The following is a 57,671-nucleotide window of genomic DNA, read 5'->3' as shown; positions in this document are numbered from 1 at the left end:
TGTGCAGGTGAGGTGCAGTGCGAGGCCGAGCTGCCGGATTTCTGCTCAGGTGATCAACGCGTTCGGCGCAACCCGAGGACACGGCCTACAGGCATCACCGATCGGCGGATCGACGCGCGTTTTGATGCCAGCAATGAAACCCATGGCCTGCAAAGCCTTCGCCCTGCAGGCCTGAGCTCAGAAAATCTCGAACAGCCCCGCGGCACCTTGGCCGCCACCGATGCACATCGATACCACGCCGTAGCGCGCGCCGCGCCGCTTGCCCTCGATCAGGACATGCCCCGCCATGCGCGCGCCCGACATGCCATAGGGGTGCCCGATCGAGATCGCGCCGCCATCGACGTTGAGTTTTTCATCCGGGATGCCGAGCTTGTCGCGGCAATAGAGAAGTTGCGCGGCAAAGGCCTCGTTGATTTCCCACAGGTCGATGTCGTCGATGCTCAGCCCGGCACGCTCCAGCAGGCGCGGGATTGCGAAGACCGGGCCGATGCCCATCTCGTCGGGCGCACAGCCCGCCACCGCGAAGCCCCGGAACGCGCCCAGCGGCGAGAGCCCGCGGCGCGCCGCTTCCTCTCCCGACATGATCACGCAGGCCGAGGCGCCATCGGAGAGCTGCGAGGCATTCCCGGCGGTGACGCATTTCCCGGGGCCGAGAATCGGCTTCAGGCTCTCCAACCCGTCCAGCGTCGTGCCGGGGCGATTGCACTCGTCTTGCTCCAGCCGCACCGTTTCCTCGCGCGTCTCACCCGTGGCCTTGTCCTTCACGAGCTTCACCGCCTCGACCGGCACGATCTCCTCCGCGTAGCGCCCCGCCTCTTGCGCCGCCGCCGTGCGGTTCTGGCTTTGCAGCGCATAGGCGTCCTGCATCGCACGCGTCACGCCGTAGCGCTCGGCCACGACCTCGGCCGTCTCGATCATCGACATGTAATAGGCCTCCGGCACGACGGGGCTGCGGTAGCGGTAGCCGTTCCAATGCTCGTTCTGCACCAGCGAAATCGAGTCGAGCCCCCCCGCAAGCGCCACCTCCACGCCCTCGGCCATCACCATATGCGCCGCCGAGGCGATCGCATTGAGCCCCGAGGCGCATTGCCGATCGACCGTAACCCCCGCCACCGTGTCGGGAAGCCCGGCGGCCAGCGCGATATGGCGCGCGGCATTGATCCCGGTGGAACCCTGGGTGAGCGCCGAGCCGAAGATCACTTCCTCGATCTCACCACCTTCGAGCCCGGCCCGCGCCACGGCGGCGCGCACCGCATGCGCCGCCAGCGCGGGGCCTTCGAGATTGTTGAAGGCTCCGCGATAGGCCTTGCCGATCGGTGTGCGGGCGGTGGAGACGATGACGGCGTCGCGCATGTGAGACCTCAGATGGTTTCGAGACCGCACCAGTCCGCGATGAACAGGGCGGTGGATTGGGTGATGCGCCGGATGCTTTCCAGCTCGACGCGCTCGTTGAAGCCGTGGATCGCCTCGGCGCGCGGCCCGTAGACCAGCGCGGGCGTGTCGGCATAAAGCCCGAAGAACCGGGCGTCGGTGGTCGCGGTGATCGCCATGCGGTCGAGCGCCGAGCCGTTGACCGCCGCATGCGCCGCATCCAGCGACCCGATGGCGGCCGTGGCGGTTTCCGAACGGTCGTCCGCCAGCGCATAGCCTGCGGCCATGAAGCCGTGCCAGACGATCTCGGGCAGCGAGTTCTTCAGGAAGGCATTGGAGCGCGCGGCCTCCATGATCGTGTCGACGATCTCGGTTTTCGCGGCCTCGATATCCTGGCCGGGATAGATCGCGATCCGCATGTCGAAGACGCACCAGGCGGGAACCGAACTGGCCCAGTCGCCACCCTTGATCTTGCCGATGTTGAGGTTGATTGGGTGATGGGCGTGACCGTATTCGGAATGGCGGCAGCCGGGCGCGTTCCAACGCTCCTCCAACCCATGCAGCGCCGAGATCAGCGGGATCGCCGCCTCGATCGCATTCGCGCCAGAGCCCGCATAGGCAACATGCGTCGGCAGCCCCTTGAGATGCACCTGCGCCCAGATCACGCCAAGCTGCGCGCTGACGAGCTTTTCCTCGAACGGCTCGGGGATCAGCGCGGCGTCGGCGGTGTAGCCGCGTTCAAGGCAGGCCAGCGCGCCGTTGCCGGTGCATTCCTCCTCGACGACCGATTGGAAGAACACATCCGCCGCCGGGGCGAGCCCGAGCGACCGCAATGCGTCGAGCGCGAAGAGGTTCGACACCAGCCCGGCCTTCATGTCGCCCGCCCCGCGCCCATAGAGCCAGCCGTCATCGACATGCGGCTCGAACGGCGGGCGGTCCCACATGTCCAAAGGCCCTGCGGGCACCACGTCGATATGACCATTGAGGATCATCGAGCGACCCTTGCGGCTCGTGCTGCGATGGCTGCCCACCACGTTCACCGCATCCTCGTAATCGCCGATCACCGGCGAGAAGCCCGGCAGGTGGCGGATTTTCTCGACCTCGATCTGCCAGCGGTCGACCTCATAGCCGCGCTCGGTCAGCGCCCCGGCCATGAAATCCTGCGCGCTTTGCTCCTGCCCGCGGGTGGAGGGGTGCGCGGTCAGTTCGGACAGAAAAGCGATCTCGTCATCGAACGCGTCATCGACCGCCGAGAGGATGCGGGTTTGCAGCTCTTGATCCATGTCTCACCTCAGAATGTCGGAATGTCGCCAGCGGGGATTGCGATCGGCGCGCCGGTGGCCTCGCGCAGTTCGGGCAGCGAGACACCCTCGGCCAGCTCGATCAGCGCGAAGCCCTCGAGCGTCACATCGACCACCGCCATGTCGGAATAGATCCGCGCGACGCGGCCCTTCGCAGTCAGCGGCAGGGTGCAGGCCTCGAGCAGTTTCGGGTTGCCCTTGCGGTCGCAATGCGTGGTCATCACCACGACGCGACGCGCCTTTTGCGCCAGCTCGATCGCCCCGCCCGCGCCCGGAGAAAACTTGCCCGGGATCTTCCAGTTCGCCAGATCACCGTTCTGCGCGACCTCGAAGGCGCCAAGCAGGGTCAGATCGAGCCGCCCCGAGCGCACCAGCGCGAAGCTCACTGCGCTGTCGAAAAACGCGGAGCCGGGGATCGTCGAGACATAGGCGCCGCCTGCGTCGATCAGGTTCCGGTCCGCCTTGTCGTAAGGCAGGGTCGGGCCGATCCCGGTCAGCCCGTTTTCGGAATGCAGGCAGACGGGAAAATCGGCGGGCAGGTAGTTCACCACCTTGGTCGGCAGGCCGATGCCAAGGTTCACGACCATACCGGGCGCGATCTCGCGCGCGGCACGGGCCACCATGCGGGATCTAGCGTCGGACAATGCCATACTCCTGAGAAAGCTCTGTCAGTTCCACGACCTGATCGACGAAAGCGCCGGGGGTTTCGACCACATCGGCGGCCAGCCCGCCGAGCGGCAGAAGCGTCTCGGCCTCGGCGATCACCTGCGTCGCGGCCATCGCCATGAGCGGGTTGAAATTGCGCGCAGTGGCGGCATAGGCGAGATTGCCGAACGGATCGGCGGTGGCCGCGTGGACCAGCGCCACATCGGCACGAAGCGCGGGCTCGACCAGCATCGGACGGCCGTCCATCTCGACGACCTGCTTGCCATTGGCCAGTTCGGTGTCGATGCCGATATCGGTGAGGATCGCACCCAGCCCCGCACCGCCTGCACGGATGCGCTCGGCCAGGATGCCTTGGGCACAGAACTCGACCTCGATCTTGCCCTCGTTCATCGCGGCGATGGCGTTGGCGTTGAGGCCGAGATGGGTGACGATGAGCTTGCGCACCTGACCGCTCGCAATCAGGTGGTCGATCCCCATGCCCGCCTCGTTTGCATCGTTCTTCACCAGCACCAGATCGCGCTGGCCCTGACGGGCGAGTTCGTGCAAGAGCGTGAAGGGCGTGCCGGGCACACCGAAACCGCCGACGAGCACCGTCGCCCCTTGCGGGATCGCGGCCACGGCCTCTTCGAGCGTGGTGGATTTGTCGGGCAGCTTCATGCGCTGACCTCCTCGATCACCGGCAGGTCGTGCTTGGCGGCGAAGGCATCGAGCGCGCCCGTCAGGATTTCCATGATCTCGCCGATCTGCGGCTCGGTGATGATCAGCGGCGGGCAGACGAGGAAGTGATCGCCCTCGTAACCGCCCCGCGTACGGCGCGCATAGATGATCAGCCCGCGCTCGTAAGCCAGTTCGACCAGCTCGGAATGCGCGTTCCACTCCTTCGGCAGCACCTTCATCGTCTCGCGATCCGAGACCAGCTCGAAGGCCAGCAACAGACCCTTCCCGCGCACATCGCCGATGAAGGGGTAGCGATCCATCAGACCGGTCAGGCGGGCCTTGAGAACCTCGCCCATCCGCGCGGCATTGCCGATGATGTCGTGATCTTCCATCTCTTCGAGCACCGCGAGCCCGGCGGCACAGGCGAGCGGGTTGCCCGCATAGGTGAAGCCATGCAGGAAGCCGCCCGCGTTTAGCAGAGCCTCGACCATATCGCCCCTCGCGACCACTGCGCCCAGCGGCGCGTATCCGGCGCCAAAGCCTTTCGACATGGCGATGATGTCGGGGGTGATCCCCCAATGCTCGGCGGCGAGGAACTTGCCGGTGCGGCCCGCCCCGGTCATCACCTCGTCGAAGATCAGCAGGATGCCGTATTCGCGGCAGATCTCGGCGATGCGGGTGTAGTAGCTGTCGGGTGCGACAAGCGCGCCGGTCGAGGCGCCGCCCACCGGCTCCATCAGGAAGGCGAGCACGGTATCTGGCCCCTCGGCCTCGATCTGCTCGCGCAGCTTCTCGGCATATTTGAGGCCGCGCTCTTCCTCGGTGAGATTGTCGCGGTCGAGATAGCAGGTCGGCGCGGCGATCTTCGGCATCTCTTCGAACATCGGCTTGAACGGGCCAGTGAACAGCGGGCTTCCGGTCACGCCAAGCGAGCCCATCGTCGCCCCGTGATAGGAGGGCAGGCGCGAGATCACCTTCCAGCGGCTCGACTGGCCCTGCGTGACCGCATATTGCCGTGCGAGCTTCATCGCGGTTTCGACCGCTTCGGAGCCGCCCGAGACGAAGAACACCCGATCGAGCCCCTCGGGCATCAGCGAGGCCACCTTGGCGGCCAGATCCTCGGAAGGCCGCGTGCGGAAATGCAGGCGGTAGCCGAAGGTGGCCTTGTCCATCTGCGCTTTCATCTTGGCGAGCACACGCGGATTGGAATGGCCGATATTGGACACCATCGCGCCCGACGATCCGTCGATATAGCGTTTGCCGGATTCGTCGTAGAGATAGATCCCCTCGCCATGATCCAGGAACGGACGGGGCTGACGGGATTGGTAGAACAGATGGGACTGTTCGTCGCTCATTTCGCACCTTCGAGATGTTTGCGCAGGAAATTCCGGGTTCGCTCTTGCGTCGGGTTCTTGAAGACCTGCTCGGGCGGACCTTCCTCGACCACGACGCCCTGATCCATGAACAGCACGCGGTCGCAGACAGAGGCCGCGAAATCCATCTCGTGCGTCACGATGATCATCGTCATGTGCTCTTGTGCGAGCTTCTTCATCACGAGGTTCACTTCCTCGACCAGCTCGGGATCGAGCGCCGAGGTCGCCTCGTCGAAGAGCATCAGCTTGGGCTTCATCGCAAGCGCACGGGCGATCGCCACGCGCTGCTTCTGACCGCCCGAAAGCTGCGCCGGGTAATAGTCGATCCGCTCCAGCATGCCCACGTGATCGAGCTGCTCCTCGGCCAGCGCATTCGCCTCCTTGTCCGAGATCTTCTTGAGAAGCTTCGGCGCCATCGTGACGTTCTCGCGCACGGTCAGATGCGGGAAGAGATTGAAGTGCTGGAACACCATCCCGATTTCCTGGCGCATCTGGTTGATGTGCTTTTCATACTGGCGGTGCGGCAGGGCCTTGTTGACCTGCACGCCATCCAGCCAGATCTCGCCACCCGTCAGCGGATCGAGATCGTTGATCGCGCGCAGCAGCGTGGATTTGCCCGAGCCCGAGGGGCCGATGATCGCGACGATCTGGCCGCGGTCGACATTAAGCGAGATATCCTTGAGCACTTCGAGTTGGCCGTAGGATTTCTGCGCGTGGCGGATCTCGACGAAAGCTTGCGACATGTCGATGTCTCCCGGTTCAGCGATAGAGGCGGTTGCGGTTCTCGAACCAGCGGAGCACCGCTTCCATGCCGAGATTGATGATGTAGTAGAGGACGGCTGCGGCCGCGTAGAATTCGAAGGCGCGGTAGGTCTGGCCGATGGCGCGCTGCGCCGAGAGGGTCAGTTCCGACACCCCGATCACCGAGACCAGCGCGGAGTCTTTCAGGAGCGCGATCATGTTGTTGCCGATCGGCGGGATCACGTCGCGCACCGCCTGCGGCACCACCACCTTGATCAGCGCCTGACGACGCGACAGGCCAAGCGTGCGTGCCGCTTCCATCTGGCCCTTGTCCACCGCGATCATCGCGGTCTGGATCAGCTCGGAGTTATAGACCGCGAAGTGGAAGCCCAGCCCGATCACACCCGCCACGAAGGCCGGCAGGTCGATCCCGATCTGCACGAGGCCGAAATAGATCAGGAAGAGCTGCAACAGCAGCGGCGTGCCCATGAAGAGCCAGGCGACGAAGCGGAACGGCAACCGGATGGCCATCGGCGCATAGAGCGCGATCACCGCCAGAAGGATGCCGCCGAAGAAGCTCAGCACAGCCGAGGCCGCCGTGATCGCGATGGTCCAGAGAACGCCGAGCGCAAGCGTGCCGTAGAAAGGCGGGAGGACGGAGAAATCTAGTCCCATGTCTTACTCCTGTGCCGCTTGGGGTTGGGGGAGGATCAAGCTCATGCGGGCAGCCTCACCTTGCGGTCGAGATAGGCCACGCCCTTGCCCGTGATCGTGATGATGACGAGGTAGAGGACACCGGCGAGGAAGAACATCTCGAAGGGTTTGTAGGTCGAGCCGATATAGCGCTGCGCAGTGTAGGTCAGTTCGACCACCGAGATCGCGGAGACTAGCGCCGTGCCCTTGATCTGCGCGTTTATGTTGACGCCAAGCGGGCGGATCATCAGGCGCAGCGCCTGCGGCAGGACCACCTTGCGGAAGGCTTGCTCCCGCGACAGGCCCAGCGTGCGGGCCGCTTCGCCCTGGCCCTTGTCGATGGCGATGATCGCGCCGCGCATCGTCTCGGTCATATAGGCGCCGATATTGACGCCGAGCCCGATCACGCCGGCCTCGAACGCGTCGAGCTGGATGCCGATCTGAGGACCGCCGAAATAGAGCAGGAAAAGCTGGATCAGTGCGGGCGTGCCGCGAAAGAAGCTGACATAGGCCGCGCCCAGGAAGCGCAGCGCCTTGAAGCGCGAGAGCCGGGCCGTCGCGCCGAGCGCCCCGCAAATCAGCCCGAGCACGATGGTCAGGATCGACAGCTCGATCGTGACCACGGCGGCTTCGAGGAAATAGGGATAGACCTTGAGGATCAGTTCCGTATCCATGCGTTCGCGCGTCCCGGTTGCTTGAGAAAAGTCACCCGCTACCCGCCGCCGTATTCAACGGCGGGCGCGGTTCGTATCGGCGTTTCAGCCGAGGCTCAGCGAATGTCGCCGCCGACCCATTTGTTGGCGATCTCGAGATAGGTGCCGTCGGCCTGCATCGCGTCGAGCGCGTCCTGCATCGCCTTCTTCAGCTCGGGATTGCCCTTGCGGATCGCAATGCCAGCCTGGTCGGCCACGCCGCCCAGATCGACGTCGAGTTCCTTGATCGGCGCGTCGTTCTTCGAGATCGCGAGCAGCACCGGGATATCGTCGTTCACGATCGCATCGACGCGGCCGTTCTCGAGTTCGAGCATCAGTTCCGGCAGACCTTTGTAGGTGCGCACGTTGTAGCCCTGATCGCGGGCCCATTGCTCGTGGGTCTCGCCCAGAGTCACACCGAGCGTCGCGGATTTCAGATCGTCGAGCGTCTTGATCTTGCTGTCCTTGGTGACGAAGATCCCGCGGCTCATGCGGTAGTAGGGGCCAACGAAATCAACGACCTTCTCGCGCTCGGGCGTGATCGACATCGAGCCGACGATGGCGTCGTATTTGTTGGCGAGCAGACCGCCGATGATGCCGTCCCAGGCGGTGGTGATGATCTCGACCTTGAGGCCCATGCGCTTGGCGATCTCCTCGCCGATGGCCGGGTCGAAACCGACGACTTCATTCTGCTCGTTGATGAAGTTGAAGGGCGGGTAGGCGCCCGACATGGCGATGCGGATGACGCCTTTTTCCTTGAGGGTCTCCAGCTCGTCGGCCAGCGCCAGCGAGGGCATCGAGATCCCGGTCGCGGCGAGTGCGCCTGCGCCGAGCATGGTTTTGAGAAGCGTTCTGCGGTTGGTCATGTGTCTCTCCTGATGGATTGCATAACGGGCGCCCTGTTCCCGGCGCGTCCCGTTCTGGAAAGGCCTGCTGGCCCCCTCGAAAGAAACGCTTGCATGCGACATCATATCGCGCAAATAAATAATCAAAATCTTCAATATAGATGAAATTGATGGTCAAGCCCTACGAACAGCGCTTCCCCTGGAATTTGGACTGGAACCTTCTGCGTACCTTCATGGTCGTGGTGGAGCAGCAGGGCATCTCGCGTGCGGCCTATTTCCTCGGGCTCAAGCAACCGACAATCTCCGCTGCGCTCAAACGTCTTGAGGATACGACGGGCCATGAGCTGATCGTCAGAAAGCCGAATGAATTCAAGGTGACACGCGCCGGGAGTCTGCTCTATCAGGAATGCGCTCAGATCTTTGGATCGGTGTCTCAGCTGCCTTCCTTGCTGCAAAGCGGGGCCGAGGAATTGCGTGGCCACATCTCGATTGCCACGACCTCGCACGTGATCTCGGAGCATTACGACGCGGTGCTGCATGACTTCGCGGTCGCCCATCCCAAGGTGACGTTCTCGATCGCCGTGGCCGAAAGTGAGGAGGTCGTCAGTCGCGTCCAGCAGAACCGCGCGAGCCTCGGCATCTGCCTTTTGCATAAAATTCCGGCGAACATGCGGGCCTCGGTGCTCTATCGCGAATATTTCGGTCTGTTCTGTGGCGCGCGCCATCCGCTGTTCGGACAGGAGCGAATCGAGCTTTCCGAGATCGAGGGCGAAACGTCGGTCTCGTTCCAGACCGAAACCGAAGAGGGGCCGCTCTTTCCGGTGGCGCAACTGCGTGCGCGAGCGAAGCTCGCACCGGGCTGGCGCGGCGTGTCGTCGAACCTGCACGAACTGCGTCGGATGATCGTGGCCGGGGTAGGGATCGGCGCGCTGCCGCTGCACGTCGCCAAGCGCGATGTGGAAAGTGGGCGGCTGCGTCAGCTTCCACCCTATACGGAGTTGCCGTTGGTCAATATCTACCTGCTGACCAATCCCCAGCGAAAGCAATCGGATGCCGAGGCCGCGTTTCTCGCTCTGTGCCAGGCGGCGATCACCGGAACCGATCTTGCGGAGCGCACCTATGAATGACGCGGTGCCTGAGGCATGCCCCGGGCCGAGCGCATCTGCGTCCCGGCCCGGAAAAGTGCGAAAGATCTTGTCTCTCAGCGGGCGCGGTAGCCGCCCTGTCGTTCCAACATCCAGCCGGGATATTCGGCAGGCAGGGCGCTGACCTTGTCGAGGGCTGCCAGTTCCTCGGGCTCAAGCGTGATCTCTGTCGCTCCGATATTGTCACTCAGCTGTTCGACCCGCTTCGCGCCGACGATCACGCTGGTCACAACGTCCTGATGCAGCAGCCAGGCAAGCGCCACCTGTGCCACGCTCACGCCTCTGGCCTCGGCGATCGGTCGCATCGCGTCGATCACGTCGAAGGCGCGATCCTTCTCGACCGGCGGGAAATCGAAGCTCGCCCGACGACCATCCGCGCCCTTTCCGTCGCGATCAAACTTGCCCGAGAGCAAGCCGCCTGCGAGCGGGCTCCAGACCATCAGCCCGATCCCGGTGTCGCGCAGCATCGGCACGATCTCGCGCTCGAGATCGCGACCGGCAATGGTGTAGTAGGATTGCAGCGACAGGATCGGGGCGAGCTTGCGCGCCTCGGTAATTCCGACCGCCTTCATCACCTGCCACGCCGCCCAGTTCGACAGTCCGACATAGCGGATATGGCCATGCTGAACGAGCGTATTCAGGGCTTCGAGCGTCTCGGTGATCGGCGTCATCGGGTCGAAGCCGTGGATCTGGTAGAGGTCGATATGATCGAGCTGCAACCGCGAGAGGCTCGCCTTGCACTGCTCCATGATGTGATAGCGTGAGGCGCCGCGCTGATTGACGCCTTCGCCCATGGGCCCGAGCACCTTCGTCGCGATCACCACCTCGTCGCGCGCCACGCCGAGATTGCGCAGGCTTTGCCCGAGAATGCGCTCGCTCTCGCCGCCCGCGTAGATATTCGCGGTGTCGATGAAGTTGATGCCCGCGTCGAGCGCCGTCTTCAACAGCCCGTCGGCATCGTCCTGACGCAGCTGGCCGATATGGCCCCACATGCCCTCGGTGCCGCCGAAGGTCATCGTCCCAAGGCAGAGTTCAGAGACCAGAAGGCCGCTCGGGCCGAGAGGTTTGTAACGCATGGGTCTGTCCTTTCTGGTTGGAAGGGCGCGGCAGTGCCGGCCCGATGCCTCCAAAGTGGGGCAGGCGCGGGATGAGGGCGAGAGCGATCCTCTCGAATGATTGCACGATCCTGTCATCCATCGCTCTTGGCGCTTTGGATTGCCGGGGCAGGGGCGTAGGGTCGATGGTATGGAAAAAGCAGGTTTGGACAAGCTGACCGAGTGCGCCGAGCGGCTCTGGAACAGTCACGGAAAACAATTGCCCATCGACGGGCTGACGCTCACTCGGCGGACCACCCCGAGCGGGCCATTTCATGGCGTCTACAAACCCTCGCTTTGCGTCGTTCTACGCGGGGCGAAGGTCAGCAGGCTGGGGGCCCACGCTTTTTGCTATGACGCCGGGAAATGCCTGATCACCTCACTTGAGGTGCCGATCCGCGCCGAGGTGGTCGAGGCCAGCCCTTCCGCGCCCTATCTTGCCTTCGCGCTCAATCTCGACACGACGCTCGTGGCCGAGATGCTGATCGGCGCGCGCGGCGAGGATGCCGGGGAGGGGCGCACGCCGCCCGCACTCGCCGTCCACGAGATGGACGAAGGCTTGCTGGATCCGCTTGCGCGGCTGCTGGCACTGGCTGACGCGCCGGCAGACATCCCTGTTCTCGCGCCGATGCTGCATCGCGAGATCGTCTGGCGGCTCCTGAACGGGCCGCAAGGGGCGGCGCTGCGCCAGGTGGGCCTTGCCGGAAATCGGCTTGCGCAGATCGGGCAGGCGATCGGCTGGATACGTGAGAATTTCGCGCAGACGCTCAGCATCGCGCATCTGGCCGCGCTTGCCGGGATGAGCGCGGCGACCTTCCATCGCCATTTCAAGGCGGCGACGGGCATGACCCCGGTGCAGTATCAAAAAAGCCTGCGCTTGCAGGAGGCGCGACGGCTCCTGCTGTCGGAAGGCCGCGACGTGGCCCGGATCGGCTTTGCCATCGGCTATGACAGCCCTTCGCAATTCAGCCGCGAATATCGCCGGATGTTCGGCGCCCCGCCCGGGCGCGACCTTGCCCAGATGCGCCGCGAGGTTGCGATGGCTCCCGGCCGCTGAGGTCTCAGCCCGCCAAGGCCCCGAGATGGGCTTCGACGCCTTCGGCAAGCGCGGGCAGGTGATAGCCGCCTTCCAGACAGGAGACGATGCGTCCGTCGCAATGCCGCGCGGCGACGGCACAGATGGCCTCGGTCAGCCAAGTGTAATCCGCGCCGGTCCATAGCAGCCCCGAAATGTCGTCGTCGCGATGGGCATCGAAACCGGCCGAGAGGATGATCAGCTCGGGCGCGAAGGCGTCGAGCCGCGCAAGCGCGCTTTCCCAGGCCGCACGCATCTCCTGTGTTCCGGTTCCGCTCGCGAGCGGAAGGTTGAGCACATTGTCATGCGCGCCGGTCTCCGACGCCTCGCCCGTACCTGGCCAGAGCGTCTCGGGCTCCTGATGTGACGAGACGAAAAAGGTGCGTTGCTCGTCCCACAAGATGTCTTGCGTGCCATTGCCGTGATGGACGTCGAAATCCAGCACCGCGACGCGCGACAACCCGTGACGTTCAAGCGCATGACGTGCCGCGAGCGCCGCGTTGCCGTAGATGCAAAACCCCATCGCGCGGGTACGCGTCGCATGATGACCGGGCGGGCGGGTCGCGACGAAGGCGCGGGTCGTGTCGCCGGAAAGCACCAGATCGACGCCCTGCAACGCACCCCCGGCACCGAGCAGCGCTGCGCGGCGCGACCCGGGCGAGACATGGGTGTCTTCATCAAGATCGAAATGGGCCTCACGCGCGAAGACCTCCTCGAGCGCTGCGAGATAGCGCGGATCATGGCCCAGCAGCAGATCCGCTTCGCTTGCTTCGAGGGCCTCCACGATGGGCAGTCCCATCCGGTCGATCACCGCTCGGACGGTTTCGAGCCGGGCGGGGCGTTCGCGATGATAGGGGCCCGTGTCATGCCCAAGGCAATCCTCGTGGGTGATCGTGATCAGCGTGCTCATACCGCGCTCCAGCAAACGGTGGGGTGTTCAGCTCTCATGTTCTGCGGCGAAGCTGCGCCATGTCCGGGCGAATGGCAAGCGAGGCGCGGGCATGGGAGGTGATGTCCTGGCTGGCGGCGACGGTCCGTGTCGCCAGCCTCGAGCGCGCCCGGAACCGCCGCTCGTCACACAACGAGATTGACCTGCTCCCAATTGGCAATATCCTTTTGGCCCGGGCGAGCTTCGGCTCACCCAGGCAATCGGATCTAAGGGAGGAGATACGATATGTGCCATGTGTTCGCCGGTCAGGACCCGGAGCGCTATTCCAGTGAAACCCGCCGTCTGCGGCTCAATGGCCAGAGCACAAGCATCCGGCTCGAAAATGCGTTCTGGGATATTCTCGACGAAATCGCGGCCCGCGATGGCGTCTCGACACCCACTTTCATCTCGACGCTGCATGCCGAGGTGCTGGAACTGCGCGGGGAGCCGTCGAATTTCACCTCGCTGCTGCGCTGCGCCTGCCTGAAATTCATGGAAATTTCCAACGATCGCGCACCGCTCGCCGTCGCGGCTGAATAAGCGCGATCACGAAAACTGAAAAACTTCACGGGTAGTATAGACCTACTACCCGGCCCGCCGCGGCCCGCTGCTACGCTTTCTAGGTAAGCAAGACCAAGCAGCGGGAGCAACCGGTGGCAAAAACCGTCCATTCCATGATCCGCGTCCTCGACGAGGACCGTTCTGTCGCATTCTACGACAAGGCCTTCGGCCTGAAAGTCGCTGATCGGCTCGACTTTCCCGATTTCACGCTCGTCTACATGAGCAATCCCGAAAGCCCCTTCGAGCTCGAACTGACGATCAACAAGGGGCGCACCGAGCCTTACGACCTTGGCGATGGCTATGGCCATATCGCCGTCGTGGTCGAGGACCTCGAAGCCGAACACAAACGCTTTGAAGCCGAGGGGCTCGCGCCCCGCAAACTCGTGGAATTCGCGCCGGCAGGGGAGGTCGTCGCGAAGTTCTTTTTCGTGGCCGATCCGGACGGATATCAGATCGAGGTGATCCAGCGCGGCGGCCGCTTCAAGTGAGATTTTCCTAAGGGAGACATCAGGGAGGAGACGACAATGGCAACCAAGGTAGGCTCGAAAGGGCTCACCCGACGGCAGCTTTTGGCGCGGGCGACCGCGGCGGGGGCAAGCTTCGTCGTGGGGTCGGGGTTCATGGCGGCGCGCGACGCGGCCTGGGCAACCGAGCTCTCGGCGCTCAAGCCGACGACATTCGCGACGCTGGTGCAGATGGCGCGCGACATCTATCCGCACGACAAGATCGACGACCAGTATTACGTGCTCGCGGTCAAGGGTTACGACACCGCGGATGCGGCGCCCGAGATCGAGGCGGGGATCGCGGCGCTCGATGCGGCGGCGCGCGGCAAGGGCTTCGCGAATTACCTCGAAACGGGATGGGAGCGCGACCGCGTGGACCTTCTGAGGGGCATGGAGGAGAGCCCCTTCTTCCAGAAGATCCGCGGCGGTCTCGTGACCGGTCTCTACAACCAGAAAGCGGTCTGGCCGATCTTCGGCTACGAGGGCGAGTCCTATTCCAAGGGCGGCTACATCAACCGCGGTTTTGACGACATCGACTGGCTGTAAGGGAGGCGGACATGGTTGCGAAATTTGATCTGAGCGACGACAGCGTCGTCGTCATCATCGGCACCGGCGCCGGCGGCGGGGTGCTTGCGAACGAGTTGGCGCAAAAGGGCGTCAAGGTGGTCGCACTCGAGGCGGGCGGTCGCTATCTGCCCGACGACTACATCAACGACGAGTGGGACAGCTTCGGCCAGCTCGCCTGGACCGAGCCGCGCACCACGAGCGGCGACTGGCGTGTGGCGAAGGACTTCTCGGGCCTGCCCGCATGGATCGTGAAAGCGGTCGGCGGCACCTCGATCCACTGGGCCGGCGCAAGCCTGCGGTTTCAGGACCACGAGTTCAAGACGAAGACCCATTACGGCAATGTCGACGGGGCAAACCTGCTCGACTGGCCGATCGACCCGGCCGAGCTTGCGCCCTATTACGACAAGGCCGAGGCCAAGCTGGGCGTGACGCGCACCGGCGACCGTCCGGGCCTGCCGGGCAACAACAACTTCAAGGTGCTTGAGAAAGGCGCGAAGGCGCTTGGCTATCAGGACGTGAATACCGGCCATATGGCGATCAACTCGATCGAATATGACGGCCGGATGTCGTGCCAGCAGACGGGCTTCTGTTTCCAGGGCTGCAAGTGGGGGGCTAAGTGGTCCTCGGCCTACACGGATATCCCGCGCGGCGAGGCGACCGGCAATCTGGAGGTGCGTGACCACTGCCATGTCGCGCGCATCCTGCATGACGACAAGGGCATGGCCTCGGGGGTCGAGTATTTCGACAAGGACGGCAATCTGCAGATGCAGAAGGCGAAGATCGTCTGCCTTGCGGGCAACTCGATCGAGAGCCCGCGCGTGCTGCTGAACTCCCATTCGGCGATGTTCCCGGACGGGCTTGCGAACTCCTCGGGGCAGGTCGGACGCAACTACATGCGCCACACCACGGGCTCGGTCTATGGCGTGTTCGACAAGCCGGTGAAGATGTGGCGCGGCACGACGATGGCGGGCATCGTCCGCGACGAGGCGCGTCACGACCCCTCGCGCGGCTTCGTCGGCGGCTACGAGCTGGAAACGCTCAGCCTCGGCCTGCCCTTCATGGCGGCCTTCCTCGATCCCGGCGGCTGGGGGCGCGAATTCACCTCGGCGCTCGACAGCTACGAGAACATGGCCGGGATGTGGATCGTGGGCGAGGACATGCCGCAGGAAACCAACCGCATCACCCTCAACCACGAGGTCACCGATGCCTATGGTCTGCCGGTCGCGAATGTGAACTACACCGATCACCCGAACGACCGGGCGATGCGCGATCACGCCTATGCACGCGGGGCCGCGATCTATGACGCGGTGGGGGCGACCCGGACCTTCCCGACGCCGCCCTATCCGTCGACGCATAATCTCGGCACCAACCGGATGTCGGAAAAGCCGCGCGACGGGGTGGTGAACAAGCACGGGCAGGCCCATGACGTGCCCAACCTGTTCATCTCGGACGGCTCGCAATTCACCACCGGCGCGGCGGAGAACCCGACGCTGACCATCGTGGCGCTGGCGATCCGTCAGGCGGATTTCATCGCCGACGAGATGTCGAAGGGCAATATCTGAGATCCGTTCCGGCGATCAGTGACCAAGAGACCGGGCCGCCTGCGGGTGGCCCGGTTCGTTCTGGATCGGGGGAGGTGCTCCCGCCGAGCCTCGCCGAAATGCTTCTCGCCCAATTTCGCGCTGTCTGAGATACGGCCCGTCTCTGGGAGCGGCGCGCGACAAGCCATTGCCGGGGATCAGAGGCCGAAGGGAAAGGTATCGTCTTCCCCGTCGCGAAACGGCGCGGGAGCGGCGGTTACCGCTTTCGTCTCGTCGAACCAGACGAAGCCGTCATACTGATCGGGCAACGTGGCGTGGGAGTAATGGCTCCAGCGCTCGGTTTCGGGGCGGTAGATCACGCCGATATAGCGTTCGAGCCGTGGCTCGGAAAGCGCGCGTTGCAAGGCAGCGGGCAGGGTCTTGCCGAGGTCGAGCAGGAACCGGGCCTCGCCCGTCGCGTGGCACAGCGCCTCGTAGCTGTCGGGGCGCGAGGGGCGCACCGATTTCACCTCCATCGGCGCATCCCATTCCGACGCGGCCGCGACTGTTCCCGTATGCGTGCCGAACCCGATCAGCGCGGCCTCTGCGCCGTAAGCCTCGCGGCAAAGCTGGCCGATATTCCACTCGTTGCGCGTGCGGCCCATATCGGTAAAGCGCGCATCCCCGATATGAGAGTTATGCGCCCAGACGACCGCCTTGGCATCGGGGCCGCCGCGTTCGAGGATGCGTTCGAGCGTTTCGAACATATGCCGGTCGCGCAGATTCCACGTCTCGTGCGAGGCGTAATACATCACGCGGTAATAGCGCTCGGCATTCGCGACGAGCCGGGCGTTTTGCACCGCGTCGAAGAAGTCGTCGCCATCGCGGGCGGAGTAATCCAGCTCGCCTTCCAGCAGGTCGAGCAAGGTGCGTGTGACCGGATCTTCGCAAAGCGCGTAGCCGTGACTGAGCGAGGCGCGACCGTAAGCGGCGAGCTGGTGCGACCAGGGGTCGAAACAGGCGTAACGTTGACGTGCTTCCTTCGCGGCCTCCGGGTCGATGCCGTCGAGATAATCGAGCACTGCAGAGATCGAGGCTGACAGGCTGTAGAGATCGAGCCCCGCGAACCGCACCTGCCGATCGGGCGTGCGCTGCGCATTGAGGGCGCGCAAACTGTCGATGAAGTCATCGACCTCGCGATTGCGCCACATCCAGGTTGGAAACCGCGTGAAGGGATCGTCCCGACCTGTCCGTGGCGGCAGGTTCCGGATGTGCCGGTCGATCGCGGCGGCATCGGGCCAGTCGGCCTCGACGCAGACATGGGTGAAACCGTGCTTTTCAATCAGTCGCCGTGTGATCGCGGCCCGCGCGCGGTAGAATTCCGAGGTGCCATGCGAAGCCTCGCCCAGCAGGACGACCCGCGCATCGGCGTAACGGTCGAAGGCTTCGGCGAACGCGGGGTCGTCGATCTCGGGCAAGGGGTGGATGGCTTGGCGCAGCGCGGTGGCGATCTCCTCGGGCGTGGTCAGATGATCCTCGATCTGCGGGTGAACCGCCGTGGCAGGTAGGGTCAAATGCTGCACGAACCAGTCGCCCGCCATCGCGCAGACCATCTCGAGCGTACCCGGTTCTTCGAAGAGATGCGTCGCGCCGGGCACGATCCGAAGCGCCTTCTCGCAGGTCAGATCGGCCAGCGCCGAACGGTTCAGCGCGAGCACCTGCCCGTCATCACCGCCCACGATCAGAAGGCTTGGCGCCGTGACCGCGCCCAGATGCGCTCCGGCAAGGTCAGGGCGTCCTCCGCGCGAGACCACGGCCGCGATCCGCTCTCCCAGTCCGGCCGCCGCGACGAGGGCGGCCCCGGCTCCCGTGCTCGCGCCAAAGAGCCCGACCGGCAGATCTTCGATATCGGGCTCGCCGCTGACATAGAGCACCGTTTCGGTGATCCGCTCGGCAAGGAGTGGAATATCGAAGACGTTGCGCCGGTCCGCCGCTTCCTCCGGTGTCAGCAGATCGAATAGCAGCGTCGCGAAGCCGCGCGCATTGAGGGTTTCGGCCACGGCGCGATTGCGCGGACTGAGACGGCTGGACCCGCTCCCATGGGCAAAGATCACGAGCCCTTTCGGGTCGGCTGGCACCGTCAAATCGCCTTCCAGCGCATGCGGTGGGATCACTACAGCGCGGCACATCAGGCCGGTCGCTTCGGTCGGGTCAGGATCATCATTCGCTCCCCAGCCTTGCTGCAAAAGCGAGACCGTCTCCTCATCCGAAAGCTGGTGAAAATCGTCATAAAAAGCGCCGACGCCGTAAAACCGGTTCGTCGGGTTCAGGCAAACGACCCGATCGGCGATTTCTTCGAATTCGGGGATGGCGGAGGCCGGCGCGACCGGCACGGCAATCCAGATCTGCGCCGCCCCTTGCTGGCGAAGCCCAAGCAGCGCCGCCTTCATCGTGGCCCCCGTCGCCAGGCCGTCATCGACGAGGATTGCCGTGTGGCCTTCGGGCGAGACCTGCTTGTGATCGCCCAAATAGCGTTTGCGACGCCGTTCAAGTTCCTCCAGCTCGCGGGCGCGTTCGCTTTCGAGATAGGCGGCATCGGCATGGGAATGGCGTCGCACCGCTTCGTTGATCACCATTTGCGGGTGCGCGCCGTCCACGATCGCGCCCAGTGCGACCTCTGGCGAGCCCGGCGCGCTGATCTTGCGCACGAAGACCAGATCGAGCGGCGCCCCGAGCTTGCGGGCCACCTCCAGCGCGATCGGCACCCCGCCGCGCGGCAGCCCGTAGATGATCGGGCGATCCGGATCCATGCCCGCCAGACGCTCGCCGAGCATCCGCCCGGCCTCGGCGCGATCGGTGAAGCGCAACTCGCTGTCAGTCATCACGAGGCCTCCCCTCCGGGCCCGGTCCAACCGAAGAACGTCGCGGTTCAAACCGGGCTGTCCTGGTGATCTGAAATCTAACCTAGCACCAAACAGAGTGCTCGAAATTGATCTTGCGCATCGGCGTCCGGTCTTGGGGCTTTCGGCGGACGCGCGCAGAAACGAGGCAGAATCGCCTTTATCGGCTATAATCACGCGATGCGCCGGGAGGAGAGGGCGCGTCAGGGAGGGAAGACATGGACGACACATCGGAAGAGCATGAGGCGCTCGAAAATCTGATCGACGTGCCCGAAGCGGTGGGCGTTTTCGACAGTTTCGAGGCGCTGCAAGGCGCGTTCTACGATCTGCGCATGGTGGGCTTCAGCCGCTACGATATCAGCCTTCTTGGATCGGAACACGCGCTGAAATCGAAACTGGGCAAGGCCTATTGGCGTGCGCCCGATCTTGAAGACGACCCGAAAGCGCCGCGTGCGGCCTTCGTCTCGGAAGAGGCGATCGGTGAATTGGAAGGGGCGATTGTTGGCGGGTTCTTTTTCGTGGGCTCCTACATCGCGATGGCGGCCCTTCTGACGCCTTTGAGCACCTTGGCCGCATCCATCGCCGCGATTGCGATCGGCGGGAGCCCGGCGGCTGTCGTAGGGGCTTTGCTCGCGCGCCGAGTGGGAAAACATCACAAGGATTATTACGCTCATCAGATCGAGAACGGCGGCATCCTTCTCTGGGTGCGGGTTCCGACCGAAGAAAAGAAAAAGCTCGCGATCGAGATCCTGAAAGGGCATTCGGGCCGGGATGTGCATGTGCACGACTGGAGCGCCTGAGCCGAAAACGCAGCTCAAATCACATCCGCAAGACCGGGTGCGTTGCGACACAGGTATGCATCGCAGGGTGATTGCGTGGCCTGCGGAAAGTCTTACCATCCGGGCGGGATGACCGAAGGCCCGCGATGAACGCATCCAGTCACGAGACAGCTTTTGCCGAGACCGCCGAGGCGGTGCTTGCGCGGTTGGCGGTTCCGTTTCCGCAGGGGTTGCCCCCGCAGGAAGCCGCCGCGCGCCTCGAACGCTATGGCCCGAACGCACTGCGCCGTCAGAAGCCGCGCAGTGCGCTTCGGATCCTGCTGCACCAGTTTCAGGGGGTAATCGTTGCCCTTCTCGTTCTGGCCACGGTTTTCTCGCTGGTCATTGGCGATGTCGTCGAGGCCCTCGCGATCCTGGTGGTGCTGCTGCTCAACGGTGCTATCGGCTTTTTCACCGAGCTGCGCGCCGCTCGCTCGATGGAGGCGTTGTTCAGCATTGCCGAGGTTCGCACCCGTGTGCGCCGCGACGGGATGCTCATTGAGGTCGACGCGCGCGATCTCGTGCCGGGCGATCTTGTGGTGCTTGAGGCAGGCGACGTGGTGACCGCCGATCTGCGGCTTGTGGAGGCGTCGGGTCTCTATTGCGACGAATCCGTTCTCACCGGGGAATCCTTGCCCGTTCTCAAGACGACTGCACCGCTCCCGCCCCAGACGGTGCTCGGCGATCGGAAGAACATGGGGTTCAAGGGGGCGGCGGTCACGCGTGGGGCCGGGATGGGTGTCGTCGTCCAGAGCGGTATGCAAACCGAGATCGGCAAGATCAGTCAGCTCGCGATGGAGGCCAGCACCGAGACCACGCCGCTCGAGCGGCAGCTGGCGCAGCTCGGTCAACGTCTCGTCTGGCTGACCCTGGTGCTCGCCGCCGCGATCATTGCCGCGGGGCTGGTGCAGGGCCACCCGTTGACGGGGATGATCCAGACCGGGGTCGCGCTCGCGGTCGCCGCGATCCCGGAAGGGATTCCGGTCGTGGCCACCCTGTCTCTGGCGCGTGGCATGTGGCGGATGGTGCAGCGTAACGCGCTGATCAGTCGTCTGTCCTCGGTCGAGACGCTGGGCGCGACGACGTTGATCCTGACCGACAAGACCGGAACTTTGACCGAGAACCGGATGAGCGTCGTGCAGGTGCTGCTCGATGGGGAAAGCCTTGATCTGGGCGAAAGCATCGCCCCGGCCGAGGAGGTCCGATATCGCTGGGCCTTGCGCATCGGCATGCTCTGCAACAATGCAGAGCTGGGTGCAGGGGAAGAGGGCCGGACCGGCGATCCGACCGAGCTCGCCTTGCTGAGCGCTGCGCATGAGGCTGGGCTGGGCCCCGATGATGCAAGGCCGCGCCTCGTTCAGCATGCCTTCGAGACCGACAGCCTGATGATGGCGACCGTCCATGCGCTGCCCGAAGGGGGCGCGCTCTATGCGGTGAAAGGTGCACCCGAGGCGGTGATTGCGTCATGCAGCGAGGTGCTGGGGCCGGAGGGCGTGCGTCCTCTGGATGCCGAGGAGAAGGAGGCCTGGATTGCGCGCAATGCGCTCGCGGCGGGCAAGGGGCTTCGCGGGATCGGACTTGCGATGAAACGGGCGGAGACCGCCGAGGAGGCCCCTTACGAAGGGCTGACGCTTGTCGCGATTGCCTGCCTTGCCGATCCGCTGCGCAAGGATGTGCCGCCGGCGATCGCGGCCTGCCAGAGCGCGGGGATCCGGGTGATCATGCTGACCGGCGATCATGCTGAAACCGCCGCCCGCATCGCGAAAGATTCCGGGATCAGTGAAGATGGCGTCGTGGCGATCGAGGGGCGGGAGCTTGCCGGTCTCGATCTGGAAGACGCCTCCGAGGAGACGCTCGAACGTCTGCGCCATGCGAGTGTCTTCGCACGTGTCGCGCCGGCGACAAAGCTGGCGCTGGTGAGCTTTTTTCAACGCGAAGGCGAGACCGTCGCGATGACCGGCGACGGGGTGAATGACGCGCCTGCGCTGAAGAAGGCCGATATCGGCATCGCGATGGGTAAGCGCGGCACCCAGGTCGCCCGCGAGGCCGCACATATGGTGCTCAAGGACGACGATTTCGCGACGATCGTAGAGGCGGTTCGGCAGGGCCGGGTGATCTTCGGCAATATCCGAAAATTCGTTGTCTACCTGATGTCGTGCAACCTTTCGGAAATCCTCGTGGTCGGGATCGCCGTGGGGGCGGGGCTGCCCGCGCCGCTTCTGCCTTTGCAGATCCTGTTTCTCAACCTCGTCACGGATGTCTTTCCGGCGCTGGCGCTGGGGATGGGCCGTGGTGACGGGCAGGAGATGCAACGCCCGCCGCGCGACCGGACCGAGCCGATCCTCGCACGTCGCGAATGGCGCCGCATCGTGCTGTTCGGCGCCTTCGTGACGCTCGCCACGATGGGGGCCTTTGCCGGAGCGCTCTACGGCTTGCATCTCGCGACGCCGGAGGCGGTGACCGTGGCCTTCGTTGCGCTTGCGATGGGCCAGCTCTGGAACGTGTTCAACATGCGCGAAGGGGATACGCATGCGCTGCGCAACGATGTGACGCGCAACCCCTATGTCTGGGGGGCGTTGGCGTTGTGTCTCGTTCTGATCGCGGCGGCGTTGTGGCTGCCGGGATTGACGGATGTGCTCCAATTGCCGTCGCCCGGCGTCTCGGGGTTGTTGCTGGCCGTGGCGATGAGTTTGCTTCCGCCGGTTCTTGGGCATCTGGCGCTGCGGTTCAGGGCGTGAGCTGCTCATCACAACTGCGCCCCGTTGAGCGGCATCAATGAAAACGCATTTCCTCCTGGTCTAGGTTCGCTTGTGGCGGCCTTCGACACGGGCGGCCGAATCGACTGGCATCACCTTTGGGAGGAGGCGTGATGACTTGGGCGATTATCCAAAAGTCGGCCGCTGATCGCACGGCCGCCACGCTGACCGAAAAGGTCCGCGAGGCCTTCACGTGGGAAACCGCTCGGGCGATGCTCGACGGCCTTCCGGGTGGAGGCCTCAACATCGCCCATGAGGCGGTGGATCGGCATGTCGCGGCAGGACACGGGGCCGAGGAGGCGATCCTGTGGCTGAGCAAGGATGGCGAGCGGGAAAGCCTGAGCTATGGCGATCTGGCGCTTCGCACGGCGCGCTTCGCCAATGTTCTGAAAAGTCACGGTCTGCAACCCGGCGACCGGCTTTTCGGTCTCGCGGGGCGTGTGCCCGATCTCTACGTCGCGGCGCTGGGCACGTTGAAGGCGGGGATGATCTTCTCGCCACTCTTTTCCGCCTTCGGCCCGGAACCCCTGCGCACCCGGCTCGAAATCGGCGAGGCCAATGCACTGATCACCACCGCCTCGATCTATCGGCGCAAGATCGCGCCCTGGCGCGCGGAAATCCCCTCTCTGAAACTGGTGCTGATCATCGGCGACGAGGCGCCCGAGGATTGCGTCGCGCTCGGCCCCGCGATGGCCGCGGCCTCCGATCACTTCGAGACGGTTCGCACCCAGCCCGAAGATCCCGCGCTGATCCATTTCACCTCCGGCACCACGGGGCGCCCCAAAGGCGCGGTCCATGTGCACAACGCGGTGGTGATGCATGCCGCCGCGGGGCGCTACGCGCTCGAACTGACGCCGGACACGCGCTACTGGTGCACCGCCGATCCGGGCTGGGTGACGGGGACCTCGTTCGGGATCATCTCGCCGCTGGTGAACCGGGTGCGGATGGTCATCGACGAGGCCGATTTCGATCTCGACCGCTGGTATGGCATCCTCGAGCGCGAGCAGATCGAGGTCTGGTACACAGCGCCGACCGCGATCCGCATGATGATGCGTGCGGGCAAGGCGGCGGCCGCGCCTTACGATTTCTCGAAGCTGCGTTTCATGGCCTCGGTGGGCGAGCCGCTCAATCCCGAGGCCGTGGTCTGGGGCAACGAGGTCTTCGGTAAGCCCTTCCACGACAACTGGTGGCAGACCGAGACGGGCGGGATCATGATTGCCAACACCCGCGCGATGGATGTGCATCCCGGCTCGATGGGCAAACCGCTGCCGGGGATCGTGGCCGGAATCGTTGCGCGTGTCGATGGCGGGCTGCGCGAGTGCGTCAGCGGCGAGATCGGCGAACTGGCCTTGCGCCCGGGATGGCCCTCGATGATGCGCGGGTATCTGCATGAAGAAGCACGCTACAAGAAGTGCTTCGTCGATGGCTGGTATCTCTCGGGCGATCTCGCGATGCGCGACGGCGAGGGCTATTTCTGGTTCGTTGGCCGCGCCGACGATCTCATCAAGTCCTCTGGCCACCTGATCGGTCCCTTCGAGGTCGAAAGCGCGCTGATCGAGCACCCGGCGGTGGCCGAGGCCGCCGTGATCGGCCTGCCGGACGAGACCGCGGGCGAGGTCGTGAAGGCCTATGTCGCGCTCAATCCGGGCTTCGAGCCTTCCGAAGATCTCGAGCGCGACATTCGTGGTCTTGCGCGCAAGAAGCTCGGCGCGGCGGTCGCCCCGCGCGAGGTGGTGTTCCGCAAGACTCTGCCCAAGACCCGCTCGGGCAAGATCATGCGCCGGTTGCTGAAGGCGCGTGAGCTTGGCCTGCCGGAAGGCGATATTTCGACGCTGGAGAGTGACGAGACATGAGTGCCGACAAACCGCATCTGACCCATGACCACATCCGCGAACTGCTCACGGCGATGATCCGTATCCGCCATTTCGAGGATAAATGCGCCGAGCTCTACACGCAGGAAAAAATCCGGGGCTTTCTGCATCTCTACGACGGCGAGGAGGCAGTGGCCTCGGGCGTGATCCCGCGCCTTGGCCCCGAGGATCGCATCGTCGCGACCTATCGCGAGCATGGCCATGCGCTGGTGCGCGGCGTGCCGATGGAGCGCGTGATGGCCGAGATGTATGGCAAGGCTACGGGCGCTTCGGGCGGGCGGGGCGGCTCTATGCATATCTTCGACGCCGCGCGGAATTTCTATGGCGGCAACGCGATCGTGGGGGGTGGGCTGCCGCTGGCCGTGGGGCTCGCCCTGCGCGACCGGATGATGGGGGCGCCCAATGTCACCGCCTGTTTCTTCGGGGAAGGGGCGATGGCCGAGGGCGAGTTCCACGAGTCGATGAACCTCGCGCAGCTCTGGTCGCTGCCGGTGCTGTTCGTCTGCGAGAACAACGGCTACGCGATGGGCTCGGCCCTGGCGCGGACCGAGGCCGAGACCGACATAAGGCGCAAGGCAGCGGCCTATGGCACGGTGACGGAACAGGTGGACGGGATGGATGTGGTCGCGGTCGAGGCGGCCACCCGCCGGGCGCTCGCCGCGATCCGCGAAACCGGCAAGCCCTATTTCCTCGAATGTCTGACCTATCGCTTCCGGGCCCATTCGATGTTCGACGCCCAGCTCTACCGCGACAAGGACGAGGTGGCCGCGTGGCGCGAGAAGGGGCCGATCGTCCGGTTCCAGTCCTGGCTATACGAGACCGGGCTGATGCATTCCGAAGAGGTCGCGCAGATCGAGGCGGGTGTCGAGGACGAGATCGCCGCCGCCGTGGCCTATGCCGAGGCGAGCGCGTGGGAGCCGCTCGAGACGCTCACCCGCCATGTCGTGGCCGAGGACCGCCCCGCGCCGCCCGCGCCGCCCGAACCCGGCGCCGAGACCGTCGAGATGACCTATCGCGAGGCGGTCAAACAGGGCATCCGCGACGCGATGATCCGCGATGAACGGGTCTTCCTGATGGGCGAGGATGTGGGCGCTTACGGCGGGTGCTACGCGGTCTCGAAAGGGCTGATGGAGGAGTTCGGCGAAGACCGTATCCGCGACACGCCGCTGTCGGAATCCGGCTTCACCGGGGCCGGGATCGGTGCGGCGGCGGCGGGGATGCGCCCCATCGTCGAGGTGATGACGGTGAATTTCTCGCTGCTCGCGCTCGACCAGATCATGAACACCGCCGCCACGATCCGGCACATGTCGGGCGGGCAGTTCGGCGCGCCGGTGGTGATCCGGCTCGCGACCGGCGCGGGCAAGCAACTCGCGGCGCAGCATTCCCATTCGCTCGAAGGGTGGTATGCGCATATTCCGGGGCTGCGGGTGCTGGCGCCCGCCACGTTGGAGGATGCGCGTGGGATGCTCTGGACCGCGCTGGAAGATCCCGATCCCGTGCTGATCTTCGAGAATGTCATGCTCTACAACATGACCGGGCAGATCGCCGCGAATACCGGGCCGGTCGATATCGACAAAGCCGCGATCCGGCGCGCGGGCAAGGATATCAGCCTGATTACCTATGGCGGCTCGCTATGGAAGACGCTCGAGGCAGCCGAGGCGCTGGCAGGCGAGGGGATCGAGGCGGAGGTGATCGACCTGCGCTGCCTGCGCCCGCTCGATGACGCAACGATCATGGCCTCGCTGGCGCGCACGCGGCGTGCGGTGATCGTGGATGAGGGCTGGCGGTCTGGCTCGCTCTCGGCCGAGATTGCGGCCCGGATCGGCGAGCAGGCCTTCTGGCATCTCGATGCGCCGGTGGGCCGAGTGTGTGCGGCCGAGGTGCCGATCCCCTATCCCAAACATCTCGAGGATGCCGCCATTCCGCAGGTGCCCGCCATCGTCGCCGCTGTGAAGGCGGCGCTCGGGAAAGGGTGAGGCGATGGCTGTCTTCAAGATGCCCTCGCTCGGCGCGGATATGGAGGCGGGTAAGCTCGTCGAATGGCTGGTGAAACCGGGCGATCCCGTCAAGCACGGCGATATCGTCGCGGTGGTCGAGACCCAGAAAGGCGCGATCGAGATCGAGATTTTCGAGGATGGCGTGGTCGAGAAACTGCTCGCGGAGCTCGGCCAGAGCCTGCCTGTCGGCGCACCGCTCGCGGTCATTCGCGCGGCTGGCCAGGTGGTAACGGAGGCTCCCGAAGCCCCGCCGTCTGAAACGCCGCGGGCCGATGTCGAAGCAACCGCGCCCGTCGCAAAGACGGAGCCATCAACGGTGCCACCTTCACCCGCCCCGACAGGGATCGCCGCCTCTCCAGCCGCCAAGGCGCGCGCGGCGGAGCTGGGGATCGCGTTGCAGAGCCTAACCGGCAGCGGTCCGGACGGCGCGATCGTTCTGGCCGATGTCGACGCGGCGAAGCCCGCCGCGCCCCCCTCTGCCAAGCCCGAGCGCGGTGCCTATCTCGCCGAGATGCGCAAGGCGATCGCCGCCGCGATGACCCGGTCCAAACGCGAGATCCCGCATTACTACGTCACCCACACGGTCGATCTGAGCGCCGCGACCGACTGGCTGAACGCCGCGAATGCCGCCCGCCCGCCCGAAGAGCGTATCCTCATGGGCGCGCTTCTGATGAAGGCCGTGGCGCTGGCTGCGCGCGAGGAAAAGGCGGTGAACGGGCATTTTGGCGAAGAGGGCTTCACGCCATCCAAGGCGATCCATCTCGGCCTTGCCATAGCACTTCGGGGCGGCGGGCTTGTCGCCCCCGCGATCCTCGATGCCGACCGGCTGAGCCTGCACGCCCTGATGGAGGCGATGCGTGATCTGACGACCCGCGCCCGCGCGGGACGGCTGAAAAGCTCGGAGATGAGCATGGCCACCCTGACGTTTTCGGCGCTCGGAGAAAGCGGGGTCGAGGCGATGGCCGGGATCATCGTGCCGCCGCAGGTCGCCATCGTCACCGCCGGAGCGCCCGGCCCGCAGCCGCTGGTGCGCGACGGCGAAGTGGTCGCCGCGCAGGCCGTGACGCTGACCCTCGCGGCCGATCACCGCGTAAGCGACGGGCGGCTGGGCTCGAAATTCCTGATCGCGATCGACGCGAAGCTGCAAATCCCGGAGGAGCTATGACCGAAGACGAAATCCGCAGCGCCTATATCGAGGAGCTCGTGAAGGTGGCCCCCGATCTCGACCCGGCCGGTATCGCGGGTTCGGACCATCTTCAGGACGATCTGGAGCTCGACTCGATGGATATCCTCAATCTCGTGATCGCACTCAACGCGCGCTTCGGCGTCGCCATCGCCGAAGCTGATTATCCGCAGATCGCCACGCCCGACCTTGCAGCGGCGTTCCTCAAATCACGCGTCTGACTGCGTGCGGCCTGTTGAGGGCGGGGGCCCGTGCGAGAATTTTCTCGCCCGCGGGATACGGCCGAGCGTGCGCGTGGTGCGCCGAAGCAGCGGCACGCCAAATCACCGTTTCAGTTCGGCGACGAAATCCATGCGGCGCGCCTTATTGAGAATGATTTGTTGTTAGTCATTCCACAACTTCGCCATTTTGTGGAAAGTATGCGACGGCTAAGTTCTTTCCAGATCAATGACGGCGGTCGCAACGGACCGCCCAGCGAGAGGAAAGACCCATGAAGATTGCAGTTATCGGAAATGGAAACATCGGTTCCGGTCTTGCTGGCGTTCTGCGGAGCGCCGGGCACGAGGTCATCCTGGCCGGTCGTTCGGACGACATCGGCGCGGCGGTGGGTGCGGCCGAGGTGACGATCCTCGCGACGCCCTATGGCGCCGCGGGCGACATCGCCGGTCAGGCGGATTTCACCGGCAAGGTGGTGGTCGACGTGTCGAACCCCGTCACCGAGGATTTCTCGGGGCTTCAGGTCGGACATGACAGCTCGGCCGCCGAGGAAATCGCCAAGCTCCTGCCCGGGGCCTCGGTGGTGAAGGCCTTCAACACGATCTTCGCCCAGCACTACACGACCGGCCTGAAGATCGCTGGCAAACCGCTTCAGACCTTCGTCGCCTCGGATGACGCGGCGGCCAAGGAAACGGTCCTGCGCCTCGCCGCCGATCTCGGGCTCGACCCGGTCGACGCCGGCCCGCTGAAAAACGCGCGCTACCTTGAGCCCCTGGGCTTCCTCAACATCCAGTTCGGCTACGTGCTGGGCAAAGGCACCGAAATCGCGCCGCAGCTGATGGCTGCGTGACACCCCGCTGACAGGAGAGATCACATGACCCAGTATAGCAACACCGACTACGCGGCCTCGGCCCTGCGCATCGCCAGCGGCGTCCTGTTCATCGCGCATGGCCTGATGAAGGTCTTCGTCTTCACCATCCCCGGCACCGTCGGCTTCTTCGAAAGCCTCGGGCTGCCCGCCATCGTCGCCTACCTGACCATTCTGGCCGAGTTGGGCGGCGGTGTGGCGCTGATCCTTGGCGTCGGTACCCGGCTGGTGTCGCTGCCGCTGATCGCGGTGCTCTTGGGTGCCACCTGGGCCCATGCGGGCAATGGCTGGACGTTCTCGAACGCCGGCGGCGGCTGGGAATTCCCGCTGTTCTGGGCGCTGGTCCAGACCACCATCGCAGTGATGGGGCGCGGTGCCATCGCGCTGCGGCTTCCGGTTCTCGACAAAACCTTCGGCCAGTTCGCCTGACCCTTCCGACACAGCAGACCGCCCGGCCCGACCGGGCGGCTCCCCCTTTTCCGGAGTATCCGTGATGAGCCTCGCACATTCCCTCAGAAACCTGCGCGACAGCCTGAGCCCGAGCGCCCGCATGCCGCTCGTCTTCCTCGGTCACGGCAGCCCGATGAACGCGATCGAAGACACTTCCTTCAGCCGCGCCTGGTCGGATCTCGGCCGCGCGCTGCCCCGGCCCGCTGCGATCCTGGTGGTCTCGGCACATTGGATGACACGCGGGACGACACTGGTCGACGTTTCGGCGATGCCACGCACGATCCACGATTTCTACGGCTTTCCCCAGCAGCTTTACCAGCAAAGCTACCCCGCCCATGGCGCGCCGGACCTGGCGCGCGAGGTGGTGACGCTACTCGCGAGCCATCATGCCGCGGAGGACGAGAGCTGGGGCCTCGACCACGGTGCCTGGAGCGTGCTCAACTTCCTCTATCCCGAGGCCGATGTGCCGGTGTTCCAGATCTCGATCGACATGTCGAAGGGGCTGGAATGGCAGCTCGAGGTCGGCCAGGCGCTGGCCGAGCTGCGCGACCGCGGCGTCCTGATCCTCGGGTCGGGCAACGTGGTGCATAACCTGCGGGCGATGCGGCCGGGCGGCCGGCCGCAGGATTTCGCGCTGGAATTCGACGGGCTGTTCACCGATCGACTGAGCAACAGGGACTTCGCCGCGCTGGCCGACCGCGAAAAGCTGGGTGCACTCTTGCGCATGGCGCACCCGACGGTGGACCACTATCTGCCTGCACTGACCATCGCCGGGGCCTCGGACGAACGCGACGCGTTGACCTTCATGACCGATACCATCGACCTTGGGTCCGTCTCGATGCGCTCTTTCGTGTTCCATGGCGCATAAGGAGGAAGAGTGATGCTGATCGACGGGAAATGGAAAAGTAACTGGCAACCGGTGCAGAAGGCCGATGCCGAAGGGCGCTTCATTCGTCAGGTGTCAGAGTTCCGCAACTGGATCACCCCGGATGGGCGCCCGGGGCCGACCGGCGAGGGCGGATTTGCCGCAGAACCGGGGCGTTACCGGCTCTATGTCGCGCTGATCTGTCCCTGGGCTTCCCGGACGCTGATTGCGCGCAAGCTCAAGGGGCTGGACGCGATGATCCCGGTGAGCGTGGTGAACCCGCAGTTGAGCGACGAGGGCTGGCGTTTCGGCGGCGCTCCCGGTGCCGATGAGGACCCGCTCTTCGGCGCCAGCTACATGCACGAGATCTATACCCGCGCCGATCCGCATTACACAGGTCGCGCCACCGTCCCCGTTCTGTGGGACATGAAGCGCGACGTCATGGTGAACAATGAAAGCGCCGACATCGTGCGGATGTTCGACACCGCCTTTGAGGGCCTCGTGCCGTCGGATCATCGGCTCTATCCGGCCGATCTTGCCGACCAGATCGACGCCCTCAACCCGCGGCTCTACCACATGCTCAACAACGGCGTGTATCGTGCCGGGTTCGCAAGCTCGCAGGGGGCCTATGACGAGGCCGTCGGCGAGGTCTTCGACATGCTCGACGAGCTCGAGACGCGGCTGGAGGGTGATTTCCTGTTCGGCGACCGGCTCACCGAAACCGATATCCGCGCCTTCGTCACCCTGATCCGCTTCGACGCCGCCTATTACGGGCTGTTCAAGACCAACCGGCGGCAGATCAAGGACTACCCACGCCTCTCTGCCTATATGGCGCGCATCCTGCGGCTGCCGGGCATCCGGGAGACGGTGAACATGCATCACATCACCCGCGGCTACTATTCGATCAAGGCGCTCAACCCCACGGGCATCGTGCCCACTGGTCCGGCCCATATCGCCGAACTGCTGGGCTGACAGGGGTCTGAAGCCTCCGCTGGAATTGCAGCAAGACGCCTTTGCACAGTTTCAGAGGAGGTGACGCCGAACTCGCATCAAGCGAGCGCCAGGAAGCTCGCGGCCCGGGGCATCTGTTCCTTGCCGCCGAGATCACGGGTGCGTCTTCAGGCTCGACACCGAGGTCGCGGGAGGTGCTGACTGTCTTGGCATGCCCGAGCAGGACCTGAACGGCACGCAGGTTGCGGGGTTTGCGATAGATACGGCTGCGCGCGACAGCTGAGAAAGCGTCGACTTCAGACAGGGGACGGGCCTTTCTGGCACTTGATGCGAATGACCGGTTTAGGCTGGGAGTGGCGCGAGCCATGTCGCTCCGGTTCCTACGACCAATTTCCACTCCGGCCGCGGGCGCCACCTGTGCTAGCCTCCTCTTCGGGAGGCGACGCGCGATGACAGATGCACGGCATGTCGAAGAGATCGGACGGGTTCTGGAGGGCAGCCAAACAGGGCGGGACAGCTTCGTCTCGGCTTCATGGCGGCGCTGTGTCGAGCTTTACGGGATGGACCCGACGCGCGCGGACCCGGCCCATATCGTGACAGAGGCCGAACTGCGCGATCACCGAAAGCAGGCGGAATGGATGATTGCGGCGGCGCGTTCTGGTCTGCAATCGTTATTTCGGCAGGTCGCCGGGCAGAATTACGTGTTGCTGCTGACCGATGCGAAAGGCGTTTGCGTCGATTTCTTCGGTGACGATCTCTTTACCGAGGATCTGCGCAGCGCGGGGCTCTATCTTGGATCGAACTGGTCCGAGGAACTCGCAGGCACCTGCGGTGTTGGCGCCTGCATCGTGACACAAGAGCCCGTCACTGTTCACCAGGACGACCACTTCGGGAACGCTCACACCGTGTTGTCCTGCACCGCCGCGCCGATCTTTGACAGTCTCGGACAGCTCGCTGCGGTGCTCGATATTTCGCTTCTGCGCTCACCGACCCCCAAGACGAGCCAGAACCTGGCGATGAGCTTGGTGAGCACGGCCGCGCGCCGGGTCGAGATGGCCAATCTGATGGCCGAGAGCCCGCGCGACTGGGTGCTGCGCCTGTCTTCGAGCCCCGAATTCCTCGATGTCGATCCCGAAGCCGCGGTGCGGCTGGACGGCGCGGGGCGTGTGTTGGGCTATACGCGGGCCGCGCGCCGTTTGTTCCCGGATACTGGCCCGGTGCTTGGACGGCGCATCGACGAGGTGCTGAGCGTGAGCGTCGATGATCTGCCCGATCTGATGCGAGACCGCCCCACCGAAGAACGTGTGATCGAGATGCGCGACGGCGGAGCGCTGTTCGGCCATGCGATCGCGCCGAAAGCGCCGCGCCTGACCCGTGCGGGCCGGGGCGATGCCCTGCAGCGGGGCGGTGGACCGCTGGCAGGTCTCACCGGCGGCGACCCGCAGATGGCGCGGCTCGTGGATCAGGCCGAAAGGCTTGCGCCGGGAACGGTGCCACTGCTGATCACCGGCGAGACCGGCACCGGCAAGACGCGGCTCGCCCGCGCGATCCATATGGCCAGCAAGGCACAGGGCTTCATCAACCTCGAATGCGCGGGGCTGACGCCGGAGCGGCTGGCGCAAGACTGTCTCGACGCGGCGGGACCGACCACGCTTGTCCTGCGCCGGATCGAGGAGTTGAACGAGCAAACTGCCATTGCGCTTGGCGGGCTGCTCGATCGCCGCCCCGATCTGCGCACGCTGGCGACGACTTGCCTCGACCCTGCGCGCATCGTCTGTCCGCGGCCGCTGTTTCACCGGCTCGCGGGGTGCGTTCTGAACGTGCCGCCGCTTCGGATGCGGCGCGATCTCGACTGGCTGATGACGCGGCATCTGCGCCGGCATGCCGCCGACGAGATTCGTCTGTCTCCCTCGGCGCGGGCCGAGTTGCAGGGCCGCCTCTGGCCCGGCAATATCCGTGAACTCGAACAGGTGCTCGATGTGGCAGCTGCGCTCTGTGTGGGGGCGGTGATCGATCTGCACGATCTGCCGAGCCCGATCGAGCCTGACACCTGCTCGGAGGACGCGTACGATTCGGACGATCCCTGGGGCGCGCTCGAACAGGTTTTGGAGGCCTGCGAGTGGAACATGTCGCGCGCGGCGCGGCGTTTCGGGGTCAACCGCTCGACCATCCTGCGCCGTATTCGCAAGGCCGGGTTGCGCCCGCCCCATTGAGCCGTTGCGCATCTGTTGCGCGCGCAACATGCCGCACTGCGGCGGGCATTTTTCAGGCTGACATCCCCGCGAGGACCGTAGATCGGGCCGCCATCGGGTGCCGATACTCCTTCTAGAGATACGCGCAGAGGAGGAGACGCGATGCTTGATACAACTGTAACCACCCAGACCCAGGATATGCTCGACAGCCTGAACGATGCGCTGGCGAGCGGCGACATTGACCGTGCGGCGAACCTGTTTGCCACCGACAGCTATTGGCGCGACCTCGTCGCAGTCAGCTGGAACCTGAAGACGGTCGAGGGACCCGAGGGCGTGGCCGACCTGCTGCGCAGCCAGCTCGATCACACACGACCCGGCAAGTTCGAGATTCAAACGGGCGAGATCCCCGCCGAGGAGGGCGGCGTGATCACCGCATGGGTCACCTTCGAGACGAAGACCGGGCGGGGCTGGGGCCTGATGCGGATCCGCGACGGGCGCATCTGGACGCTTCTGACCGCGCTTCAGGAACTCAAAGGGTTCGAAGAAAACCGCGGCACCCGCCGTCCGATGGGCGCCGAACACGGGGCGCGCAAGAACCGCAGTTCGTGGAAGGAGCGCCGCGAGGCCGAAGAAGCGGATCTGGGCTACGGCACGCAACCCTATGTCGTGATCGTCGGCGGCGGACAGGGCGGGATCGCGCTCGGTGCGCGACTGCGTCAGCTCGGCGTGCCCGCGATCGTGCTGGACAAGCATGACCGCCCCGGCGACCAATGGCGCTCGCGCTACAAGTCGCTCTGCCTGCACGACCCGATCTGGTACGACCACCTGCCCTACATCAAGTTCCCCGACAACTGGCCGGTCTTCACGCCCAAGGACAAGGTCGGCGACTGGCTCGAGATGTATACGAAGGTCATGGAGATCAATTACTGGACGCGGTCCGAGGTGACCCATGCCAGCTATGACGAGGCGTCCGGCAAGTGGACCGTCGAGGTCAATCGCGACGGCGAAAAGGTGACGCTGGAGCCCACGCAACTCGTGCTGGCCACCGGCATGTCGGGCAAGCCGAACATGCCGAATTTCCCCGGGATGGAGACCTTCAAGGGCACGATTCAGCACAGCTCGCAGCATGACGGACCGGATAATTGGGCGGGCAAGAAAGTGGTCGTTATCGGTTCGAACAACTCGGCCCATGACATCTGCGCTGCCCTCTGGGAAGGCGACGCGGATGTCACGATGGTGCAGCGTTCCTCGACCCATATCGTGCGCTCGGACAGCCTGATGGAGATCGGCCTCGGCGCGCTTTATTCCGAGGAAGCGGTTGCCAATGGCGTGACCACCGAGAAGGCGGACATGATCTTTGCCTCGCTACCCTACAAGATCATGCACGAGTTCCAGATCCCGCTGTATGACCAGATGCGCGAACGCGATGCGGAGTTCTACAAGGGGCTGGAACAGGCGGGCTTCGATCTGGACTGGGGCGATGACGGCTCGGGCCTGTTCATGAAATACCTGCGCCGCGGCTCGGGCTATTACATCGACGTGGGCGCGAGCCAGCTGATCATCGACGGCGAGGTCAAGCTCGCCAAGGGTCAGGTCGACCACTTCGAGGCAGACGCCGTGGTGCTGTCGGACGGCACGCGCCTGCCCGCCGATCTGGTGGTCTTTGCCACGGGCTATGGCTCGATGAACGGCTGGGCGGCGGATCTGATCTCTCAGGAGGTCGCGGACAAGGTCGGCAAGGTCTGGGGGCTCGGCTCGGATACCACGAAAGACCCCGGCCCGTGGGAAGGCGAGCAGCGCAACATGTGGAAGCCCACGCAGCAGGAGCACCTGTGGTTCATGGGCGGGAACCTGCACCAGTCTCGTCACTACTCGCTCTATCTCGCGCTGCAGCTGAAGGCGCGTATGGAGGGGCTGGAGACCCCGGTCTACGGGCTGCAGGAAGTCCATCACCTCTCGTGATCGCGCTTTGCATCCGAACGCCCCGGCCCGCGCGGCCGGGGCGCTTTCCGAACATCAAAGGAGACAGCCATGAAAGCCGCACGCTGGCACGGAGTGAAGGATATCCGCGTCGAGGACATCGACACCCCCGAACCCGGCCCCGGAGAGGTTGCGATCAAGGTCGCCTGGACCGGGATCTGCGGGTCCGACCTGCACGAATACCTCGCCGGTCCGATCTTCGTGCCCGTCGAACAGGATCACCCGCTGAGCCATGACAAGGCGCCGATCACGATGGGCCATGAATATTGCGGGACGGTCGCGCGACTGGGCGACGGCGTGAGCGGACTTGCCATCGGAGACCGCGTCGCGATCGAGCCGATCTTCGCCTGCGGGAGCTGCCCGGCCTGCCATGAAGGCAAATACAACCTCTGTGACAGTCTCGGCTTCGTCGGCCTCTCGGGTGGGCATGGCGGGTTCGCCGCAACCTCGGTGGTGCCCGCGCGGATGGTGCACAAGATGCCCGATGATCTGTCGATGGAGCAGGGTGCGCTGGTCGAACCCGCGGCCGTGGCGCTCCATGCCGTGCGCATGTCCACGCTCAAGGCAGGGGACATGGCGGCGGTCTTCGGTGCGGGGCCGATCGGTCTTCTGGTGGTCGAGGCGCTGCGCGTGGCCGGGGCTGCGCAGATTCATGTGGTCAAACCCTCGCCCGAGCGACGCGCGAAGGCGCTCGAACTGGGCGCGACTTCGGTGATCGACCCGATGGCCAATGATCCCGTGACCGCGATCCGCGCCGCCACCGGCGGCGTGCATGTCGCTTTCGAGGTGACAGGCGTTCCGCGCGTTCTGCCGCAATGCATCGACAGCACCCGACACGAAGGTCAGACGCTGATCGTCTCGATCTGGGAGGGCGATGCCAGCTTCAACCCGAACACTGCGGTGCTCAAAGAACGCCAGCTTCAAGGCACGATTGCCTATCGCAACGTCTATCCGGCGGTGATGGAGCTGATGGTTCAGGGCTATTTCAGCGCCGAGAAACTGGTGACCAAGCGGATCTCTCTCGACGAGATTGTCGACCAAGGCTTCGATGCGCTCGTCGCCGAGAAGTCGCAGGTCAAAATCCTCGTGAAAGCCCCGGATTGACCCTAGGGCCAGACCCTCCCGCGATACCTGCATCGCGAGAGGGTCTGGCCAGCATCGGAGTCTGGGCGCGCGCGAGCGCCGTGCCTTTGCCCGGAATTCGCACCCACTCGCCGTTGCAAGACCTTGGGACTTTGAGCCAAGGGCACGATCCATCCGAAGACGGTCTTATACCTCGGCCGGTGTCGCGGTCACGCTTCCTGCTCGGCCAGAACCAAGGCCCTCTCGGGCAGTGGCGCATGCTGTGTGGAGGGGACACACCTGGAAATCCTTTTACAGACGTCCACAAGGCGTGCTGGCTTTCCAAGCCGGCTTTCGCGGCGTTCCAGGCCGAGGCCCGCAACGGGCCGGAAGCGGCGAGACGCCGCCCTGCACGTTTCGGGGCTCCTTGATGCTTCAGCGAAGCTTGGAATGAAGCCAGCGGACCGGTAAGGCTTGGGCACGTCCTCGCCGCTGGAATGGAAAATGACAAGCAACCCCAGGTTCGGTATCTTCCTTGCCCTTTTCGGGGCGCTGGCGATCTCGCCTGACACGCTGCTGATGCGGTGGTCGGAGATGACCGGCCCACAGATGATGGCTTGGCGTGGGCTCCTGATGGGCTCGGCGATGCTGCTGGCCTGGCTGATTTTCCGGCGACAGCAACTGCACAAAGACCTGCGCGTCACTGTCTGTTGGGCGGGGCTCGTCGTCCTGCTTTGTCAAGCTTGCAACGCGTCGCTTTTCGCATTCGGCATCGCGGTTGCGCCGGTCTCGGTTGTTTTGTTCAGCGTGGCGACCGTGCCGATCTTTGCTGCACTGTTGTCTTGGATGTTTCTGGGCGAACGGGCGCATTGGACGACTTGGGTCACGACCGCAGTCGTATTGTTCGGGATCGGCATTGCAGTTTTCGGGACAGATCCCGCGCAGACCTCCGGTAGTCCGCTGCTGGGCGCCGCAATCGGTCTGGGCGTCGCGATCTGTCTGGCGCTCAGCTTCGTCACCATCCGAGCCAATGCGGATTTGCCGATCCTTTTATTGGTCGGCGCTGGGGCGACACTGGCGGGTCTCGCAGGTCTTGCCTGGACGGGAACGAGCGCGATGACTGAAGGACACGTTTGGGCAATCGCCCTCGCTGGCGGGCTGGTGCTCCCAGTGTCGTTCTTCTCGCTCTCGCTTTCATCCCGCTACACGCATCCATCGAATGTGAGCCTGCTGTTGCTTCTCGAAACCGTGCTTGGCCCGATCTGGATTTGGGTCGGAACCGGCGTGGCCCCGACGCCTTCCATGCTGGTTGGCGGAGCGATCGTCATTGTCAGTCTCGCTCTTTATCTTTGGCATGCTGGACGCCGTCAGGTTCGGGCGCGCCGAGCCGATCTAATGACGCCGCATCGTCGCCTCGACGCAGCCGACGAATTTTCAGCCTAGGCCCAAGGCTCATATCCCGAACCTTCCGGTTGCGGCGAGAGCGACGGTGGAGGGGGAGAGTTTCGGGCGCCTGAGGGGGGGGCGAGATCGTCGATGCAATCCTGCGACTGTTCCGGATGCCACCGGGAATGGTCGAAATTGAACGCGTGCCCCCGAAACGTGTAGGGGGCTGCCGGATGATCGCAGAAGGAACAAAGCCCGCGTGGAGCATCTGCGGCACAGACCTCCGTCACGCATGGTCTGCGCAAGAACGCGACCATCGAGCGCCCTCTTGCGGGTTGCACAGAGGAGATAGTGAAGCCCGTCACGGGCCACTCAGGGGTGGCGACGCTTGAGAAGCGTTGAGAAATGATCCGCCAGCGAACGCTGGCAATGAAAGCTCGAGCCGCTCGGAATCGGATGGAACAGGGCGGGACGAAAACGTGAAAGTTTCAGCACCGGTTTCAGCACTCGAATGCCAAGGGACGTGCGCATGGCATAAGGGCTTGAAAACGTTGGAGGCGAGTACCGGAATCGAACCGGTGTACACGGATTTGCAATCCGCTGCGTCACCACTCCGCCAACTCGCCATCCGTGGTGTTGGCGTCAGATACGGTATCGGGGGCGGGCGCGCAAGAGGGGAGTTGCGGGGCAGGCATCGCCCGGATTTCCGTCTGTGCGTTCCGGAAGAGGCTCTTGATCGGCGCGGGGGCGGGCTAAGTTGCAGGGCGTTCTTGCCCCTTAGGGGCAGTTGTGGCAAAACCGCGCGCAAGGGTTTCACACCGAAGAGTTCACGACATGCAAGATTTCGCCACGCGCCGTACCATGATGGTCGACACGCAGGTCCGCCCCAACGACGTGACCAAATTCCCGATCATTGCGGCGATGCTGCATGTGCCGCGCGAGGATTTCGTGCCGGCCACGAAGCGCGAAGCGGCCTATATTGGCGAGAATGTCGAGCTGGCGCCGGGCCGTGTCGTGCTCGAGCCGCGCAACTTTGCGAAGATGCTCGACGGCCTCGACATCCAGCCCGATGACCTCGTGCTCGATATCGGCGTGGGGCTTGGCTATTCGGCGGCGGTGATCGCGCAGATGGCCGAGGCGGTCGTGGCGCTTGAAGAGGAAGATTTTGCCGGACAGGCCGAAGCCGCGCTGGCGCAGGCGGGGGCGGATAACGTTGCCGTCGTTTCCGGGACGCTGGCCGAAGGTGCCGCCAAGCACGGTCCCTATGATGCGATCATCCTCGAAGGCGGGGTTGAGGCCGTGCCGCAGGCGATCGCCGATCAGCTTAAGGAAGGTGGCCGGATCGCGGCGATCTTCATGGAGGGTGTGCTCGGCACCGCGCGGATCGGCTACAAGATCGACGGCGTGATCAACTGGCGCGACATGTTCAATGGCACCGCGCCACTGCTGCCCGGCTTTGCCGTGCAGCGCGAATTCGTGCTGTGAAGGGCACATCCATCCGGCTACACATAATGCCGCAATTGAAACTGCGGGCATTGACTGTAACAATCGAAAAATCCCGGGCCCCGCGCCGGTCTCCTTTGGCGTGCGCGGCGATACAGGAATGAGGGCAGAGGCATGTTGCGCAAGACTTTGAAATTGACCGTTCTGGCCGCGGTGACGGCGATGGCGCCCTATGCGGTGAGCGCCGAGACGCTGGCTGACGCGCTGGTCTCGGCCTACAAGAATTCGAACCTTCTCGAACAGAACCGCGCCGCGCTGCGGGCCGCCGACGAAGATGTCGCCCAGGCGGTCGCGAGTTTGCGGCCGGTCCTGCAATGGACCACCGATTACACCGTTCAGCATACCAACAAATCGAGCATCACCGGCAATCCGGCGACGAGCCGCGCGGCGACGTCGACGCTTGGCGCTTCGATGACGCTGTTCGATTTCGGTCGCACCAAGATCAATGTCGAAATGAAGAAAGAGACCGTGCTGGCCACCCGCGAGGCGCTGCGCTCGGTCGAGCAAAGCGTGCTGCTTTCCGCAATCCAGGCTTACTCGGATGTGAAATCGGCCTCCGAGCAGGTTGCGATCAACCAGAACTCGGTGCGCGTGTTGGGTGAGGAACTGAAGGCTTCGAACGACCGTTTCGAGGTTGGGGAAGTGACCAAGACCGACGTGTCGCTCGCACAGGCGCAGCTTGCGTCGGCACGCGCTTCGCTCGCTTCGGCCCAGGGCAACCTGCGCGCGGCACGCGAGGCCTACAAAGCCGCGACGGGTCATTATCCGGGAACGCTTGCAGCCTTCCCGAAAACTCCGGCGCTGCCGAAGTCTCTCGATGCGGCCCGTGATATCGCGCTTCGCAACCATCCGAGCGTGAAGCAGCTTCAGCACACGGTCTCCGTCTACGATCTCGCGGTGACCTATGCGAAGGCGAACCGCATGCCGACGCTCTCGGGAACGGTCGGGCTCGTTCAAGGCGAGATGGGAACCACCTCGCGTTCGGCCTCGATCGAGATGAGCCAGACCCTCTATTCCGGCGGCGCGTTGCTGTCCGCACAGCGCAAGGCAATCGCGAATGACCAGTCTGCGCGCGCGCAGCTCAGCCAGGCGGGCGTGACGATCTCGCAGGGCGTCGCGAATGCCTGGGCGGCCATCGATATCGCGCAGGCGCAGATCTCGGCCTATGACCAGCAGATTCAGGCCGCGCGCACCGCCTATCAGGGTGTGAAGGAAGAGGCGCTTCTGGGCGCGCGCACCACCCTCGATGTGCTTTCGGCCGAGCAGGATCTGCTCGACGCGCAGGCGGGCCGGATCGACGCGGCGGCCACGCTTCAGGTAGCATATTATCAACTTCTGTCCGCTATGGGTCTTCTGACGGTGGACAACCTGAAGCTTGGGATCCCGACCTATGATCCGGCGGCCTATTACAATTCGGTGCGCAATGCGCCCCTTACGCTCAGCCCGCAGGGCAAGCGGCTCGACCGCGTGCTCAAGGCGATGGGTGAGAACTGATCGCATCGCGCGATCGGGGCAGGCATTTGCGCCTGCCCCGGCGCCGCTTCGCTTCGGCGCGCAACTTTCCTCTGAAATCAACGTGATCCCGAGGGATCAGATGACTGGACAGGCGGGCAAGCTCGCATCAGGATGGGCGCATCATGGCTGAAACCGGAACCCGACCTGAGATTGAAGATGTGCTGGCATCGATTCGGCGACTTGTGTCGCAGGACAGCCCGCGTCAGGCCGAAAGCTATCCGGCCCCGCGCCGGCCGCAGCCTCCCGAACCACTGGTTCTGACCCCGGCGCAGCTCGTCTCGGAAAACCCCGAGGCGGAGGAGGCGCCCGAGGTGTCTCTGGATACGCCCGAGGCCGAGGAAATCGCGGCGCCGGCATTGTCCGACGCCCGTCGTGCGCCGCAGAATTTCGAACCCGATTTCGACGATGCCGACGACGCTTGGCCCACCAAAGAGGATCTGGCGCAGGAATCCCTTGGCGAAGAGTTGGCGCGACTGGAAGACACGCTCGCCCATCTCGAGGCGGAGGTTTCGCGTGACGGGATCGACTATGAACCCGAGCAGGGCGACCGCTTCGAGCTGGTGGGTGTGCCTCCGCTGACCGATCTGCCCGAAGAATTCGATGCTGCGGCCCTTGGCGGGGCGGAAGATGCCCTGATCGAAGACGCCGCGATGGGCACGCCGGTCGACGACCTGTCTGACGCTGATGTGGCCTTCGCGCAGGCTCCGGATGCCGCTTCCGTGGAGTTGCCGCCCCTCATCCTGTCCTCGGACGCGGCGGAGACAGCGGCTGAGCTCGACGAGAACGCGCCGGAACCTGTCGAGTCTGAGGCGGGGGTCGACCCGGATCTGATGGATGCTGATTGGGCGCAGATGCCCGAGGAGCCGCAAGACGTCGCGTCGGTCGCGACCGAGGATGCAAGCACTCCGAGCCTGGAATGGGAGGATCGCTGGCCTCATGAAGCCGCCCCCCCGCGCCGCTTGCACCTGAGCGATGCCGAGGCCCGTGCGCCTGAACCCGAGCTACGCGCATCGAGCTACGAGGATTTGCGCGACTCGATGGCCGAGGATCAGGACGAACCCGATCTCGAGGCGCTCGAAGCGGAACTGGCCGAGATCGCGGATGAGCCGGAGGCCCCTCTGCATCCCGCAGCTATGTCGCTCGACGAGGGGCAGTTGCGCCAGCTCGTCTCCGCGATGCTGCGCGAAGAGTTGCAAGGCGCGCTTGGGTCCCGGATTACGCGCAACCTGCGCAAGCTGATCCGGCGCGAGGTGCAACGCGCCCTGATGAGCCGCGATCTCGACTGATTAGCACAGACGGGAAGGCCTCGCTTTGCCCATGGCGAAGAGGGGGGCAGATATTGAAAACGGCGCGACCCTCTCGGGACGCGCCGTTTTTCATACCGGACTCCGGATCTCTCCGGAGCCTCCGGCTCAGGCCGCTTCGGCCTCGTGCTCGTCCGCCGCAGCCAGACGACGCTCGCTCTCTTCGCGCGACAGCGCGACAGAGGTACGCACGCCCTTGGCGACGAATTCCATCAGACCTTTCACCACGCGCTCATTGGGATCGATCCCAGCGCAGGACAGCACTTCACGCCCGTCACGCGACCGCGCCCAACGCGCGATCTGTTCGGGGCCATTGCCGTATTTCTTGTCGTCAGCAATCGCATCGTCCAGAGCAGCCAGCACCACCGCGGCGAAGAGTTTGCGGGCCCGTTGACCCTGTTCATAGTTGAAGGCCGAGCCGTCAACGAAATCGCGCATTCTTCCGTCCTTTTTATTGCTCTTGCGTTTCCTGGCGTGGAGGCCATCTAGAGCGGTTCAGCCCCGATTCGATATGGCTCACAGCACATGGCAGGCATGCACTGAGCGCATATCACCCCCGCCATTCACTGCATATCTTTCAGCAGCCCCCGTCAAGTCTTGGGCAGATAGGCAGAAATCCCTGTTTTTCAAGGGGACCAGGCGCGCTGTTCGACACCGCCTCGAGGACGGGTTCCTTAACAACGTACTGAAAGTTATACAGAAATTATGGCGCTATCGCGGCTTGCGAAATTTATGCGGCGAAGCGCGCACGGACGGGGGCAAAACCGTTTCCTTGCAAACACGCATTGGAAACATCCGTTTTCCAGCCTCTTGCACTTTCCGAAATTCTTATTCGTGCCCTGGCGACAGCGGTCATAAATAAGTGATCTCTGCCTCGCCCGCTTGCAACGCGCCCTCGGCACGGTCGAGGCGCAGATAGGCGATCGCGTGCTCGCCTGCCCGGGTGAAGAGCTGACCTACGCGACGCCCATCGGCCATGATCTCCGCGCCGCGCTCCGCAGGGCCGGACACACCCACCGTAACGAAGCCTTTTCGCAGCTCGGTCTTGTGCTTCATCCGCGCCGTGACTTCTTGCCCGACATAGCATCCCTTGCGGAAGTCGACGCCGTTCAGCCGCTCGAACCCGGCTTCGAGGATATAGGTGTCGGGGGTCAGCTCGATCCCGGTTTCGGGGATGCAATGCGCGACGCGGATCGCATCCCAGTCGCTGCCGTCATCGCCCGCGCGTTCGCCATACAGCCGCCAGCCGAGATCGGGGTGACGCGGATCGGCCAGGGCGCCTTCGGGTGCGGGGCCCGTGCCACGATAGACCTTGAGCGTCGAAGGCGCGATCTGCACATCGGCGCGCAGTTTGTACATCGACAGGCGCTTGATCGTGGAATCCGCGATGCTCTCATCGAGGTCGATCACGATCGCATCGCCCCGCGCGAGCAGGAAGAAATCGGCCAGATACTTGCCCTGCGGCGTCAGCAGCGCGGCATAGACGAGCCCGTCCTTCAGCTTGCGGGTATCGTTGCTGATCAGCCCCTGCAGGAAGTGCTCCCGGTCGCTGCCGGTGATCTCGTAGAGGATGCGCTCGCCCATGAGAAACTCCTTTCTCGCCCCATGTAGGGCGTGCAGGCGCGAATGTCAGCCTCAGTCGAGAAGCTGCATCCGGCACAGCCCGGCGTAAACGCCATCCTTGGCGACCAGATCGTCATGCGTGCCTTGCTCGACGACCTGACCTTCGACCACGACGACGATCTTGTCGGCGTTGCGCACGGTCGAAAGGCGGTGTGCGATGACCAGCGTCGTGCGGCCTTGGCTGAGCTCGGCCAGAGCCTCGGCCACTTTCGCCTCCGAGACGGTGTCGAGCGCGGAGGTGGCCTCGTCTAGCAAGAGGATCGGAGCATTGCGCAGCACCGCGCGGGCGATGGCGACGCGCTGTCGCTGGCCGCCCGAGAGCGCCGAACCGCGCGGGCCCGAGGCGGTCTCGATCCCGTCGCTCATCAGATCGGTGAATTCGGTCACATGCGCGGCTTCGAGCGCCTCGCGCAGGGCCTCGGCGGCGACATCGCCGCGTCCGAGCAGGACGTTTTCGCGGATCGTCTCGTCGAAGAGCGCGGCATCTTGCGAAACGGTCGAGAACTGGCGGCGCAGTTGCACGAGATCGAGGTCGGCGAGCGGCGTGCCCCCCAGAGTGACGCGGCCGCTATCGGGATCGACCATCCGGGTCAGAAGGTTGAAAACGGTGGTCTTGCCAGCACCCGAAGGGCCGACAAGCGCGGTGGTCTGGCCCGGCTCGGCAGTGAAACTCAGCCCGCGCAGCACTTCCTTGTCGCCGTAGCGCAGGTGAACGTCTGCCAGTTCGATCCGGGTCGAGGCCGGCACCGGCGCGGGCTTCGCGGGCGAGGTGATCGTGGGCTGCGTGTCGAACAGCCGATAGAGCCGCTCGAGGCTCGCCGCCGCCGTCTGCCAGGAGCCTGCCGTGTTGGCGAGGCGGCGCACCGGCTGGAAGGTCAGCGCCATCGCGGTGAAGAAGGACATGAAATCGCCGACCGAGCGTTCGCCTGCCATGATCTGCTGCCCGCCCAGCACCAGAACGACGAAAAAGCCCAACCCGGTGATGATGTCGATCATCGCGGGCACGAGGCCGGAGATGATCGTTGTCTTGATCTGCGCATTGCGCACTTCGTCAACGAGCCTCTCGAACCGGCCCGCCTGATAGTCCTCGATCCCATTGAGTTTGACGGCCGCGATGCCGTGGAAAACCTCGTCGAGCCGGGTCGCACGATCCGAGGAATGCTCGCGCATCTTGCGCGTCTTGCGTCGGATATAGCGCTGCGCCATCGCGATCGGCAGGACCAGAAGCGGCGCGCCGATCAGCGCGCCAAGGGTCCAGACCGGGTCGATCGAGACCGCCACGGCGAAAAGCGAAACGAGCGCCATCAGGTCACGGCCCGTCCCGGTGATGAAGATCTTCCAGACGTTCTGCACCGCCGCCGTATCGCCCTGCACCCGTTCGATCAGCGCTCCGGGCGGGTTTTTCTGGTAGAAATGCTGGTCGAGCCGCAGCATGTGCCGAAACAGATCCACCTGCATGTCGCTCGACGTGCGCAGCGCGACATTGGTCATCACCGCGCGCGAGCCGACCGACGTGACCGCGCGGATCACGAAGAGCATGAAGATACCGAGCCCGACCCACCAGATCAGGTCGCTCTCACCTTGCACGAAGACCTTGTCGAAGAGCGGCTTGAGCATCCAGCTCAGCGCGCCCAGCGTCGAGCCTTCGATGACCAGCAGCACGGCGGCCACGATCACCCAGGGCCAATGCATGCGCAAATAGTCGCGCCACATCCGGCCGAAAAGGCGTTTCGAGCTGTAGGGATCGGAGGGTTTGGCCACTGGGAACCGTCATATTGGGCGCGTTTGGCGCGGATTGCTGTGTGGATTACCGCGAGAGGGGGGCGGCGCGCAAGCTCGGGTGCGATTGACGCCGCGCTGCAGCGGCATTACCGATGGTCCGTTCTGCGTGATGGAGAAGACAGATGAGCCTCGCCCAGGGTCGCCCCTACCTCGCCATTCCTGGCCCCTCGACCATGCCCGATCGCGTGCTTGCCGCGATGCACAAGCCCGCGCCCAATATCTACGAGGGCGAGATCGAGGAAATCGCCGCGCGTGTTGCGGCAAACCTGCGCCGAGTGGCGATGTCGTCCTCCCATGTCGCGATCTATATCGCCAATGGGCACGGCGCCTGGGAGGCCTCGATTGCGAATGTCTTCTCGCGCGGCGACAAGGTTCTCAGCCTCGTGACCGGCCGTTTCGGCAATATCTGGGCGCTGAATGCCGCCGCGATGGGTGTCGAGGTGGAGCGGCTGGAGTTTGGCCTGAAATCCCCCGCCGATCCGGCCCGCGTCGAAGAGACCCTGCGGGCTGACAAAGGCCACGAGATCAAAGCGGTGCTGCTGACCCATGTCGACACCGCGACCTCTGTGCGCAACGATGTGGCCGGGATCCGCGCAGCGATCGATGCGGCAGGCCACCCGGCGCTTCTGATGGTCGATTGCATTGCTTCGCTCGGCTGCGACGAGTTCCGCATGGATGACTGGGGCGTCGACGTGATGGTTGCCGCCAGCCAGAAGGGGTTGATGGTGCCCCCGGGGCTCGGCTTCGTCTGGTTTTCCGACAAGGCGCTCGAGGCCAGCCGCAGCTCGAACATGGTCACGCCTTACTGGAACTGGCACCCGCGGGCCTTCCCGGAATTCGTCTATCAGTATTTTGGAGGCACCTCGCCGACCCATCACCTCTTCGGGCTTGATGAGTCGCTCAAGATGATCCTCGACGAGGAAGGTCTGCCCCATATCTGGAACCGTCATGCGGCGCTGGCCCGCGCGGTCTGGGCGGCTTTCGAAACCTGGGGGCAGGGCGGTGATCTGGCGCTCAATATCGCAGAGCCCGAGTTTCGCGCCCATTCGGTGACCGCGGCACGGATCGGCGGCGGCGGCGCGGAACGGCTGCGCAAATGGCTGGAGACCGAGGCAGGTGTGACGCTCGGGATCGGGCTTGGCATGGCTGAACCCGGTACGCCCGAGGCCGACGATTTCCTGCGCGTTGCCCATATGGGCCATGTGAACGCCCATATGACGCTCGGTGCTCTCGCCACCATGGAGGCCGGAATGCAGGCGCTGAATATCCCGCATGGGCGCGGCGGGATCGCCGCCGCCGCGGGTGAGATCGCGAAAGGGGTGGCTCAGGCCTGACCGTGGCGTTCCAGCCAGTCGGTCAGCCAGCCCACTTCCTCGGCCTCGTCGGTTCCGACCTGTGCGATCTCCTCGTCGGGGATCGACAGGCGGGTTTCGCGCCCGATCTGGGTGCTGCCGGCATAAGCACCAAAGGCCAGTGCAAAGGCCAGCGGGCTCAACATCGCGATATGGCGGTTACGGGTCTTGCGGCTCATGGTTTCTGCTCCTGATCGTTGGGCAGAAGATGGGCTCACATGTGAGTCGGGGCAACTCACCTCAAGGCGAGAAAGGACCGCGCCGGCCCTTTCCCGCTGATCGCTTGGGCGGATTTGTGCCCTCGTCGCGCGGAGCTGTAGGAAGGCGGGGCTTGAAAACCCGTTTCCACATCCCCAACGACGTGAGGCTCAGGCCTTGTCGGCCAGCGCCTTGCACCAGGCTTCCATTTCCTTCGTGGCCACTTCCATCGGCGGCTCGAGGAAGGTCAGGTGGAAGCTGTCGCCCAGATCGGCCACGCCGATCGCGCGCGGACGCACCGCCAGCACATGCGGGTTGGGCAGCGCGACGCCGAAGCAGAACACGATATTTTTCGCGTCCGAGATGTTTTCGGCCACGGTGCCGTCGATCGACTTGGTGTGGCTGAAATGGTCGAAGGTGGCGATATAGGCGACCTTCGGGTGGGCGTCGATATTGGCCTTCAGCTTGGCGATGATTTCGTCAACGCTCGCGCAAGAGGTCTCAGTCTTCGGCAGAGTCATATCGAAGACCGGGTATTTTTCCATCAGCAGCGACTGTTTCATCTCGTAATCCTTCATCTGGGAGGCATGTTTCAATCTCCCGGATGCCCGGAAACGGTGCGCCGATCAACGCGACAGCTTGGCGCGGGCAGCGGCGAGGGCATCGGGGAGCGCGGCGGCGAAAGCGTCAAGCTCGGCGTCGGGGCCGACCGAGACCCGGATGCAGCGATCTTGCGGCGCGACGAAGGGCATGCGCACGAAAATGCCCCGCGCGCCCAGTTCCGCCAGCACCGCGCGGGCGAATTCGCCATCCTGCCCGCTGTCGATCGCAACGAAATTCGTGGCCGAGGGCAGGGCGCTGAGCCCGTTCTCTTGCGCAATCGTCGTGATCCGGTCGCGCGCCCCCGCGACGAGCAGCCGCATATAGGCCTGCCACGTCTTGTCCTGAAGCGCGGCGAGCGCGCCTTCCTGCGAGATCCGGCACATGCCGAAATGATTGCGGATCTTGTCGAAGGCGGCGATCAGTCCGGGGGCTGCCAAGGCATAGCCCACCCGCGCGCCCGCCATCCCATGCGCCTTCGAGAAGGTCCGCATCCGGATCACGCGCGGATCATCGGCGGCGATGCGCGCCTCGGTGCCCTCGGGGGCGAATTCCACATAAGCCTCGTCGAGCACCATCAGTGTGCCTTCGGGAACCGCCTCGATCATCGCCTCGATCGCCTCGCGCGGATGATGCGTGCCCATCGGATTGTCGGGGTTGGCGATATAGACGAGCTTCGCCTGCGTCTCGGCAGCCGTCGCGATCAGCGATTGCGGGTCTTCGCGGTCCGCCACATAAGGCACCTTGTGCAACACGCCGCCAAAGCCCGCGACATGGTAGTTGAAGGTCGGATAGGCGCCGTCCGAGGTCACCACCGCATCGCCCGGCTCGATCACCAGACGGCAGAGATACCCCAGCAGCCCGTCGATCCCTTCGCCCACCAGCACATTCTCAACCGCAACACCGTGATGCTCGGCAATTGCGGCGCGCAGCTCGAAACTGGTCGAGTCGCCGTATTTCCAGACCTCGCCCGCTGCGGCCGCCATCGCCGCGATCGCGCGCGGGGAGGGGCCGAAGCCGTTTTCATTGGCGCCCAGCCGCGCCGCGAAAGGGCGGCCGGCACGGCGCTCCTGTTCCTCGGGCCCGACGAAGGGCACGGTGGCGGGAAGGCTCTCGATCAGTTTGGTGTAACGCGGTCCGGTCATGGCAACAGGCGTAAGCGCAAAGCCGGGATGCGGCAAGGGGCCGCGTGGAACCGCGTGCTGGGCGAGACACTTAATTCCCCGTAACCTGTCATCTGACAAAGACCCGGAGAGCCAGCCGATGAGCGCCAGCGACACCTCCCTCGCGACCAACCTGTTCCAGACCCTGACCGGGGCGGACGGGGGCAAACCCAAAGAACTGAGCGAGGAAGCTGCCAGTCACGAGCCCGCCAATTTCCTGCGCCATGTCGCTTCGCTGACGATGACCAAGCTTGCCGATGGGCTGATTGACCCGAAACTCGTGCTGAGCTGGCTGATGCAGGCGGTGGGCGCACCAGCGGCGCTGGTCAGCTGGCTCGTGCCGGTGCGCGAAGCGGGCTCGCTCCTGCCGCAACTTTTCTCCGCGCCGCATATCCGCAAGATGCCCGAGCGCAAATGGGCCTGGGCGGCGGGCAGTCTGTTCCAGGGACTTGCGGCGGCGGCCATCGTCATTGCAGCCCTTACCTTGCAGGGGATGGCGGCGGGGCTTGCGATCCTCGCGGCGCTGGCCGTGCTCGCGGTGGCGCGCTCGGTGTCATCGGTGAGCTACAAGGACGTGCTGGGCAAGACGGTGGACCGCACCCGGCGCGGCACTTCCACGGGGATCGCGACGACCGTTTCGGCGGCAGGCGTGATTCTGTTCGCGCTGATCCTGATGAGCGGGTCGATCGAACGGATGAGCCTCGTGATCGGGGCGATTTCTCTGGCCGCCGTGCTTTGGGTCGTGGCAGCGGTGACCTTCTCGACCCTGCGCGAGGAAGATCAGCCCGGCGAGGCGCAGGACAGCATCGGTCTGCGCGAGCTGCGCCTGCTCTGGGAGGATCGCGATCTGGGCAAGTTCGTCATCGCGCGCACGCTGCTGCTGCCGACCGCTCTGGCCCCGCCCTATATCGTGCTGCTTGCGGCGCAGGCGGGCGATAACCGGTTTGGAGCTCTGGGTGCGATGGTGCTGGCTTCGGCGCTGGCCTCGCTGGTGAGTTCGTACATCTGGGGGCGGCTCGCGGACCGGTCCTCGCGCAAGGTGCTGATCTTCACCGGGCTTGTCGCGGCGGCATTTCTGGTGCTGGCCGTGATGCTGGGCTGGTTCGGGTTGATGGGCACGATCTGGGCCTCGCCGCTGGCGCTGTTCGGGCTGATGATCGGCTATCAGGGCGTGCGGCTGGGGCGCTCGACCTATCTCGTGGATATGGCGCCCAAGGACAATCGCGCAGCCTATACGGCGGTGTCGAATACGACAGTGGGCGTGATGCTGCTGGCCTTCGGTGCGGCCAGTTCGGCGCTTGCGTTGGCGGGGCCAGCGATCGTGCTCGCGGTTTACGCGGGGATTTGCGTTGTGGCCTCGGGCGTGGCTTTCACGATGAAGGAAGCGTCGGAGTAAGGTCTCCGATCAGCTCATGGCGCGGGGCGACCAGCCCCGGGCCGCGCCCGACCCTCCCCCCGGGAGGGCGCATTGGCGATGTCGGCGAGCGCACGGGTGACTCGCTGGCTTTCGAGATAAAGCGATGACCACATATGTCCTGAAGCGCCCACCCAAGGGTCGGGCGCGGCCCTAAGCACTGTTCGGGCCGCGCCGGATCTTCAGCCCAGCTCGGCCAGACGCGCCACGGCCTGACGGACCTTCTCTGCCTCTTCCTCGGCGCGGGCGAGGTTGTCGCGGGTTTCCTCGACCACCTCGGGATCGGCATTGGCGATGAATTTGGGATTGTTCAGACGACCCTTCATGCCGCCGATATCCTTCTCCATCTTGCCCAGAGCCTTCTCCAGACGCGCCTTTTCCTTGCCGATGTCGATCACCCCTTCGAGCGGCAGCCCGAACAGCGCGCCCTGCGCCGGGATCGAGATCGCCCCTTTCGGGATCGGCGCCTCGGTGATGCTGTCGACGCGCGCGATGCGGAAGATCAGCGCCTCGTTATTGGCGAGCGCCGCGCGGGCCGCGTCATCGGCCTCGGCCAGAACCATCGGCAGTTTCAGACCCACCGGCACGCCCATCTGCGTGCGCGACGAGCGGATCGCCTCGATCAGCTCGATCACCCAGTTCATCTCGCGATCGGCGGCCTCATCCACCAGATCGGCCGCCGCGTAGCTCGGCCAATCGGCATGGATGAGCATCTTCGCGCGGTCGCCCTGCGGCGCGGTCAGCTCCCACAGCTCTTCGGTGATGAAGGGCATGATCGGGTGCAAGAGCGTGTAGCACTGATCGAGCACCCAACGCATCGTGGCCCGCGTTTCCTCCGCATGCTCGCCATCGAACAGCGGTTTCGCGAATTCCACATACCAGTCGCAGACCTTGCCCCAGACGAAGCCGTAAAGCCCGAGTGCTGCGTCGTTGAAGCGGTAGGCGGCGAAGGCCTCGTCCACCAGTTCGCGGACTTTCGCGGTCTCGCCGATGATCCAGCGGTTCACGGTATGGCTGGGCTGCGGGATCTCGGTCACGACGGGGCCTTCGAAGACGCCGTTCATCTCGGCAAAGCGCGTGGCGTTCCAGATCTTCGTGCCGAAGTTGCGGTAGCCCTTGATGCGCTCCTCGGACAGTTTCAGCACGCCGCCAAGCGCCGCCATCGCCGCATTGGTGAAGCGCAGCGCATCCGCGCCGTATTCGTCGATGATCGTCAGCGGGTCGATCACGTTGCCCGCGGTCTTCGACATCTTCTTGCCCTTCTCGTCACGCACGAGCTGATGCAGGTAGACGGTGTGGAAGGGCACCTGATCCATCACCGCGAGCTGCATCATCATCATCCGCGCGACCCAGAAGAACAGGATGTCGAACCCGGTCACGAGCACATCGGTCGGGAAATACTTGCGCATCTCCTCGGTATCCTCGGGCCAGCCGAGCGTGCCGATCGGCCAGAGGCCCGAGCTGAACCACGTGTCGAGCACATCCGCATCGCGCCAGACCGGGTAGATCAGCTTGGTCGGGTCCTGGTCGATCTCGTATTGCGCGAGGCTTGCCGCAAGCACTTCGATCGCCTTGTGGCGGTCTTCCACCTCGACGATCCGCGCCGCATTCAGCGGCGTCGGCAGGCCCGCATTCGCGCCCTTAAAATAGCCCACGACGCCCTCGAAATCGGGTGCGCAGTGATAGCGGTCGTCAAGATGCACCATCTTCGTCTCGACGAGCAGCCGGCCCATCTCGACAAGGTCGATCGCGCCGTCATTCTCGTCGTCGCGGTAATCCGACGCCTCGAGGTCCAGACCATACCAGACCGGGATCTGGTGGCCCCACCAGAGCTGGCGCGAGATGCACCACGGTTCGATATTCTCAAGCCAGTGGTAATAGGTCTTCTCGCCGGCCTCGGGCATGATGACGGTATCGCCATTGCGCACCGCGTCGAGCGCCTTGCCCACGATCTTCTCGGCATCGACGAACCACTGGTCGGTCAGCATCGGCTCGATCACCACCTTCGAGCGGTCGCCGAAGGGCTGCATGATCGGCTTGTCCTCGACGTAAGGCACGAGCGTTTCGGTCTCGTTGCCGTCTTCGTCGGTGACGGTTTTCGTAATCATCACCGCCAGACCTTCCTCGGTGATCTGGTCGATGACAGCTTTGCGCGCCTCGAACCGGTCGAGCCCGCGCAGTTCCTCGGGCACGAGGTTGAGCGCGTCGATCTCGGCCTCGGTGAACTCGGCGCCTTTCGAGATCTCCATCGCACGCGTTGCGCAGTCCTCATAGGACAGCCCGTCGGCGCGCATCGCGCCCTTGGTGTCCATCAGGCGATACATCGGGATGCCGTTGCGTTTGGCGACCATGTAGTCGTTGAAGTCATGCGCGCCGGTGATCTTCACCGCGCCCGAGCCGAACGTCGGGTCGGGATACATGTCGGTGATGATCGGGATCAGGCGGCGATGCTCTTTCGGCCCCACCGGGATTTCGCAGAGCTTGCCCACGATCGGCGCGTAACGCGCGTCGGACGGATGCACCGCCACCGCGCCATCGCCGAGCATCGTCTCGGGGCGGGTGGTGGCGATCGAGATGTAATCGCGCTCCTCCTCGAGGATCACGTTCCCGTCCTCGTCCTTCTCGACATAGGTGTAGGTCTCGCCCCCGGCCAGCGGGTATTTGAAGTGCCACATGTGGCCGGCGACCTCGATATTCTCCACCTCGAGGTCGGAAATCGCGGTCTCGAAATGGGGGTCCCAGTTCACCAGTCGCTTGCCGCGATAGATCAGACCCTTTTCGTACATGTCCACGAAGACCTTGATCACCGCGTCATGGAAATTGCCCTCGTTGCCTTCCGGCGCACCGGGCGCACCCGACATGGTGAAGGCGTTGCGCGACCAGTCGCAGCTCGAGCCCAGACGCTTAAGCTGGTTGATGATGGTCGAGCCGTATTGCCCTTTCCATTCCCAGACCTTCTCAAGGAATTTCTCGCGGCCCAGCTCGGTGCGCTTGGGCTGACCGGTCTTGGCCAGTTCCTTTTCCACCATGAGCTGGGTCGCGATGCCCGCATGGTCCTGACCCGGCTGCCAGAGCGTGTCGAACCCGCGCATCCGGTGCCAGCGCACGAGGATATCCTGCACGGTGTTGTTGAAGGCGTGGCCCACATGCAGCGCGCCCGTGACGTTCGGCGGCGGGATCATCACGCAGAAGGTCTCATCGCGCGAGGCATTGGCCCCGGCTTTGAAGGCTCCGCTCTCTTCCCATTTCGCGTAGATCCGCGGCTCGGCGCTCGCGGCATCGAAAGTCTTGTCCATCGTCATGTCAGGTATCCTTGGCTCGGCTTGAGCGCTGTTTAGCCCGCCGCGTGCGCGAGGAAAACCCTTCGCGAAATTGCGGGTCAGGCAAGGGGCGCTGCCCTCTCTGGCCTTCCGGCCATACACCCCGGGATATTGGACGCGGTTGAGGGGGGGAATTCGTAAAGCAGAATCGGGCGAAATCACCCTCGCGGGTACAGGCGGGACGCCGATGACCGCGTAGCTGAAAGCGCCTGGCCGGCCTCGATCCGGAGCTGCGAACCGGGCGTCTTGTCCTCCAACTGCATGAAATATCCCGGGGGAGCCTCCGCAGGAGGCGGGGACAGCGCCCCCTTTCTCCTGTCAATTGTCGCCGCCCGGCGACGGGGCAGCGCCCCCTCTTTTCCCGACACACCCCACAAGGGAGGCGCTCCGTCTTCTCTCCCTTTGCCCGCATGTGCGGCCTCACACCGCGCGGTCGAGCTTCGTGGTGAGGTGAATGAAGCTTTCCGAATTCTGGACGCCGGGGATCTCTCCAATCACGTCCAGTACGGCATCGAGTTGCTGCGTCGAATTTGCCGCGATCTGGAGCAGGAGGTCCACGCGGCCCGAGGTGGTAACGATGCGCTCGATCTCGGGCAGACTGCGCAGCTTCTGCAGGATCGCGGGTTGAACGCGCAGGTCGATCTCGAGAAGAGCGGTGGCACGCAGCCGTCCGGCCTTGGCCGCCTCCCCGAGTTTTACCGTGTAGCCCGCGATCACGCCGCCGGTCTCCAGCCGCTCGAGCCGCGCCTGCACCGTCGAGCGCGCGATCCGCAGACGCCGGGCCATGGTCGCGAGTGACATCCGTGCATCGCCCGAGAGCAGCCCGAGGATCTTCTGATCAAGTTCGTCCATGCCGTACCTTATAAATTGACCGGTAATTTCGTCATTATAACGATAATTCGCATCATTTTTGTACTTTCGTCTGGTGAAAATGTGCCCCATATCGCGGAACATCGAAAGACAGGAAAAGGGCGGCTCATACGTACCTTGCCTGCGGACTGGTTGAAACGCGTAAGCGCTCTCCCAACCCGCGAAAGGGGCAAGAGGTGGCTGCACTCATCGGCGAAGGAGAAAGCCTGTGGGACTGTCGAAAACGATCTGGGCGAACCCCGTTGAAGTCATCCGTGCCAAGCAGCCCGTTCATCCGGTGCTGGTCTTCGCGCCGACCGTGCTTCAAGCCACGGCGCGCCGCTTTCTGCGCGGTTTTCCGGGCCTCGTGACCTATGCGGTCAAATCGAACCCTGACGAGATGGTGATCGAGAACCTCGTCGCCGCCGGTATTCGCGGCTTCGACGTGGCCTCGCCTGCCGAGATCGCGATGATCCGAAAGATCGCTCCCGCAGCGGCGCTGCATTACCACAATCCGGTGCGCGGACGTGACGAGATCGCTTTCGCCGTGGCGCAGGGTGTGAAGACCTGGTCAGTCGATTCGATCTCGGAGCTCGACAAGCTGATCGAGATGGTGCCTGCCGAAGGCTGCGAAATCTCGGTGCGCTTCAAACTCCCCGTTTCCGGCGCGGCCTACAATTTCGGGGCCAAGTTCGGCGCGACGGCCGAGTTGGCCTCGGTGCTGCTCTCGCGGGCGGCGGCGGCGGGCTTCATCCCCTCGCTGACCTTCCATCCGGGCACGCAATGCACCGATCCGATGGCTTGGGACGCTTATATTCGCGCTGCGGCCGAGATCGCGCGCAATGCGGGCGTCGAGATCGCGCGGCTCAATGTCGGGGGCGGCTTCCCGAACCATCGCATGCAGGGGCCGGCGCCCGTGCTCGAGGAGATCTTCGCGCTGATCGACCGCGTCGCGGGTGAGGCGTTTGGCGACGCGCGCCCTGCGCTGGTCTGCGAGCCGGGCCGTGGCCTCGTCGGTGACGCCTTCGTGCATGTCACCCGGATCAAGGCGCTGCGCGACGACGCGCATGTGTTTTTGAACGATGGTGTCTATGGCGGTCTCGCCGAGCTGCCGCTGATCGGCAATATCGACCGTGTCGCGACGATCTCCCCCGAAGGCGAGATCCGCTCGGAGGCGGGGCAGCCGCGCATCGTCTTCGGGCCGACCTGCGACTCGGTCGACCGGCTGCCGGGCGAGTTGAGCCTGCCGATGGACATGGCGGAGGGCGATTTCCTGGTCTTTCGCGGCATGGGCGCTTATTCGAGCGCGACCAACACCCGCTTCAACGGCTTCGGCCAGCTTGAAGTGGTGACCGCGCTCAGCCTCGCAATCTGAGCCGGGACCCGCGCGCCGCGATGAAGGGCGCGCGGGTCCCGGATGCAAATAACCGAAACTTATTCTACACTCGGCAAGATAAGGTCTGCTTATCCGAGGAGGTCGGCCGATGCGCGGGTTGTTCGAGCGTCTGATCTCGACATTCCGTCGCCGCAGCCCCGAGCGGGCCGAGGCGCGGCAGGTGGCGCATGGGCGCGGGCCGCTCGATCATGTGGTGCTGCTCGACGGCACGATGGGATCGCTGCGCGCCGACCGGCTGACCTCGATCGGGCTGATCTATCGGTTCCTGCGCCGTGCGGCACCCAAGGTCTCGGTCTATTACGGGCGCGGTCTGCAATGGCGTGAGTGGCACGATGTCTCGGATGTCTGGTTCGGCTTTGGTGTGAACAAGCAGATCGAGCGCGCCTATGGCTGGCTCGCGATGCGCTATCGACCTGGCGACCGGGTCTTCCTGATCGGTTATTCGCGCGGCGCTTTCGCCGCGCGCTCGCTCGCGGGGATGATCGAGCGGGTGGGGCTGTTGCGGCCCGAACACGCGATCGAGCGCAACACGCGGCTCGCCTGGCGCCATTACGAAGGCGAGACGCCCGCACCGATCATGACGGGGTTCCGACACAGCCTGTGTCACGAGCGCGTGCCGATCGAGATGGTGGGCGTATTTGATACCGTGCAGGCTTTGGGCGTGCGTCTGCCATTTTTCTGGCTGGTGCGCGAGGCGCAGGTGCGCTTTCACGACCATCAACTCGGGCAAAGCGTGAATCACGGCTACCAGGCGCTGGCGCTTGACGAGACGCGTTCGGTTCTCGAACCGATGGTCTGGGACAGCGAGGGCACGGGGGCTACGCGGATCGAGCAGTGCTGGTTTCGCGGGGCGCATGGCGATATCGGCGGACAGCTCGGTCATTTCGGGGATGCGCGGCCCTTGGCGAATATCCCGCTGGTGTGGATGCTGGAGAAGGCCGAGACGCTCGGGCTTGCCTTGCCGCCGGGGTGGCAACAGGAGTTTCCGCGCGATCCGGGCGCGCCCTCGGTCGGGACATGGGGCGGTTGGGCCAAGCTGTTCTGGCTGCGCGCGCCGCGCGTGGTGGGGCGCGATCCGAGCGAAGGGCTGCATGACAGCGTCACGCTGCCCGAACGCTCCCGGGCGCTGTTTCGGCCGCGCATCCTGCGCCCCGAGATCCGGCGTCTTGCGCGCGACTCAGAGCTCGGGCGTCATGACGAAACAGGTGGCGGTGCCGGTGGCGTAAAGACGCCCATCCTCGGCGCCCCGGATCTCACCCCGCGCGACGCCGGTTGAACGCCCGATATGGTCGAGCTGGCCCACGCCGATCACCTCGGTGCCGGGCTTGATCGCGCGGATCAGGTTGACCTTGAATTCGAGCGTGGTCTGGGTCTGTCCCTTTTTCAGCCCGGTGATCACCGCGCAGGTCATCACCGTGTCGAGCATCATCGCATACCAGCCGCCATGAATGCCGCCATAGCCATTGGTCTGCGGATGGCCGGGCGTGCCGCGACAGGTGACGCGACCTTCCTCGACTTCGGAGATGCGGTAGGCCATCAGCTTCTGAACGGTGGGGGAGGGAACCTCGCCCGACACCATCTTGCGGATGTAGTCGAGCCCCGACATCGAAAGCACCTCCTCGAGCGGGGGGAAATCTTCCGGGCCTTCGGCGAAATATTGATCGGGCATATGGGGTCCTTTCCGTATCGGGCCTTAAGCTATCGTGGTGGGCCGGAAAGGGAAGGGGGGTGAGAAGAAGGGCGGCTTTGAGGCCTAACTGACCATGTTGTTTTTGAGAGACTTCACACTTGCAGCGCGGAGGCGTCCGTCGCATCCGACCCTTACCGGGCATTTTCTGGACACTTATCGAACAGCAGCTCGAACGTTGGGGTTTGATCTGCAAGGCTTCGCGAAGTTCATTCGGACGTCACGTCCGCACTAAGTGGCCCAACGTGTTCCGCATACCATTTCATCGCGGAAGAACACGCCCCATTTACCGACCCAATTGATCCTTCAAGATTGGAGGGAAAGTACCTCCGCGAAGTATAGTACACATCAACCTGACAATGCAGATTGCTACCCAAAGCCGCTGCTCCGTAGAGAAAGCTCAAGGTGAATGGTTCGTCAAGATCGCCGGACGTTGCCCACTGAGTGTGGCGAGGCACAAAACTTGAATACTCAATTTCAAGAAATTGGCTCTCACCTGGTTCCAGTTGGATAGGTGAAATGGTAAACCCTACTTTCGCCTGATGCGTGCCGCCCCCTTGCACCAAGTTTAGACTCAGATCAAAATCGCTGATACTTGTCGGCAGGTTGCCGGTATTAGAAATAAAAAACGAAAACCTTTCGTTTTCAAATCGGTTGATTTGCACTTCTACCTTTGGGGTTGCTGGAGCGGCGACCTGACTGAAGTAAAGAGCTACAAGATCGCGTCCCAAGAAGTGG

At 64.4% G+C, this 57,671-nt stretch carries 49 protein-coding genes and 1 tRNA gene; 27 read left to right on the top strand and 23 right to left on the bottom strand.

Annotation, left to right across the window (positions count from 1 at the left end):
• Positions 1 to 177: 177 nt before the first annotated feature.
• From TP2_RS16955 to TP2_RS16915, 9 genes are all read right to left on the bottom strand, one after another.
• A complete protein-coding gene (locus tag TP2_RS16955) occupies positions 178 to 1,353 on the bottom strand; it encodes an acetyl-CoA C-acyltransferase (protein WP_038079959.1) in 1,176 nt (391 codons plus the stop codon).
• A gap of 8 nt (positions 1,354 to 1,361) precedes the next feature.
• Positions 1,362 to 2,654 (bottom strand): ArgE/DapE family deacylase, encoded by a 1,293-nt coding sequence (locus TP2_RS16950; RefSeq protein ID WP_038079956.1) that lies wholly within the window; start codon positions 2,652 to 2,654, stop codon positions 1,362 to 1,364.
• 8 nt (positions 2,655 to 2,662) lie between these two features.
• Positions 2,663 to 3,316 (bottom strand): 3-oxoacid CoA-transferase subunit B, encoded by a 654-nt coding sequence (locus tag TP2_RS16945; RefSeq protein ID WP_240473784.1) that lies wholly within the window; start codon positions 3,314 to 3,316, stop codon positions 2,663 to 2,665.
• Positions 3,303 to 3,995, bottom strand: a complete 693-nt coding sequence (locus tag TP2_RS16940; protein WP_038079952.1) for a CoA transferase subunit A — start codon at positions 3,993 to 3,995, stop codon at positions 3,303 to 3,305. The genes TP2_RS16945 and TP2_RS16940 overlap by 14 nt, the downstream gene beginning before the upstream one ends.
• The gene (locus TP2_RS16935) at positions 3,992 to 5,350 is read right to left on the bottom strand and encodes an aminotransferase family protein (protein ID WP_038079950.1); all 1,359 of its coding nucleotides are present in this window, start codon (positions 5,348 to 5,350) and stop codon (positions 3,992 to 3,994) included. The genes TP2_RS16940 and TP2_RS16935 overlap by 4 nt, the downstream gene beginning before the upstream one ends.
• The gene (locus tag TP2_RS16930; RefSeq protein ID WP_038079949.1) at positions 5,347 to 6,111 is read right to left on the bottom strand and encodes an amino acid ABC transporter ATP-binding protein; all 765 of its coding nucleotides are present in this window, start codon (positions 6,109 to 6,111) and stop codon (positions 5,347 to 5,349) included. The genes TP2_RS16935 and TP2_RS16930 overlap by 4 nt, the downstream gene beginning before the upstream one ends.
• A 16-nt stretch (positions 6,112 to 6,127) precedes the next feature.
• Complete coding sequence (locus tag TP2_RS16925) at positions 6,128 to 6,784, bottom strand: amino acid ABC transporter permease (protein ID WP_038079947.1); 657 nt, start codon at positions 6,782 to 6,784, stop codon at positions 6,128 to 6,130.
• Between the two features lie 41 nt (positions 6,785 to 6,825).
• The gene (locus TP2_RS16920; protein ID WP_038079945.1) at positions 6,826 to 7,476 is read right to left on the bottom strand and encodes an amino acid ABC transporter permease; all 651 of its coding nucleotides are present in this window, start codon (positions 7,474 to 7,476) and stop codon (positions 6,826 to 6,828) included.
• A 95-nt stretch (positions 7,477 to 7,571) separates the two neighbouring features.
• Positions 7,572 to 8,360, bottom strand: coding sequence for an ABC transporter substrate-binding protein (locus TP2_RS16915; protein WP_038079944.1), 789 nt, complete (start codon positions 8,358 to 8,360; stop codon positions 7,572 to 7,574).
• A 149-nt stretch (positions 8,361 to 8,509) separates the two neighbouring features.
• Between TP2_RS16915 and TP2_RS16910 the strand changes: the two genes are divergently transcribed.
• A complete protein-coding gene (locus TP2_RS16910) occupies positions 8,510 to 9,466 on the top strand; it encodes a LysR family transcriptional regulator (RefSeq protein ID WP_038079942.1) in 957 nt (318 codons plus the stop codon).
• A gap of 74 nt (positions 9,467 to 9,540) precedes the next feature.
• Here the strand turns inward: TP2_RS16910 and TP2_RS16905 are convergent, their stop codons facing one another.
• A complete protein-coding gene (locus TP2_RS16905) occupies positions 9,541 to 10,560 on the bottom strand; it encodes an aldo/keto reductase (protein ID WP_038079940.1) in 1,020 nt (339 codons plus the stop codon).
• Between the two features lie 169 nt (positions 10,561 to 10,729).
• Here TP2_RS16905 and TP2_RS16900 point away from each other — a divergent pair, with 169 nt between their 5' ends.
• On the top strand, positions 10,730 to 11,635 hold the full coding sequence (locus TP2_RS16900) for an AraC family transcriptional regulator (protein WP_038079938.1): 906 nt from the start codon (positions 10,730 to 10,732) through the stop codon (positions 11,633 to 11,635).
• A gap of 4 nt (positions 11,636 to 11,639) precedes the next feature.
• Here the strand turns inward: TP2_RS16900 and TP2_RS16895 are convergent, their stop codons facing one another.
• Entirely contained in the window at positions 11,640 to 12,563 is a 924-nt protein-coding gene (locus TP2_RS16895; protein ID WP_038079936.1) for a histone deacetylase family protein, read from the bottom strand.
• 264 nt (positions 12,564 to 12,827) lie between these two features.
• Here TP2_RS16895 and TP2_RS16890 point away from each other — a divergent pair, with 264 nt between their 5' ends.
• The 4 genes from TP2_RS16890 (at position 12,828) to TP2_RS16875 (ending at position 15,774) form a co-directional block, all read left to right on the top strand.
• Entirely contained in the window at positions 12,828 to 13,121 is a 294-nt protein-coding gene (locus tag TP2_RS16890; RefSeq protein ID WP_038079934.1) for a ribbon-helix-helix domain-containing protein, read from the top strand.
• Between the two features lie 113 nt (positions 13,122 to 13,234).
• A complete protein-coding gene (locus TP2_RS16885; protein ID WP_038079932.1) occupies positions 13,235 to 13,630 on the top strand; it encodes a VOC family protein in 396 nt (131 codons plus the stop codon).
• 36 nt (positions 13,631 to 13,666) lie between these two features.
• A complete protein-coding gene (locus TP2_RS16880; RefSeq protein ID WP_038079930.1) occupies positions 13,667 to 14,191 on the top strand; it encodes a twin-arginine translocation pathway signal in 525 nt (174 codons plus the stop codon).
• Between the two features lie 11 nt (positions 14,192 to 14,202).
• Complete coding sequence (locus TP2_RS16875) at positions 14,203 to 15,774, top strand: GMC family oxidoreductase (RefSeq protein WP_038079928.1); 1,572 nt, start codon at positions 14,203 to 14,205, stop codon at positions 15,772 to 15,774.
• A gap of 176 nt (positions 15,775 to 15,950) precedes the next feature.
• Here the strand turns inward: TP2_RS16875 and TP2_RS16870 are convergent, their stop codons facing one another.
• Positions 15,951 to 18,614 carry an erythromycin esterase family protein gene (locus TP2_RS16870; RefSeq protein WP_038079926.1) on the bottom strand — a complete coding sequence of 888 codons (2,664 nt, stop codon included), beginning with the start codon at positions 18,612 to 18,614 and terminating at the stop codon, positions 15,951 to 15,953.
• Positions 18,615 to 18,850: 236 nt separating this feature from the next.
• Between TP2_RS16870 and TP2_RS16865 the strand changes: the two genes are divergently transcribed.
• From TP2_RS16865 to TP2_RS16800, 14 genes are all read left to right on the top strand, one after another.
• A complete protein-coding gene (locus TP2_RS16865) occupies positions 18,851 to 19,432 on the top strand; it encodes a hypothetical protein (protein ID WP_038079924.1) in 582 nt (193 codons plus the stop codon).
• A gap of 125 nt (positions 19,433 to 19,557) precedes the next feature.
• On the top strand, positions 19,558 to 22,188 hold the full coding sequence (locus TP2_RS16860) for a cation-translocating P-type ATPase (protein WP_038079921.1): 2,631 nt from the start codon (positions 19,558 to 19,560) through the stop codon (positions 22,186 to 22,188).
• 131 nt (positions 22,189 to 22,319) lie between these two features.
• Complete coding sequence (acsA, locus tag TP2_RS16855) at positions 22,320 to 24,059, top strand: acetate--CoA ligase (protein WP_038079920.1); 1,740 nt, start codon at positions 22,320 to 22,322, stop codon at positions 24,057 to 24,059.
• Entirely contained in the window at positions 24,056 to 26,053 is a 1,998-nt protein-coding gene (gene pdhA, locus TP2_RS18355; protein WP_084714433.1) for a pyruvate dehydrogenase (acetyl-transferring) E1 component subunit alpha, read from the top strand. Before acsA ends, pdhA begins: the two co-directional genes overlap by 4 nt.
• Positions 26,054 to 26,057: 4 nt before the next feature.
• Positions 26,058 to 27,239, top strand: coding sequence for a dihydrolipoamide acetyltransferase family protein (locus TP2_RS16845; RefSeq protein ID WP_038079918.1), 1,182 nt, complete (start codon positions 26,058 to 26,060; stop codon positions 27,237 to 27,239).
• Positions 27,236 to 27,478 (top strand): acyl carrier protein, encoded by a 243-nt coding sequence (locus tag TP2_RS16840; protein ID WP_038079916.1) that lies wholly within the window; start codon positions 27,236 to 27,238, stop codon positions 27,476 to 27,478. Before TP2_RS16845 ends, TP2_RS16840 begins: the two co-directional genes overlap by 4 nt.
• Positions 27,479 to 27,747: 269 nt before the next feature.
• The gene (locus TP2_RS16835) at positions 27,748 to 28,323 is read left to right on the top strand and encodes an NADPH-dependent F420 reductase (protein ID WP_038079913.1); all 576 of its coding nucleotides are present in this window, start codon (positions 27,748 to 27,750) and stop codon (positions 28,321 to 28,323) included.
• A gap of 24 nt (positions 28,324 to 28,347) precedes the next feature.
• Positions 28,348 to 28,770 (top strand): DoxX family protein, encoded by a 423-nt coding sequence (locus TP2_RS16830; RefSeq protein WP_038079911.1) that lies wholly within the window; start codon positions 28,348 to 28,350, stop codon positions 28,768 to 28,770.
• 64 nt (positions 28,771 to 28,834) lie between these two features.
• A complete protein-coding gene (gene ygiD, locus TP2_RS16825) occupies positions 28,835 to 29,659 on the top strand; it encodes a 4,5-DOPA-extradiol-dioxygenase (RefSeq protein WP_038079910.1) in 825 nt (274 codons plus the stop codon).
• Positions 29,660 to 29,671: 12 nt separating this feature from the next.
• Positions 29,672 to 30,628, top strand: a complete 957-nt coding sequence (locus TP2_RS16820; RefSeq protein WP_038079909.1) for a glutathione S-transferase family protein — start codon at positions 29,672 to 29,674, stop codon at positions 30,626 to 30,628.
• 428 nt (positions 30,629 to 31,056) lie between these two features.
• Complete coding sequence (locus TP2_RS16815; RefSeq protein WP_038079907.1) at positions 31,057 to 32,820, top strand: sigma-54-dependent Fis family transcriptional regulator; 1,764 nt, start codon at positions 31,057 to 31,059, stop codon at positions 32,818 to 32,820.
• A 141-nt stretch (positions 32,821 to 32,961) separates the two neighbouring features.
• Positions 32,962 to 34,761, top strand: coding sequence for an NAD(P)/FAD-dependent oxidoreductase (locus TP2_RS16810; protein ID WP_038079902.1), 1,800 nt, complete (start codon positions 32,962 to 32,964; stop codon positions 34,759 to 34,761).
• A gap of 69 nt (positions 34,762 to 34,830) precedes the next feature.
• Entirely contained in the window at positions 34,831 to 35,883 is a 1,053-nt protein-coding gene (locus TP2_RS16805) for a 2,3-butanediol dehydrogenase (protein WP_038079901.1), read from the top strand.
• A 462-nt stretch (positions 35,884 to 36,345) separates the two neighbouring features.
• Positions 36,346 to 37,284 carry a DMT family transporter gene (locus tag TP2_RS16800; RefSeq protein WP_051692816.1) on the top strand — a complete coding sequence of 313 codons (939 nt, stop codon included), beginning with the start codon at positions 36,346 to 36,348 and terminating at the stop codon, positions 37,282 to 37,284.
• Positions 37,285 to 37,779: 495 nt separating this feature from the next.
• On the opposite strand, the gene TP2_RS16795 is transcribed toward TP2_RS16800, so the two are convergent.
• Positions 37,780 to 37,853: transfer RNA gene (locus TP2_RS16795), tRNA-Cys, on the bottom strand.
• Between the two features lie 208 nt (positions 37,854 to 38,061).
• Between TP2_RS16795 and TP2_RS16790 the strand changes: the two genes are divergently transcribed.
• From TP2_RS16790 to TP2_RS16780, 3 genes are all read left to right on the top strand, one after another.
• Positions 38,062 to 38,712 carry a protein-L-isoaspartate O-methyltransferase family protein gene (locus tag TP2_RS16790; protein ID WP_038079900.1) on the top strand — a complete coding sequence of 217 codons (651 nt, stop codon included), beginning with the start codon at positions 38,062 to 38,064 and terminating at the stop codon, positions 38,710 to 38,712.
• 132 nt (positions 38,713 to 38,844) lie between these two features.
• Entirely contained in the window at positions 38,845 to 40,224 is a 1,380-nt protein-coding gene (locus TP2_RS16785) for a TolC family outer membrane protein (protein WP_038079899.1), read from the top strand.
• 143 nt (positions 40,225 to 40,367) lie between these two features.
• Positions 40,368 to 41,531, top strand: a complete 1,164-nt coding sequence (locus tag TP2_RS16780; protein WP_038079898.1) for a hypothetical protein — start codon at positions 40,368 to 40,370, stop codon at positions 41,529 to 41,531.
• A 126-nt stretch (positions 41,532 to 41,657) separates the two neighbouring features.
• Here the strand turns inward: TP2_RS16780 and TP2_RS16775 are convergent, their stop codons facing one another.
• From TP2_RS16775 to TP2_RS16765, 3 genes are all read right to left on the bottom strand, one after another.
• Positions 41,658 to 41,987: a DUF6280 family protein gene (locus TP2_RS16775; protein WP_038079895.1), complete on the bottom strand. Its 330-nt coding sequence runs from the start codon at positions 41,985 to 41,987 to the stop codon at positions 41,658 to 41,660.
• A 414-nt stretch (positions 41,988 to 42,401) separates the two neighbouring features.
• Positions 42,402 to 43,133 (bottom strand): CAF17-like 4Fe-4S cluster assembly/insertion protein YgfZ, encoded by a 732-nt coding sequence (gene ygfZ / locus TP2_RS16770; protein WP_038079893.1) that lies wholly within the window; start codon positions 43,131 to 43,133, stop codon positions 42,402 to 42,404.
• Between the two features lie 51 nt (positions 43,134 to 43,184).
• Positions 43,185 to 44,885, bottom strand: coding sequence for an ABC transporter ATP-binding protein (locus TP2_RS16765; RefSeq protein ID WP_051692815.1), 1,701 nt, complete (start codon positions 44,883 to 44,885; stop codon positions 43,185 to 43,187).
• 191 nt (positions 44,886 to 45,076) lie between these two features.
• Between TP2_RS16765 and TP2_RS16760 the strand changes: the two genes are divergently transcribed.
• On the top strand, positions 45,077 to 46,288 hold the full coding sequence (locus tag TP2_RS16760) for a pyridoxal-phosphate-dependent aminotransferase family protein (protein WP_038079888.1): 1,212 nt from the start codon (positions 45,077 to 45,079) through the stop codon (positions 46,286 to 46,288).
• On the opposite strand, the gene TP2_RS16755 is transcribed toward TP2_RS16760, so the two are convergent.
• The 3 genes from TP2_RS16755 to TP2_RS16745 all read right to left on the bottom strand — a co-directional run bounded on the left by TP2_RS16755 (position 46,279) and on the right by TP2_RS16745 (position 48,249).
• A complete protein-coding gene (locus TP2_RS16755) occupies positions 46,279 to 46,485 on the bottom strand; it encodes a hypothetical protein (RefSeq protein WP_038079884.1) in 207 nt (68 codons plus the stop codon). The two genes, TP2_RS16760 and TP2_RS16755, sit on opposite strands and share 10 nt — an antisense overlap.
• Positions 46,486 to 46,674: 189 nt before the next feature.
• Positions 46,675 to 47,067 (bottom strand): DUF6858 family protein, encoded by a 393-nt coding sequence (locus tag TP2_RS16750; RefSeq protein ID WP_038080028.1) that lies wholly within the window; start codon positions 47,065 to 47,067, stop codon positions 46,675 to 46,677.
• A 63-nt stretch (positions 47,068 to 47,130) separates the two neighbouring features.
• Positions 47,131 to 48,249 carry a pyridoxal phosphate-dependent aminotransferase gene (locus TP2_RS16745; RefSeq protein ID WP_038079883.1) on the bottom strand — a complete coding sequence of 373 codons (1,119 nt, stop codon included), beginning with the start codon at positions 48,247 to 48,249 and terminating at the stop codon, positions 47,131 to 47,133.
• A 118-nt stretch (positions 48,250 to 48,367) separates the two neighbouring features.
• On the opposite strand from TP2_RS16745, the gene TP2_RS16740 reads away from it, so the two are divergent.
• Complete coding sequence (locus tag TP2_RS16740; protein ID WP_038079882.1) at positions 48,368 to 49,663, top strand: MFS transporter; 1,296 nt, start codon at positions 48,368 to 48,370, stop codon at positions 49,661 to 49,663.
• A 200-nt stretch (positions 49,664 to 49,863) separates the two neighbouring features.
• Here TP2_RS16740 and TP2_RS16735 read toward each other — a convergent pair whose 3' ends face one another.
• Positions 49,864 to 52,983: a valine--tRNA ligase gene (locus tag TP2_RS16735; protein ID WP_038079881.1), complete on the bottom strand. Its 3,120-nt coding sequence runs from the start codon at positions 52,981 to 52,983 to the stop codon at positions 49,864 to 49,866.
• A 438-nt stretch (positions 52,984 to 53,421) separates the two neighbouring features.
• Positions 53,422 to 53,853 (bottom strand): Lrp/AsnC family transcriptional regulator, encoded by a 432-nt coding sequence (locus TP2_RS16730; protein WP_038079880.1) that lies wholly within the window; start codon positions 53,851 to 53,853, stop codon positions 53,422 to 53,424.
• A 226-nt stretch (positions 53,854 to 54,079) separates the two neighbouring features.
• Here TP2_RS16730 and TP2_RS16725 point away from each other — a divergent pair, with 226 nt between their 5' ends.
• Together TP2_RS16725 and TP2_RS16720 are read left to right on the top strand one after the other, a co-directional pair.
• Positions 54,080 to 55,225 carry a type III PLP-dependent enzyme gene (locus TP2_RS16725; RefSeq protein ID WP_038079877.1) on the top strand — a complete coding sequence of 382 codons (1,146 nt, stop codon included), beginning with the start codon at positions 54,080 to 54,082 and terminating at the stop codon, positions 55,223 to 55,225.
• 109 nt (positions 55,226 to 55,334) lie between these two features.
• Entirely contained in the window at positions 55,335 to 56,522 is a 1,188-nt protein-coding gene (locus tag TP2_RS16720) for a DUF2235 domain-containing protein (RefSeq protein ID WP_084714430.1), read from the top strand.
• On the opposite strand, the gene TP2_RS16715 is transcribed toward TP2_RS16720, so the two are convergent.
• The gene (locus tag TP2_RS16715; protein ID WP_038079875.1) at positions 56,424 to 56,915 is read right to left on the bottom strand and encodes a PaaI family thioesterase; all 492 of its coding nucleotides are present in this window, start codon (positions 56,913 to 56,915) and stop codon (positions 56,424 to 56,426) included. The two genes, TP2_RS16720 and TP2_RS16715, sit on opposite strands and share 99 nt — an antisense overlap.
• Before the next feature lie 227 nt (positions 56,916 to 57,142).
• Positions 57,143 to 57,671: hypothetical protein (locus TP2_RS18775; protein WP_169739554.1), on the bottom strand; the 529-nt coding region annotated here is incomplete at its 5' end.

Origin of the sequence: Thioclava pacifica DSM 10166 (genome assembly GCF_000714535.1) — a bacterium.
In the GTDB taxonomy this organism is placed as follows: Bacteria; Pseudomonadota; Alphaproteobacteria; order Rhodobacterales; family Rhodobacteraceae; genus Thioclava; species Thioclava pacifica.
This window is presented reverse-complemented; position numbering and strand designations above follow the sequence as displayed.

Coding starts and splice junctions, on each gene's coding strand:
- TP2_RS16955 (WP_038079959.1), bottom strand. CDS start 1,353: ATGCGCGACGCCGTCATCGTCTCCACCGCCCGCACACCGATCGGCAAG.
- TP2_RS16950 (WP_038079956.1), bottom strand. CDS start 2,654: ATGGATCAAGAGCTGCAAACCCGCATCCTCTCGGCGGTCGATGACGCG.
- TP2_RS16940 (WP_038079952.1), bottom strand. CDS start 3,995: ATGAAGCTGCCCGACAAATCCACCACGCTCGAAGAGGCCGTGGCCGCG.
- TP2_RS16935 (WP_038079950.1), bottom strand. CDS start 5,350: ATGAGCGACGAACAGTCCCATCTGTTCTACCAATCCCGTCAGCCCCGT.
- TP2_RS16930 (WP_038079949.1), bottom strand. CDS start 6,111: ATGTCGCAAGCTTTCGTCGAGATCCGCCACGCGCAGAAATCCTACGGC.
- TP2_RS16925 (WP_038079947.1), bottom strand. CDS start 6,784: ATGGGACTAGATTTCTCCGTCCTCCCGCCTTTCTACGGCACGCTTGCG.
- TP2_RS16920 (WP_038079945.1), bottom strand. CDS start 7,476: ATGGATACGGAACTGATCCTCAAGGTCTATCCCTATTTCCTCGAAGCC.
- TP2_RS16915 (WP_038079944.1), bottom strand. CDS start 8,360: ATGACCAACCGCAGAACGCTTCTCAAAACCATGCTCGGCGCAGGCGCA.
- TP2_RS16910 (WP_038079942.1), top strand. CDS start 8,510: ATGGTCAAGCCCTACGAACAGCGCTTCCCCTGGAATTTGGACTGGAAC.
- TP2_RS16905 (WP_038079940.1), bottom strand. CDS start 10,560: ATGCGTTACAAACCTCTCGGCCCGAGCGGCCTTCTGGTCTCTGAACTC.
- TP2_RS16900 (WP_038079938.1), top strand. CDS start 10,730: ATGGAAAAAGCAGGTTTGGACAAGCTGACCGAGTGCGCCGAGCGGCTC.
- TP2_RS16895 (WP_038079936.1), bottom strand. CDS start 12,563: ATGAGCACGCTGATCACGATCACCCACGAGGATTGCCTTGGGCATGAC.
- TP2_RS16890 (WP_038079934.1), top strand. CDS start 12,828: ATGTGCCATGTGTTCGCCGGTCAGGACCCGGAGCGCTATTCCAGTGAA.
- TP2_RS16880 (WP_038079930.1), top strand. CDS start 13,667: ATGGCAACCAAGGTAGGCTCGAAAGGGCTCACCCGACGGCAGCTTTTG.
- TP2_RS16875 (WP_038079928.1), top strand. CDS start 14,203: ATGGTTGCGAAATTTGATCTGAGCGACGACAGCGTCGTCGTCATCATC.
- TP2_RS16870 (WP_038079926.1), bottom strand. CDS start 18,614: ATGACTGACAGCGAGTTGCGCTTCACCGATCGCGCCGAGGCCGGGCGG.
- TP2_RS16865 (WP_038079924.1), top strand. CDS start 18,851: ATGGACGACACATCGGAAGAGCATGAGGCGCTCGAAAATCTGATCGAC.
- TP2_RS16860 (WP_038079921.1), top strand. CDS start 19,558: ATGAACGCATCCAGTCACGAGACAGCTTTTGCCGAGACCGCCGAGGCG.
- acsA (WP_038079920.1), top strand. CDS start 22,320: ATGACTTGGGCGATTATCCAAAAGTCGGCCGCTGATCGCACGGCCGCC.
- pdhA (WP_084714433.1), top strand. CDS start 24,056: ATGAGTGCCGACAAACCGCATCTGACCCATGACCACATCCGCGAACTG.
- TP2_RS16845 (WP_038079918.1), top strand. CDS start 26,058: ATGGCTGTCTTCAAGATGCCCTCGCTCGGCGCGGATATGGAGGCGGGT.
- TP2_RS16840 (WP_038079916.1), top strand. CDS start 27,236: ATGACCGAAGACGAAATCCGCAGCGCCTATATCGAGGAGCTCGTGAAG.
- TP2_RS16835 (WP_038079913.1), top strand. CDS start 27,748: ATGAAGATTGCAGTTATCGGAAATGGAAACATCGGTTCCGGTCTTGCT.
- TP2_RS16830 (WP_038079911.1), top strand. CDS start 28,348: ATGACCCAGTATAGCAACACCGACTACGCGGCCTCGGCCCTGCGCATC.
- ygiD (WP_038079910.1), top strand. CDS start 28,835: ATGAGCCTCGCACATTCCCTCAGAAACCTGCGCGACAGCCTGAGCCCG.
- TP2_RS16820 (WP_038079909.1), top strand. CDS start 29,672: ATGCTGATCGACGGGAAATGGAAAAGTAACTGGCAACCGGTGCAGAAG.
- TP2_RS16815 (WP_038079907.1), top strand. CDS start 31,057: ATGACAGATGCACGGCATGTCGAAGAGATCGGACGGGTTCTGGAGGGC.
- TP2_RS16810 (WP_038079902.1), top strand. CDS start 32,962: ATGCTTGATACAACTGTAACCACCCAGACCCAGGATATGCTCGACAGC.
- TP2_RS16805 (WP_038079901.1), top strand. CDS start 34,831: ATGAAAGCCGCACGCTGGCACGGAGTGAAGGATATCCGCGTCGAGGAC.
- TP2_RS16800 (WP_051692816.1), top strand. CDS start 36,346: ATGACAAGCAACCCCAGGTTCGGTATCTTCCTTGCCCTTTTCGGGGCG.
- TP2_RS16790 (WP_038079900.1), top strand. CDS start 38,062: ATGCAAGATTTCGCCACGCGCCGTACCATGATGGTCGACACGCAGGTC.
- TP2_RS16785 (WP_038079899.1), top strand. CDS start 38,845: ATGTTGCGCAAGACTTTGAAATTGACCGTTCTGGCCGCGGTGACGGCG.
- TP2_RS16780 (WP_038079898.1), top strand. CDS start 40,368: ATGGCTGAAACCGGAACCCGACCTGAGATTGAAGATGTGCTGGCATCG.
- TP2_RS16775 (WP_038079895.1), bottom strand. CDS start 41,987: ATGCGCGATTTCGTTGACGGCTCGGCCTTCAACTATGAACAGGGTCAA.
- ygfZ (WP_038079893.1), bottom strand. CDS start 43,133: ATGGGCGAGCGCATCCTCTACGAGATCACCGGCAGCGACCGGGAGCAC.
- TP2_RS16765 (WP_051692815.1), bottom strand. CDS start 44,885: ATGTGGCGCGACTATTTGCGCATGCATTGGCCCTGGGTGATCGTGGCC.
- TP2_RS16760 (WP_038079888.1), top strand. CDS start 45,077: ATGAGCCTCGCCCAGGGTCGCCCCTACCTCGCCATTCCTGGCCCCTCG.
- TP2_RS16755 (WP_038079884.1), bottom strand. CDS start 46,485: ATGAGCCGCAAGACCCGTAACCGCCATATCGCGATGTTGAGCCCGCTG.
- TP2_RS16750 (WP_038080028.1), bottom strand. CDS start 47,067: ATGAAACAGTCGCTGCTGATGGAAAAATACCCGGTCTTCGATATGACT.
- TP2_RS16745 (WP_038079883.1), bottom strand. CDS start 48,249: ATGACCGGACCGCGTTACACCAAACTGATCGAGAGCCTTCCCGCCACC.
- TP2_RS16740 (WP_038079882.1), top strand. CDS start 48,368: ATGAGCGCCAGCGACACCTCCCTCGCGACCAACCTGTTCCAGACCCTG.
- TP2_RS16735 (WP_038079881.1), bottom strand. CDS start 52,983: ATGACGATGGACAAGACTTTCGATGCCGCGAGCGCCGAGCCGCGGATC.
- TP2_RS16730 (WP_038079880.1), bottom strand. CDS start 53,853: ATGGACGAACTTGATCAGAAGATCCTCGGGCTGCTCTCGGGCGATGCA.
- TP2_RS16720 (WP_084714430.1), top strand. CDS start 55,335: ATGCGCGGGTTGTTCGAGCGTCTGATCTCGACATTCCGTCGCCGCAGC.
- TP2_RS16715 (WP_038079875.1), bottom strand. CDS start 56,915: ATGCCCGATCAATATTTCGCCGAAGGCCCGGAAGATTTCCCCCCGCTC.